The sequence below is a fragment of the Chryseobacterium daeguense DSM 19388 genome (assembly GCF_000430825.1).
Classification (GTDB): domain Bacteria; phylum Bacteroidota; class Bacteroidia; order Flavobacteriales; family Weeksellaceae; genus Chryseobacterium; species Chryseobacterium daeguense.
Genome location: NZ_AUMT01000005.1, coordinates 57,672 through 114,573, shown reverse-complemented (window position 1 = coordinate 114,573; position 56,902 = coordinate 57,672). Strand labels below are relative to the sequence as shown.

Below are 56,902 nucleotides of genomic sequence, written 5' to 3'. Positions count from 1 at the left end.
CAGACAATTCTGTGATTTCGTTTCTTAGTGGCGGATAGAAAAATTTTAAATATTCAATGGCTATTTTTTGGTTAATAGTTTTCATTTGTACATTCATCATAATTAAGATTTTTCAAAACATGGGTAGTGTCGCGAAAACTGTACCAAAATCAAAGAAAAATTTAAAATTAAATATTCATAACATCACTGCTTAGTGAACTTGTAAGCATGTCATAAACTCTTTATTAATCATTGTTTTAAATAAATTTTAACTAAAATTTTATTTCATTTTGATTTTGTAAGCTGTTGATTTGTAGTGCTTTTTTAAATTATCAAATTTAATATTTGTGTAATGAAACAGCTGTAAAATGTAATAAAAGCTTCATGTCACAATGAGAAATTCTGGCAAAAACCAGACTTTTCTTCTTCTTTTTGATGTCACTATTTTAAAATAAGTTGTCATCAAAGTAAAAGTTTTTTATCAAAGTGGAATACTGTTGATTATCTGATTTAATTAATATCTTTGCACTCCAAAATATTCAACACAATGTTTTCAAAAATCGTAGTACACAGAGTAGGAAATAAAATCAACGGAGAATCTTTAATTCTGTCTCAGGAAGAATTGGAGCTCGATGAGGGCATGGCAGAAATGCTTGAAAACTATTTTCTGGGGTCATTTAAATCTGAGGAGACTTTCCATTTTTACAGTGATTCTTACCTGGTAAATAATCCCGTGTACAGCTCTGTATCTGAAATTTTTGATGACAAGGCAAAATTCCTCTGGGAATCCGAAAATATAGCGAAACACCTTTACGAAGCTGCCGAAAACCCAAGAGTGATGGGCGGTGAGGTGTTCATAGTCTATTTTGAAGAGGAAAGAGAAAACGGTGAAAAAATTGATAAAATAGGAATTTTTAAAACAGAAAAAAGAGATTCTTTCTTAAAGATCTTCCCTAAAAACGAAACTTTTGATATTGAGAAAGATCAGGGAATAAGTTTGTCTAAAATCGATAAAGCTGCATTAATTTACAACCGAGATAAGGAAACCGGATATGTACTTTCTGTAGTTGATAACAACAAAAACGGAGACATGTATTATTGGTTCGAGGATTTTTTGAAAGTAAAACAGCGTGATGATGAATATTTCCATACCCAGGAAGCCTTAATGGTGTATAAAGATTATATTACCAAGCAGCTTCCCCAGGAATTTGAAGTTTCGAGGGCAGACCAGGCAGATTTTTTGAATAAATCGATTAATTTCTTTAAGGAAAAAGAAGAGTTTAATCTGGATGAATTTAATAAGGAAGTATTACAGGATGAGCATGTAATCGAAAGTTTTGTGAATTTTAAAACAGATTATGAGCAGGATATGCAGATCAATATCGCGGAAGAATTCCCGATCAACGAAACGGCTGTAAAGAAAACCCAGAGACATTTCAAAAGTATCATAAAACTGGACAAGAATTTCCACATTTATATTCACGGTGACCGGCAGATGATTGCTCAGGGGCAGGATGATAAGGGGAAATATTATATGCTGTATTTTGATAAGGAAGGTTAAGTTTAAATATTTTTAAAGTTAAAAAATCTTTAACTTTAAAGAAGTTAGTTTTCACATAGTTTATACCACTTTTGTGGTATCTGATTCACTCGAAAAAATACTATAGCTGTAAAAAATTCGTTATCTTTGATAGATCAAAGTATTATATGAATTTTGTAGAGTGTCATGAAGAGCCCATACATATTCCTGGGTATATACAAAGTTTTGGTTATCTGATTGGCATTGATGCAGAATCCCATTCCATTACTTTTTTCAGCAGGAATATAGAGGACATTTTTACTATCGAAAATAAGGAACTCCTTTTCGATAAAAAGCTTACGGATTTTCCGGAAAGCTTTAAAAGTATTATAGAATCGGATATTTATACCTCACTGAACCGGTTTACCAGAAGAGAAAACGAAACATATTTCGATAAAGTATTTATCAACGGTAAGGAATACCATTTTTCGGTTTTTAAAAATAACAATTATATTTTCCTTGAATTTGAAAAAGTTTTAGCGAATCCCAATAAAAGAATTTCCAATAAATATGATAACTTTTACATCATAGATAATGAACAGGAAATCTGGGACCAGCTTTTAAGCACATTGGCCAGAATCGTGAATTACGACAGGATGATGATCTATAAATTCATGATGGACGGTTCGGGAAAAGTAATTGCAGAAAAGAGAAACAGAAATATGGAAAGCTTTCTGGGCCTCCATTACCCGGAGTCTGATATTCCGAGACAGGCGAGAGAACTTTACCTCAAGAAACGGAAGAGGATTTTCAGCAATGTTTATGAGGAAACCGTTCCTCTTCTAAGCAAAAAGCAGGAAAATATTGATCTTACCTATGTAGCATCACGCGGAATGTCGCCTATTCATGGGCAATACATCAAAAATTCCGGGGCATCATCAAGTTTCAGTATTTCCATTATTATAGATAATCATCTTTGGGGACTGGTAACCTGTCAGAATTCCGAACCGAAACATATTGATCTTGAAGACAGAGTTCAGGCAGGGATTTTTACGGCACTGGCCTCAAACGCATATTCATCGTTCAGGTCTAAAAATGAACTCAACTATCGCCTGCAGCTTAATGAAAAAGCATCACAGTTAAAAACAGAATTCTTAAAGCATAACAGTTTATTTGATTCATTAATTGAAAATAAAACTGAAATAAAAAATCTCCCGGAAGCTGACGGTCTTGCCGTGATCTCGGAAGAGGAAATCGTGACGGAAGGCTCAACTCCTGACCAGGCGACTATTGAAAGAATTGTTCAATGGGCCCATGAAAATACGGATGATAATATTTTCCTGAGCCGTAGCTTTTGTAAAGATTACGGAAAAGATCTTAATCTGGACGAAAAAGCGGCCGGTGTCATCATCTATTTTATTGAAAGAAGTAAAAATAATTTATTGATCTGGTTCCGAAAAGAATTTGACGAGCACATTAACTGGGCAGGAAATCCTGAAAAGAAAATAGAGGTCTTTTCGCAAAACGGAGAAGAAAAGCAAATCATTTCCCCAAGAACTTCATTCCGGATTTTTACAGAAAACATAAAAGGAAACTCCAAGCGTTGGAATTCCAGAAATATCGCCGCGTTACAGACCGTACGCGACCTTATCCTGGAAACTTCACACAAAAATTATAATACCATTAAAAGGCTTAACGACGAGCTCAAAAAAGTAAATGAAGAGCTGGACAGCTTCTCTTACACCATTTCTCATGATTTGGGAACACCGCTTACGGTGATGAAGCTTAACGCTCAAATGCTTTTAAACAGCCTTACAGACGGCTCGGAAAAAAGTCGCAGTAAGATCAATTCCATCATTGAAGAGATAGACAATATGGCGGAGATGATGCATGATGTTTTACAGCTGAGCCGTGCAAAATACAGCGAAATAGAGCTTGAACGCCTTCAGACCAACCTTATTATCCGGAAAATATCAGAAAATGCCAAAATTACTTTTGACAGCCCGAAAACCGAGGTCATTATAAAAGACTGCCCGGATGTTTTGGCGGATAAAACCATGCTTCACCAGGCTTTTTTAAATATCATCAATAATGCAGTGAAATATTCCTCTTATCAGGATCAGCCGGTGGTGGAGATCCACGGCTATGAAAAAGAAGATGAAGTGGTTTACATCGTCAAAGATAACGGAATCGGGATTCCGGATGGCGAAAAGCATAAGATGTTTAAAATTTTCAACAGAATGGAAAATGCGAAAAAATTTAAAGGAAACGGGGTAGGATTATCCATAGTTTATCGCATAATGAAAAGAATTGGTGGAAATGTTGATTACGAAAGCAATAAAGAAGGAACTTCCTTTATTTTAACCTTTAAAAAAACCGTAAATTTGGGAAATTACAAATCCTAATTTATGGTATCTGAATTTCTTAAACAAAACACTGCAGAATATCACGACGCAGCTGAAAAACTCTTCAATTCCGAAAAAATTTTCAATAAAACTTTTACCCTGGAAGATTATAAAAAAATCATCAGTACCAATTACCTGATGCTTCTTCATGCTGAGGATAAAATTTTTAATAGCCTTTCTGACAATTTTACGGATAAGCTTCAGTTGGATAGCAGAAAAAAGCTGTCTTTAATTGAAAAAGATCTGAAAAGTCTGAATTTAGAACGCCAAAATCCTTCTCATGAACTGCAATTTGCCAATGAAAATGAAGCTTTGGGAGCAATGTACGTTATTGAAGGCTCTACACTAGGTGGAAATGTGATTGCCAGGCAGCTGTCTAAAACAGAAGGTTTTGATGATGTAACCTTCAATTTCTTCGGATGCTATCAGGAAAATACAGGCCCGATGTGGAAAAGCTTCAAAGAAGTTCTGGATACTGAAGTAAAAGAAGAAAACTATGAGCAGGTTTTATCAGGAGCTAAGAAACTATACACGTTCTTATTAAACGTAAACTAATTTATATCATACACAATTAAATTCCTGAAAGATTGCTCAATTTTTCAGGAATTCTTAAATTTGGAAGTTTTCAAATTGTAAACTCAACTAAATAATAAATAATTCAAATAAATTTTAAAAGATATATTATGAAAGTAACCGTAGTAGGTGCAGGCGCTGTAGGAGCAAGCTGTGCAGAATACATCGCTATGAAAAACTTCTGTTCAGAAGTGGTTTTAGTAGACATTAAAGAAGGATTTGCTGAAGGTAAGGCAATGGATTTGATGCAGACAGCATCTCTTAACGGATTCGATACGAAAATTACCGGGACAACAGGAGATTACAGCAAAACTGCAGGTTCTCATGTAGCAGTAATCACTTCAGGGATTCCAAGAAAACCTGGAATGACGAGAGAAGAGCTTATCGGTATCAACGCCGGTATCGTAAAAGAAGTTACTGAAAACTTAGTAAAACATTCTCCGGAAGTAATCATCATCGTGGTTTCTAACCCAATGGATACCATGGCTTACCTTGTTCACAAAACATCTGGTCTTCCTAAGCACAAGATCATCGGAATGGGTGGAGCATTGGATTCTGCAAGATTCAAATACAGATTGGCTGAAGCGTTAGAAGCTCCGATTTCTGACGTAGACGGGATGGTAATCGCAGCACACAGCGACACGGGAATGCTTCCATTATTGAGCAAAGCTACAAGAAACGGTGTTCCTGTAACTGAGTTCCTTGATGATGAAAAACAAAAATATGTAATCGAAGAAACTAAAGTAGGAGGAGCTACGCTTACAAAATTATTAGGAACTTCCGCTTGGTATGCGCCGGGTGCAGCTGTTTCTGTAATGGTTCAGGCAATTGCGTGCGACCAGAAAAAAATGATCCCATGTTCATTAATGCTTGAAGGTGAATACGGGCAAAACGATATCTGCCTGGGTGTTCCTGCCATCATCGGGAAAAACGGTGTAGAGAAAATCGTAAACATCACCCTGACTGCTGATGAGCAATTGAAATTCGCTGAGGCTGCTAACGCAGTAAGAGAAGTGAATGGGGATTTGAAGTTTTAAGTTTTTAAAAAACTCATTAAATATAGAAGCCTGAAATTATTTTTCAGGCTTTTTGTATTTTTCGGTAAGAAATTAAATTTTAAGCTAATGATTAATTGTTTTTTGGAATTTGAAATAAAAGGATAATTGTCCATGCCTGTAAAACGGTCTGTACAATATTAATAATGGCTAATACAGGATCAGCTTTTATATTAAAAATGACTTCCGGTAAGGAAAAAAGCCCTAAAACAAAAAGCCCTGCTAAAAGATATTTTAGCCAATTATTTCCTTTTGAAATTAAATAGCCCATTCCAAAAATAAAAGCCACAGTTCCCACTGCAACAAATATAAAAAGTAAGCTGTTTAATAATTCGTATTTCCAAATAATACCACCCACGCCTACAGCACCGGAAATATACATTAAGTCAGCGGCTTTTATATGATTAGGATGAATTACCTTTTCCGCTTCCTTTGTTGAATGAATTAAGCTCTGAATCCTGCCTTTTTCTTCTTCACTAAATTCTTTACCCCTTGATTGAAGTATTTCATAAGCATATTGCATGGCTTCTTGTGTATATCTGCTTTCAGGCTGAATATACTTCTCAAGTTCCTGGCTAGACATTTTCTGGAGGATGTTTTTATCTGTGCTCATTAAATTAGTTTAGCTTTTAAAATAAGGGAAAATTACAAATGAACTATTTATTAAAATCTTTTTTCCATTCCGCAATAGGCTTATAAAAATTAAACGACTGATATTTTGAAGCGATACCAATGTCGTAGCCGGAAACAACAAGTACATTTAAAATATCATTATCTGATTCGTAAGCAGAACTTTTGATAAAGGATTTTACTGCCTCCTGAAGCTGGGGATTATTAATAGTCTGATCTTGTGGAATATAATCTATAGAAATTCTGACCGTATAAAAGTACCGCTGATTGCTTCCTGGTGGATAAGTCATATTTACACTGGCATTGTTTACATGATCTTGTTCACTAATTTCTTTATAGACAGAAAGAAGTTTCATTAGCTCAGAATTACTGTTATAGCTGTAAAGGGATCCACATAAAACCAGTAAAAAAATGCCGCCGGTAATGTAATATGGTAATTTTGTAATCTTGGGTATTACACTTAATTCACGATCTCTGTAATCTTGTACTACATAAGTCTTTACTGCTATATCATGAACAGATTGTCTCGTAGATTTATTAAAAATATAAAAAACAATAATTCCTAAACCTATCGTAAAAATTATTATTGCCTGAATAATGGTGACCGGGGAAAATGTAGAGATTCCTTTAATCTTTAATCCATTCAGAAAGAATGGTGTAGTAAAAATCAAAGCTCTTATAAATGATGTTTTTAAGCTGATAAATTTCCCTTGAATATCAACAACCTGAATTCTCATAAGTTTTTTACCAAACGTCTGTCCATGATTTATTTTTGAATTCAAAACTGAAAAATAAAGTAATGAAACAAGCCAGCCAATTAACTTTGCTTTTTCGCCAATCGAAATAAAATAAGTATTAAAAATGATTCCTAAAATAAATCCGAAAATTCCAAGTATAATAAAGTCGATAAGCATAGCCCAAATTCTTATCCAAAATTTCGACAGTACCCAATTTTTTTCCATATTTAGTCTATTAAAATGAGGTGTCAAATGTAATCAATTTTTTGATCTCATTACTATAAAATAGCTCTAAACAAGAGCGTGATATTAATTAAACGACTGCCGAAACTCCAAAGGCGAAACCTTAGTCTTACTTTTAAATAATTTACTGAAAGACTGCGGATGTTCAAAACCCAGTTCATAAGCGATCTCACTCACGGATAATTGAGTGGTGGAAAGCTTTTCTTTTGCCTTTTCTATAAGTTTTTCATGGATGTGCTGTTGGGTGCTCTGCCCGGTGAGAACTTTTAATAAGCCGGTTAAATAGCTGGGAGAAACATTCAGCTGTTCGGCAACAAAGTGTACGCTTGGTAGCCCTTTGGTGATGAGGTTTTCGTTGTTAAAATAATCATTCAAAAGCTCTTCAAGAGAGTTAAGAATTTTGTGATTCGAAATTTTTCGGGTGATAAACTGCCTTTGGTAAAAACATTCGGCATAATTCAATAAGGTTTCTATTTGTGATATAATGATGTTCTGGCTGAATTGATCAATATTTGAATGATATTCCTGTTGAATATTTTCTATAATCTGGTGGATGGTTTTTTCTTCTTTTTCTGAAACAAACAATGCCTCATTCACAGAATAGTCGAAAAAATCATAGTTTTTAATGTTTTTAGCTAAAGATGTATTCCAAAGAAAATCAGGATGAATCAGCAAAATCCAACCCGTATGCTTTTCCCTTTTATTTTTATCAGGATCTATGGTCACGCTGAAAACCTGTCCGGGAGCCATAAAAAACATCATTCCTTCGTCAAAATCGTATTCCTGCTGTCCGTATTTAATCTTGGAATTGGAAGTTCTTTTGATGGAAATTGAATAAAAATCCAGAATCCAGCTCAATTCATTCACTTCAACCTGATGGCTGATCATACCGTAATCTATCACGCTGATCAATGGATGTTCAGGTTTCGGAAGACCCCGGAACTGATGGAATTCGCTGATTGTTTTTATTCTGACAGGCTGTTTCATGATACTAAATTAATTGTTTTCAATGACTTATTTTAAAATTTTTCAAGTTTAAAAAGATCCTTCGACTTCGCTCAGGATGACACTCATAAAAACTTTAATTATAAAAATTAGTATTAGTAATGTCATCCTGAGCGAAGTCGAAGGATCTCTATAATCCAAGGCTAAAGAAATTAACTGTTTTGATAAATTTCAGCAAAATCTTTCGCAAAATCTTTTACTTTAGTTTTACCTAAAACCGGTCTGTTTCTATAATAATCTTCGTATAAGGTGTTTCCTCGCCTCGCCATATTCATTTCTACAAAACCTTTTGCAGTCTCAGGATTCATTCCGGCTTTAACTAAATTATTTAGTAAATCGTCATCAGAAATAATAATCCATTGTAAGTCAGGCTTGCCTATGGCTTCTCCTAAAGTCTGGGCGATTTCATTCGGAGAAATTTCTTCACTGGCGATGTAGCGGATTTCCCTTCCATTAAAAGGTTTTTCCATCTCTTCCACAATTGCGGATGCAATATCGAAAGGTGAAACCCAAGGCTCTTTATCATCTCCGCCATAGTTTTGAATGATGGCATTCTGAGATTTGATGTTGGGAATAAAGGCCAGCATATTGTAGTAAAACCCGACAGGACGCATAAATTTGATAGAAACATTTTCCGGAAGTTCATTTAAGATTTTCTCAGCTTCATGATGAAATGCCAGAATTCCGTTCCCTTTATCCATGTGTGCACCGATACTGCTGAGATGAATAATATTTTTCACTCCTGATTTTTCAATAGCTTCTTTATAATTTTTAGCAATCTGAATATTAGCCTGAATAAAATCAATATCATGATCAAAGAAAACTTTATGATTAATGGCTTCCATTGCATAAATAGCATCTGCTCCTTTGAAAGTTTCTGCGAGGAAATCTACATCTTCCATTTTTCCTATTGCGGCTTTTGCGCCTAAAGATTCAATTTCAGATTGTCTTTCCGGACTGCTGCTGATCACTGTTACATCATGACCTTTGGCAAGTAATTCTTCGGTTAAAGGTTTGCTGATATTTCCTAACGAACCTGTTACAATAATTTTCATTTTATTTAAATTTTTTATTGAAACAAAGTTCAGGATTGTTCAAAATTCCTGCGTAGCCAAATCTACTTTTTCCGTAGCCGAAAAATAACCTTTGGATGTAATAATATTTAAACCTTCAATTTCGCTGCCTCCGACGGCGAAACCCCAAACTCCTTTTTAAAAACAAAAGAAAAGTGGGAGAGATCCTCAAAACCCAGATCAATATAAATATCAGACGGTCTTTTATTCTCTTTAGCTAACAGAAAATACGCTTCCTGAAGACGTTTGCTCATCAGCCATTTTCCGGGAGTGGTATTGAAAATTGCTTTAAATTCTCTTTTAAAAGTCGATAAGCTTCGTCCTGTCATAAAAGCAAAGCGTTCCAGACTGATATTGAATTTATAATTATGATTCATAAACAGTTCCAGATCAATTTTATGCGGAACATTAAAATTGAAGAAAATATCTTTGAGATCTAGATTGTTCTTTAATAAAATCATCAGTAATTCTTCACGTTTGATATCAACAAAAGTATCATCCAGCTGCTCCGTTCCGTTGTAATAAGGTTCCAGCGATTGTACGAAATTCTTAATTAATTTATCTTCATTAATGAACAAAAAAGAATCATCATTGTCCGTTGGTTCGGCATGGTAAGGATGTCGTTCCAGAAATTTTTTCAAAAAAGATTCATCAAAAGCAATAATCACTTTCTCAAACTGTCCTTCATCTTTATATTTTGTGTACCGGACCAGATGATTTTTCCTTGCAATACAGTAATCGCCGGGTTTCATCTCATAATGTTTGTGACCATCGTAGGAAGTCATGGAACCTTTCAGTAAAAACAGAAAGAAATGCTCCGGAATAAACTGTTCCGGAGAAATTTCGGGGCCGAGATGGCAGGATTGCAGATTGTTGAATTTCATTTCATTAATTTTCTTTTGTCTTGATACAAAAGAAACAAAAAGTCAAAACTTGGAACTTTCGCTAAAAAATAATTTTGTTCTCTAAAAATCCCAAAACTCGTACGAATTTAACATTTTTCTTCGGTTTAAAATTTGTCTCGCGCTCAAACAGTGGGGTTTTCTTAACGTTCACAAAACTATTTTTTAACGCTACAGTTTCCTATGTCATTATTAATCAATTTGAATGCATATCAAATTTACGGATTTATCATCAAACTATCCGTGCTTGCTAACAAGGCTTCTTCACGGCTTCTTGGAGTCCAGTTGAGGACAGTTTTTGCTTTTTCGTTTGACATTTCTTTGTAGAATTCTTTCCCGATAGGCTCTAATTTCTGAATTTTATCCGTGTATTGAGGCCTTTCTTTTTTGAATAGTTCGGCAACATCATAAAAGCTCATCACGCCGTCTGAAGTTACAATGAATCGTTCTCCTGCAGCTTCCGGGCTCAGCATTGCTTTGATATGAATGTCTGCAACATCCCTCACATCCACAACTCCCATCGTGAAAGTAGGAGTGTATTCCAAATTTCCATTTAAAATGCCTGAAACAGCAATATCCAGCGATGCAGAAGTAATTCCGCCAACGGCAGGACCGAAAATCCCCACCGGATTAATGACGGACAGTTCCAAGCCGTTACCTTCGCTTTCAATGAATTCCCAAGCTGATTTTTCTGCTACTGTTTTTGATTTGATGTAAGCCGGAAGTTCAGCATTCACATCCGTCCAGTCTTCCTCGGTGAAAATATGACCTTCAATATTTTTGCTGTAGCCCACTGCTGCAAATGAAGAGGTCAGAACCACTCTTTTCACCCCGGCATCACGGGCAGCTTTTAAAACTCGTAAAGCACCGTCTCTCGCGGGAATGATGAGCTCGTTTTCATCTTTTGGGTCCTGAGCGGGGAAGGGCGATGCAACGTGAAGAACATAGTCGCAGCCTTTTACGGCTTCGTCCCAATTGTTGTCGCTTGTAAGATCTGCTTCAATGAATGAAAGATGCGAGAAATCTGTAATTCCGCCTTCTTCCAGTGCTTTGATGATGCTTTCTTTTTTTGCCAGGGAACGAAGTGTTGTTTTTACTTCATATCCCTGCTGTAATAATTGCAGAATGGTATGAACTCCCAGAAATCCTGTTCCTCCCGTTACCAAAACTGTTTTCTTTGTCTTTTCCATTTTATTTAAATTTTACATGACAAAGTTGGGGATTATTTGAGGGATGGATTTTGTTGTGGGGTTCTTTTTTTGTTTGTTGTGGGGGTCAGAATTAAGATTAGAGAAAAGTTTTTAATTCAACTATTGTATTATCAATTAATTTAGGTACTTCTCCATTAATTATTTGGGAATAATTAATATCAGCGCAATTAAATGCATCAATGGCAACACAATAATCTGGATTAATCTTATAATCTGAAGAATGGTATGTTCTTAAATATCTATACATTACATCACAGAACATTCCTAACTCTTCTTTTTTTAAACCACCAATTTTACAAATAAACCAAACTGCACCAATTTCATGAAAGTCTTTATTCTCATATGAAAATATAATACACGGTCTAATATCAATTCGTATATTATGAATATCATATAATGCTTGGAAATCTGGTTTTTTGTGAAAGGTTAAAGTTGTATTTGGTTTTATGTGGTTAAAATCAAATTCACGAAAATTATTAAGGATATCTATATTTTTCTGAAATCTTTTCTTAGTTTTATTATCTAATGTCTTTTCAATTTTATCTTTTAAGTATAGATTTTTTTCTTGTATTAAATTTATATCATTTGTTCTGAAAATGTTATTTAGTGCACTTGTACAACTTATCCAATAATCACCACCACCTTCATCTGAATTTTGGTCGTTTTCTTTTTTTAAATTATTAACGAAAGTCAATTTTGTTTTTTCAGATTTTCTTCTGCGAAAATCAATCAATTTGATAATTGAAATTTATTCATGTTTTATATTCTTTGGTTATTGATAATAAATTTATTAAAATTTTTATCTAAAAGTAAAGTTATTGGTTGCTTTTTAATATATATTACTGAAAACCAGAAAAAAGACTAAGAAAAAAATCCCCCACGAAAAACCCGCGAGAGATAAAATATATGGAATCAGTTCCCAATCAGGAACGACGGTATTTTAGTTATTGAAAGTTGCAAAAGCGCCTCTGTAGCTGTAAAAAAATTGTCATAAATTAAACCTGTATTTCCTACACGAACTTCATAAATATCTTCCTGAAGTGCTTTTACCAGGTCTTTAGCAACATCTGAAGCCGGAATTCCGTTTTCTCTGCCTCCGATTTCTACGGAAAAATCCGTGTTTACCAAAGGTGGCATCAATTCGAAAACTTTTACGTTGGTGTCTTTTGCGAGTTCATATCTCAACAGTCGTGTGTGGGAGTGAAGTGCTGCTTTAGAATCCGAATAGGTAGGAACATGAGATCCGGGAACCAATCCTACAATTGAGGAAACATTTACGATGGCGGCTTCGCTCTGCTGCTTCAATAGAGGAAGAAATTTTTCCGAAAGCCTGATGGGCGCGAAATAATTGGTTGTAAATTCTGCAACGGCTTTACTGTAAGCGTCTCCGTCGTTTGCGAGGTTGTATACATAAGCATTTCCGGCGTTGTTGATGAGAATATTCAATCCTCCGAAATTCACTTTTACTTCTTCTACCAGTCTGTTGATATCCGCTTCATTCGTAATATCCGCCTGGATGGTGAAAACATTGTCTAAATCTTTCGCTGCAGCTTCTAATTTTTCTTTGTTTCTTCCTACAATGATAATTTTATTTGCAGGGCTTAATGCTTTTGCAATTTCTAATCCGATTCCTGAACCTCCGCCAGTGATTAAAATAGTGTTGTTTGTTGTGTTCATAATAATTTGTTGTTTAAGTTATTTTTATAAATTGTACTATTTAGTACAAAATTGATTAAATTTTTTTATTTAAAATTTGGGAGCTTGATCCTCGAGGGTCAATACTTCCGGCTTCCATCCTCCAGCTTCCATCCTTTATTCCAATACTCTTAAATTCATTTCGATCATGGATTTGAGAATTTTTGGGGAATTTTCCATTCTTCTTGTTACATGAATTCCGTTCCATAAGTTGGTTAAATGCCAGGCCAGAATTTCAGGATCTTCCTGCGTTTTTAATTGTCCTTTTTGTTGGGATTTTCTGATGGCTTTTGCAAAAATTTTCTGTAAGCCTCTTAATAATTCTGCAGTTATTTTTTTTATATCCTCATCTTTTTCAGAAAGTTGGACCAATGCGTTTCCCAAATAACATCCCCTCTCAACATCACAGTCTTCAGCTTCAGCAAGGGCTAAGAAAAATTTTCTGATAAATTCAATCTGATCATCAGCGTTTTCAAGTGCCTGACCGATTTTTTGATTAAAGCCTTCTGCAAACTGTCTGATCGAGCGGACGTATAATTCCTGTTTTCCTCCTTTGAAAGCAAGGTAAAAACTGCCTTTCCCGATTCCCATAGCATTCAGCAATTCGTCTGCGGAAGCTGTATCGTAGCCTTTATTTCTAAAGACTTCGGTAGCTTTTTGGATCGCTTCCTGCTCATTGAATATTTTTGGTCTTCCTGCCATTTTTTTACTTTGATGAGACAAAGGTATAATATTGTACTAATTAGTACAAAATAAAATTGTAAATATGTTTTATTGATTTCGTCGATAAAGTTAGGTATTAGAATTAGTTTTCAATAAATTGATATGGAAGGATTTGAACAGTATTAGAAGCTATTCGGAAAGATTCGCGCCTGAATCTTTTTCTGTATGGCAGACTTTATGAGGGGGTAAGTTGAGAATAATGCCCCTTAAATTAATACATCAAAACTCATGAATAGAGCCGTTTCCGTGGAATCATTATAAAGTTTAGTATTAATTCCTGTAATCTTAAAACCTGCTTTCAGATAAAATTGAATTGCGGGATAATTGGTATTTTGGGTTTCCAGTTCTACGATTCTGCATTGCAGTTTTCGTGCTTTTCGGTTAACATTTTTTATAAGTAATTTTCCTATATTTTGTCCCCTAAAATTTTCATTAACTAAAATATTCTCAATAAATAAGCTGTTGTTCCATTCCCGGAATCGCAGATGGCCCAAGCCACAAGTTCGTCATTTTCATAAGCTCCGAAAGAATGGCCCTGTCGGATAGTGGTATTTAATTCATCAATATCATCAGGATTGGTTTCCCAGATTTTCGTGTAAGGCTGCTTTTTTTCTCTCAGGCTGAATTCAAATGAACCTTTGATTTCTATAGCGGATACAACGAAAATTTTATCTGTTATATAGCCGTTCAGTCCCCAATTGATGGCTGGATCTCCCGAAAGTTCTTCCAGTTTTCTGATTTCCATAGATTAAAAATCAGTTGCTTTAGAGTCCGAAAAATTGGTTTTTGTGGAGTACAGTATTACCTGAATGATAATTAGGATCGATATGATAATGACCCTTACCAAAGCATTTTCGGAAAATCTTTCCCTGATTACTTCAAGATAGTTGATTTTTTCAATGGTATATTCTTTAAGCTCACTCAGATTCACAAAACTATTTACTTTTGCAATCTCAGAGTTTATTTCAGCTTCATTGAGGGTAGTGGCCACATTTATCAGGTTAATATTGCTCATAAGAAGCCATCCGAATAATATAATGGATACAAATAAAAGAAAAGGTCTGATCAATTTCATTGATAAACAGGTATTATAGATTGAGTGGTTTGAGTTTTCTCAAATTTAATAAAATTCTCACAACCTTCATACAATAATAAAATTACAGTTTTGCTACAAATTCATTCAGGATTTCCTGGTTCTTTTTATCGTAATTTTCATCAAACATATCAAGCTCTTTTGTTTTTTTCAAAATTTGCCTGAGATCTTCTCTGTTTGACAGGTCGGCTATTCGATTCATAAAGAAATCACCTTCAAAAAACATTTCTTTATAACTTTCCTTAAACCGGAGAACCAAAAAATCAAGCAGCTCCTTATCATCAGGATTTGCTACGATATCAATTAATCCCAGATCAGTATAATCTATTTTTTTCTGATTAAATAAGGCTGTTCTTAATTTTCTTTTTTGGGCATCATTGAGTTGAAATTTTCTTACAAAAGTTTCTTTGTCCTCATCATAAAAAGACATAAAATCGCTTTCGGGAGAAAGTTCGTAAGTTCCTTCCCACCTTGTTGCATTTTCTAATGTGCATTCTACGAGCCAGTCAACAGTTTTTGTATGTTTTTCTTCTTCATTCTTCATTTTTAAAATATTTTGCATCTCCAGAATTCTTTTCTTGTAGACGGAGTAATCTTTTTCATTCATTTCCTTGGAACCATATGAAAGCGCATGTGTATAATACCTTTCGTCCATTTTTTCTTTATGTAAAAATACCAGTGTGAAGGTGCCTTTTTCAAAATGAGCCGGTGCAGGACAGGAAATTTCGGTGCTGAAATAGACTTCTACAGTCCCCGTATTTCGTATGCTGCCCTGAAGTACATCATATACTTTCAGCACTGCAATATCAGACTTAAACCAGTCATTTTGTTTTCTGTTTTTATTCGCTTTAATATCTACTACTTCGGCGTAAACAATATTTTCGGATTCCATGATGAGCTTTCGCAAAGGAACCGGTGAAATAGGATATGCAAATAAAGTATAACTGATTGTGATTAAGACAGCTGTCAGAAATGTTTTGAGTTTCATAGATTGTAAAAGTTTTTTTTAGAAATATAACGCTAAAATTTAAACAAAATTTCATACACCTGCATTTTTAAAACCCGTAAATTTGTTTCCAATAAAATTTTACTGAATGCTTAGGAAAATTTCGATTGCTGCGGCTACTTTCTTGTCCGTAATTACAATCAATGCGCAGAAGAACAAAAACACTCAATTGGAAAGGCCAAAACTGGTAGTCGGGCTTGTAGTGGATCAGATGAGGTGGGATTACCTTTACCGTTTTTACAACAAATACGGGAATGATGGTTTCAAAAGACTTTTGAATACAGGATATTCTTTAAATAATGTTCATATTCCATACGTTCCTACGGTTACGGCTTTGGGGCACGCCTGTATTTATACGGGTTCCGTTCCTGCCATTCATGGCATTGCAGGAAATGACTGGAATGATAAGGAAACCGGAAAAAATGTTTACTGTACCACGGATGAAGATGTAAAGCCGGTGGGAACATCAAATGTAAAAGTAGGAAGCCATTCTCCGAAAAATCTGTGGTCTACAACGGTGACTGACGAGCTGAGACTGGCAACAAATTTCCAGGGAAAAGTAATCGGGGTTTCTCTGAAAGACAGAGCTTCTATTCTTCCTGCTGGCCATACACCGAACGGTGCGTACTGGTTTGACGATTCTTCGGGAGATTTTATTACGAGTACATGGTATATGAATGATTTACCACAATGGCTGAAAACTTTTAATGCCCAGGATCTGCCATCAAAATTAGTAGCGAACGGCTGGAATACCCTTTTACCAATTAATCAGTATACAGAAAGCTCGCCGGATAATTCATCATGGGAAGGGCTGTTGGGAAGCGCAAAGACGCCTACTTTCCCATACAGTAATTTAGCCGCAGATTATCAGGTAAGAAAAGATAATATCAGATACACGCCATTCGGGAATACTCTGACTTTAAAACTGGCGGAAGCTTCCGTAGAGGGTGAAAAACTGGGGAGTGATGATGTAGTAGATTTTCTGGCGGTTAATTTAGCATCTACAGATTATGCAGGCCATAAATTTGGCCCGAATTCTATTGAAGTGGAGGATGTATATTTAAGGCTGGATCAGGATTTAGCACAGTTTTTTAATTATCTGGATTCTAAAGTAGGAAAGGGGGAGTACACTGTTTTCCTTTCTGCAGACCACGGTGGAGCACATTCCGTAGGATTTTTAGAGGAACATAAAATCACCACTGGATTTTTCGGAGAAGGAATGGAGAAAAATATTAACCAGAAATTAAAAGATAAATTCGGGGTGGATAAACTAATTAATGCAGTGGATAATTATCAGGTTTATTTTGACAGGAAACTGTTGGCAGATAATAAGATAGAGCTGGATGACGTAAGAGATTTCACGATTAAAGAGCTTGAAAAAGATCCTACGGTTTTATATGCGGTTTCTGTAGTTGAAGTTCAGGAAGCTACTATTCCGGAACCGATTAAGCAAAGAATTATAAATGGAATAAACAGGCAGAGAAGCGGTGATATTCAGCTGATTTCACATGATTCTATGTTGCCGCCGTATTCTAAAACAGGAACCACACACAGCGTTTGGAATTCTTATGACTCACACATTCCGCTGATCTTTATGGGATGGGGAATCAAGCGCGGAAAAAGTGATAAGCCGTATCATATGACGGATATTGCACCTACAATTTCTGCCTTACTGAAGATACAGTTTCCAAGCGGAAATGTCGGAAATCCTATTGACGAAGCTATGAACTAATTATTATAAATAATTTTAAAATAAAAATCCTCAGCAATTACGTTGAGGATTTTTTTATGCTCTTTTTCTATATATAAATTTTACTGTTATCAATTTTCACAACTCCCAGCTTTTCCATTTTTTTAATGGTTCTGATAACGGTTTCTATACGCAGCCCCGTAAGAGAAGCAAGCTGCTGTCTTGTATAAGGAATAGCGAAGGAATATTTTTCTTCAACTTTATAAAAGTTTTTAAGATGATTTATCAAAACTTCCAATTTAATTAAAGGATCCTGAAAGGCGAACGGACCGGCAATTACATACCGATAATGCATTCTGTCTGCGGTATAGGCATAGACATTCAGCAGGATTTCAGGGTTTTTCAGCATGAGTTCTATGAACTTATTTTTTTCAAACCTGATGATTTCGCAGTCTGTAACGGTAATGGCGTTCACAGCATATTTCTTATCGTTGAAAAGGTAAGTTTCCACAAAACAATGACCATCAAAGGGGATACCGTGAATAAATTCTTTGCCGTCTTCAAGAAAGCTGCTCAGCTTTACCGTGCCGGTTTTTATCTGAAAATAGTATTTGGGTGTGCTTCCTTCTTCAATAATATATTCACCGGAATTATAGTTTTGCAGTTCAGCGCCATGAGAAAACAACAGGTTTTCACTGATGATCATATTTATTATTATTAATTTGATATAAAATTAACAAATAAACAGATCGGTATGAAATTTAAAGATACCACATAGATGCCCCAACAATCCCTTATTTATAGGAGTTTTAAATGGAATAACTCTACCACTAAGATCGAATAAGCTGTTGAATTTCTTTCTGATATTTCTTGTTTTCTTTCCTGATTTTAAAAATAAGTGAAAGGATAACAGCAATGCATAAAAGAGCAATACCAATTATTGCAGCGATAGAATAGGTATGCACTTTTCTAAGTTCCCCGCTCTTTACAGAAGTTTCTCTATTATGATGATCAATAGCCTGATTGATGGAGGTGAGCTCATTCTGAACCCTTCTGAAATGCATTTCAAAATACTTTTTATTGTAAATCTGATATTGATTCTGGTTACCCATCGCAAGGTAATTGTCCGCCATTTCCTTATAAATTCCGGCGTCAAGGATAAGGTCTCCTGTATTTTTACTTAAATTTTCAGCATGCGTAAGAAGGTCAAGCGCTTCCTGATGTTTTCGTTTTTGTTTGTAAAGCTCGGCAATTCCCTTTAAAGCAAATGCTTCCAGACTTTTGGCTTCGCTTTTCCGGGCATAGTCGGCAGCTTGGGAAAATGCTTCTTGTGCCTTATCAGTTTCATTGAGATTAAGGTAGCAATAGCCGATGTTATAATAAACAATGCTCATGTTGGCTAAAGTGGCTTTCTGGGCATCGACTTTTTTGAAATTTTCAATAGCCTGCAGTAATTTTTCAAGGGCTATTTCAGGATTCGACTGGCTTTTGTAAATCATCCCCCGGATAGCAAAGCCTCTGCCTTTTTCTATAAACTTTTCTCGGCTGTTATCCGGAAGCTGAGATAGATAAATGTCTGCTTCATCCAGCGTTTCAAGGCTTTTGCTGAACAATTCCATTTGCTGATACTGGATGGCCACGGAAACCAGAACGGAGGTTTTGGTCTGCAGGTCATTGGTTTTCTGAGCTAATTCTTTTGCTTTTAAAATATATTTTAAAGATTCATCAAAGTCTCTTTTTGCAATATTTGCGGTGGAAAGAAGCATGTAAAGGGTAATGCTTTTTTTAATGTCTGTTGTTTTCTTTAGCAGGTTTTTAGTAATGCTGATGGCCATATCAGGATTATCATATATTTCCAGACGCGCCTTCTTCAGCAATGAATCATCAGGTATTTTTTGCCCGGAAACGGAAATTTGGACAAGCAAAAACAGGACTGCAATAATTTTCAAAAGGTTTTTCATAATGCTCTGCTTTTACTAATTTCCTGAATATATGTATTTGGAGACATGCCGGTAACAGATTTAAAAACCGTTGTGAAAGCGCTGTGAGAAGAAAAACCGCAATATTCTGCCAGATAGCTCACCTTGTAATTAAGAAAAGCCGGATTTGTTTTTAAAAGATGTGCAATGTGATTGATTCTCAATTCATTAATGTATCCGTTAAAATTTTCCCTTTGTTATTATTAATAGCTTCCGAAAGATATTTCGTGTTAACTCCCATTTGCGCGGAAAGCATGGAAAGGGACATGCTTTTGCTTAAATACTGATCCGTTTCTTCCCATTCTTCAAGTTTTTGAAGGATTTCATCTTCTTTTTCCTTGGATATTTTGTTTGAATCTTTTTCCGGACATCTGTCAATAGGCATAATTTCTTCCTTATTTGGAAGATTTTCATGTATTGAAGCACTTATTTTCCTTCTTTTCTGTCTTTCAAAGAAATCGAACTGCTTTTTCAGGTCTTTCTTTTTATTTTTTAAGATTAAATAATAAATTAATAAGCTGATGATGATTAAAGAAAATATGGAGATCAGCATCCAGATCTGTTTCAGCTGATGCTGCTTCTGAAATACAATACTTTTGTTTTGTGAATTCTCCACCAATTTTACAATATACCGGATGCCTTCTTTTGTGCTGGAATCTATTTTTGTATGGGATTCCCTGTAAAGATTATTGTATTCATGGTACTTTTCATCATTGTGTAGCGCAAAATAATTTTTAGATAATGATTCGTAGATTCTATTTTTTAAAGTATTATATGGAAGATCTCTTAAAGTCAGAAGACCTTTGTCAAGTTCCTGAATAGCAGATTGATAATCTCCTTGTAGAAAATAATATCTTGAAAAATTTTCATGGGCCAGCGCGGTAAGAAAAGGCAGGTTTTCCTGTTTTAAATTCAAAATAACACCCTCAATGATCTTTCTTGCTTCTTCCGGCTGATTTTGCCTCAAAAAAAATGAAGAACGGAAAATTCTGTTTTCAAAGCCTATAATTTTATTTTCTTCATTATGATTGCTGATGTATTGATCACTTTTGTTAAGATTTTCCAGGGCAGCGGTCTGATGGCGGTTGATTCCCATATTAAGCGCCTGAAGCTGGTAAAGCTTTGCAATGGTAATTCTTATCTTTTTATCTTCACTGTTTAAGAGCTTTTGATTTGATAAAATACTGGAAATAATCCTCTGAGACTGATTATAAAGATCAAGGTTTTGATACTGGTCTGCAAGATTATAATCATCAAACATTTTCATGAAATAAGAGAGCTTTACACCCTCATCGGCCTCTTCTTTCTGGCTGGACATGTTCACCGACTGTACATAATCCCCTTTCATAGCGTAAGCCTGGGAAATGATATTCCGTAGGACGATTTTATGTTCCGGGTTTTTATCACTGATCAGAATGCTCAGAGAATAATTGATGCAGTCGTCAGGATTTTGATATAATTTCTGAAAAGCTTTATCTGCTAAAATATTGAAGTCGGGGCTGGACTGCCCCAATAAAAGAACAGGAGAAAGAAGAATGATCACCAGCTGAACCATTTTCTTCAGCATTTTCTTCCTCAAAAAAAAGAATAAGGGTTGATTTTTTTCAATTTTATTAAAATCTGTATTCAAAGTATAGTTTTTGTATAATATTGATTTTTAATTGTTTAAATTTTTCATTCTTTTAAATTTCGTGAATTCTGTAAGGCAAAAGCTTTTGAATGGGTAAATATAATATTAATATTGCTATCACCAATTCAAAATATTAAACCACAGAAATATGAAAAAGATTTACAAAAGTTCTTTGAAAATAATCGCTGCTTATTTCTTGTTTAATTGCTCTTGCCTGAATGCCCAGCTCACAGTAATGTCAGTCGGGAATTACACGGTAGGAAGCATTTCAGATAACGGTGTTGTGAGCATGCACACCAGCGGAGGCGGCATCTTCAAATGGGATGCAGTAAACGGATTGGTATCTGTCGGAAGTTTAACCAATGGTTATTCGCAGTCCGGAAGAACACTGATCTCAAGTGACGGAACAAAGATTGGCTCTACCATGACAAATGGAGCTACGAGTTATAATGAAGTGGCCACCTATGACGTACCCACTTCTACATGGTCTACCAAAGGAGGTTTGGTTCCTACAGGCTGGGACGGAAGCGTAAGCTCGGCATGGGGTATGAATCCTGCAGGAAATACCATTGTAGGTCTGGGCTGGCTGAACGCCGGAACGGCTCACGCTATAAAATGGACGGCCCAGGGCGGGATGACAGATCTTGGAAGCATGGTGGCAGGAAGAAGCTCCAGAGCGAATGCCGTAAATAGTGACGGATCTGTAATTGTAGGCTGGCAGGATGAAGCAGACGGAGCCAGAAGCGGTGCAAAATGGGTAAATGGAACAGAAAGTTACATTACGGATAATAATGGTGATCACGTAGGCGAAGCAGGAGATGTTTCGGCGGACGGAAATACAATAATAGGATCGGCAATGCCCAATCCGTATGTCTGGAACAGTACTTCCGGACTTACATACATAACACATCCTAATTCCTCTGCCTTCTTCAGAGGTGGTGCAACGGGGATTTCCGCAGATGGCGGAACGGTTATTGGCTTTTTTAGACCTTTTCCCGGACCTCCCATGGCTGGAGAAGGCTTTATTTGGACTGCTGCGGGCGGACGTGTTAATTTAAATGCTTATGCAGCAGGGCTGGGAGTAGCCACGAATGGCGTTTCCATGACTCTTCCGCTGGCTATTTCGCAGGATGGTAAAAAAATAGCGGGTACAGGAACAGATGCATCCGGTCAGATAGTGGCGTTTTATCTTGATCTTACACAATATCTTTCAGCAAATGAAGTTGTGAAGAATGAAAATAAAGCATCAGTTTATCCTAATCCTGTAAACAAAATTCTTTATATAAAAGGAAAAGAAAAAATTGAGAAAGTAGAAATTTATAATATGGTCGGCCAGAAAATAAGAACGTTCTCATCTGTTGAGAGTCAGATTGATGTATCGTCTTTATCTGAGGGAAATTATGTGTTAAAGTTATTTTTCGTGAAAGGGGAAGTGTCACAAAGTTTCAAAATCATTAAACAGTAAAATAAAATTAGGCAATACACTTAACTCCAGACCAAAAACCCGCAGAATTTCTGCGGGTTTTGTTGTTAAAAAGAATGATGAATAATGTAAAAACTTATTTTGTTGGCGTTGCCATAATTTGTACCTGATCAGAAGACCCGCTTCCGAAAGTAAGCCTGAAACCTTCATCGCTTGCACCTCCTCCTTTTAATGCTGCGGTATAAGTCCCGGCCGGTAAAGTGAGGATGCTGTGTGAGGTAAGGTAATAATAACCGCTAATCACATTTCCGTTCGTGGTGGCGGAATTGGTGTAGGATTGTGAAGAGTTCCCAAACTGTGTATCAGTAAGAATCCCTGCCGGAGCGCTTGTGAAGACGAAATAACTTCTTGCCATCTTTACAGAATTATCCGTAAGAGGTGTTCCGGTACTTTCCGCAAAAGTTGCGGATAAGTTAGCATTAAAAACTACAATAGATTCCCTGTCCAACGTGAAAGTGGGTAAAGTAAGCAAAGTGGTGTCCACATAATTGCTCTGGTCCGGCACCGCAATACTTTTTGCAGCTATCTGATCTGTAATGGTTCCCCCTGCAATGAGTCTTGTTTCTCTTGAAGTAACGGCTCTCATCCACTTTGTGCCGTCATTGAAATACTCACCAGGATAAACTGCATTGGTGGCCGAAGATGTATTGGTTGCCGTATTATAAACTGTCATTCCCGCAATGTGGGAAGAAAGAGGAGACGGGTTGTTGGTCGCAGTAAGAGTTACTCTCGGAAGTAGCAATCCTTTATTGCTGCTGTTCAATTCCAGTATAGCATTATTGTTGGGTGATGCTGTTCCTATTCCTACCTGTGCTTTATAGTTATGTTGGAATAAAGCGAATCCCAATAAAAGAAAATTAATTTTTTTCATACACTTATCATTTGTCAGTGATAAATGTATAAAATATTTCTCTTTTTGTTGATTTTATTTTATATTATTTAATTGATTTTATGAATTAAAGTTATTTATAGCTGTATTTTATTGTTAAATTGACAATTTAAAAACGAAAATTATTTAATGTAAACTAATAATTATAATAAATTTTTCTATTTCAAATATAATTCTCTTTTTATTTAATTTCTTTTATCTAGTAATGGTTAAAAAATATATGACATAAAAAAACTGCTTAAAAAAGCAGTTCATTGTGTCTATTTATATTTAATTTTTTTCAGAGTTCTCTTCATCCTCATCTTCGTATTGCTCAAGATAATAGCTGAAAGTGAAGTCTTCCATTTCATCTTCAGCATCTTCCAGGGTGGTAAGAAGATCTTCAAAGGTTTCCAGCTGATCTACCGTCATGTTGACAAATTCAATCTCAAGCGGCATTTCCAAATCTCCGGTAATAATGTCATACAATGCATCGAGATTATCACCAAAATGTTCAGGCAAAGGAAGCTTTTCCTTTAGCTGGGTATAAAAGTCTTCGTAATCTCCCAAGTCTGCGAAATCTATGTATATTGTCTTCATATTCTTTATTATTTTGTCATTGCGAGGAGTGAAGCGACGAAGCAATCTCAAAAAGGATTCATAATATCTTTAATATCATCCGCTAAATCTTTCCATTCCGGATTCATTGAAATTATTAAATTTAATTTATTTTGTCTTGATCCAGCTTTTATTTGTTTTTCACGGAAAATTGCATCTCCAATTTCCTGAAAGGATTCCCAATATACTAATTTATTTACATTGTATCTTGTGGTAAAGCTTTGCTGATAATGACTTTCTTTATGTTGCTGAATACGTTTAGGCAGATCTGAAGTAACTCCGGTGTAAAGAGTTGTATTATTCTTATTTGTCATAATGTATACAAAACCTGCTTTCATATTCTGAGATTGCTTCGTCACTCCGTTCCTCGCAATGACTTAGTTACTGCTTCTCAAAGCTTTTATAATGATTCTTCGTTAAATAAACATCACCGTTTTTTGTGAAAATAATACGATCGGCGTTTCTTCGTCCGCAATTGTAATTAACATCAGCTTCAAAATACTTGTCATTTTTAGGCAATGTACCTTCTCTGTTAGTAAATTTGTCACCGCCAATAGCTTTTCCGGGCAAAACCTCGCATAAATTTCCTTTGGAAGCCGTCCAGCCATGCTTTCTGGCTTCATTTTTTGTGATATAATAATCAGGAAGCTTATGGTTTTGCTTTACATAATTGATCACCGTTTTTTCTTCGGTTAACTGATATATACTTTGCCTGCCTGAATATTCAGGTTTTGGAGTTCCATCCGAAGATTCATCCGGAGCATGATATTGCGAACGGTTATTAACAGCAGAATTAGCACTTTTATCAATAAAATTCTTATAAACGTACATCCCGGACATCCCGAAAAGAAGCCCCAGGCAAATGAAAAACAGTGATCTTATTTTACCGTTCATATTATTAAATTAAAAATGTAATAATATAGCAATTTACCAGTTTACCAATCAATTGTTAAATTATTAAATTGCTAAATTGTTACATTAATTTACGCCCTCCACTCTTCCGGAATATCGCAGATCGGGATGGGGGTCATTTTATGTTTGGCGGCTTTATGCATTCTGTCGAATATCATGAAAACTTCTTTGTCGCGGCCTTCGTAATCTTCCACTGCTTTGGTTCCGTATTCTTTCTGAATTTTTTCAAGTTCAGGATAAGTTGCGCCGATTTGGTCTTCATCCGTTCTGTCAGCATCCCAAAGTCCATCTGTAGGAATGGCATTCTGGATACTTTCAATAAGGTTTAATGCTCTTGCCAGCTCATAAATTTCCGTTTTATAAAGATCAGCAATCGGCGACACATCTACACCGCCGTCTCCGTATTTTGTATAAAATCCGATACCGAAATCTTCAACTTTATTTCCTGTTCCGCAAACTAAAAGCCCGTGAAGCTGCCCGAAATAATACAATGTAAGCATTCTGAAACGTGATCTTGTGTTCGCTAAAGCCAGATTATTGCTCCATCTTCCTTCTACATGGTCATGAACGATATCTTCAAAGCTTTCAAAAACAGGGGTAAGATTGATGGTTTTTCCCTGAACATTCGGGAATTTTTTCTTTAAATCTTCTATGTGATCCTGCGCTCTGTTTACCTGATCCTCTTTCTGGCGGATTGGCATTTCCAAAAGTAAAACTTCAAGCCCGGTCATGGCGCAGAGTGTAGAAACCACACCGGAATCCACTCCTCCTGAAACACCTATTACATATCCTTTTACATTCGCTTTTACGGCATAATCTTTCAACCAGCTTACAATATGATCTATTACTTTTTTTGTCTGCATTGTTTATTTTTTAGTCTGTTTTAAATTCTATAATTCAAAATTAAAAGTTTCAGGGAAATTTTAAAGATAATTTTCGCGTTTTAATTCGTACCAGAAACAAATTCCGTCCGGTTCTGTAAATTCACTTGTTTTTTTAAAGCCTAATTTTCTCAGAATATGGTTCGAGCCCTTGTTTTCAGAATGAGCATGGGCATAAATAGTGTCGGTTTTTAACTCATTAAAACCATAATCTAAGGAAGCCTTTGCAGATTCCAAAGCATATCCTTTTCCCCAGAATTCAGGAAGAAACCGGTAGCCGAGATCATAAACATTATTATATCCGTTGACTTCCTGGGTGAGTAGTTTTAAGCCGCTCCAGCCGATCAGCAGTCCGCTTACTTTTTCAATGACAGCCAGCCTTCCAACGCCGTTGTCGATGTATTGCTGACGGATCATTTTAATTATATTTTTAGATTCATTTGGATCTGAAAGCGGTGCGACTCCTATGTATTTCATCACTTCAGGGTTAGAGTCCATCAGAAACATACGTTCGGCATCTGTTTCTTCAAATTTTCGTAAAATGAGGTTTTTAGTTTTTATTTCCATTGCCAGGGTTTTGTGGAATAGATGAAGGATTAGACGGAGCGGAAACTCTTTTTTTTCCTCTTTTAATATTTTCTTCCTGCAGCGGATTATTATTAAAGCTTAAGTTTTGTAAATCAGGATTTTGGGAAACATCCAGGCTTTTGATCTGGTTGTTATCTATATTTAAAGTCGCTAACTTTTTAAGCGGGCTTACATCAATAGAAGTTAATCCGTTTGATGAAACCAGCAGTTCATTGATTTCCGGGGTATTTTTTAATGTGACCTGAGTAAGCTTATTGCCGTTAAGATACAATGAAGTTAAATTTTTAAGGTTTTCTGCTTTAAAAGTTAATAAATTACAGGCTTCACATGAAAATAAAGTGAGTGAACTAAGATTTTTTAAATCTACCCCGATAAGGATAGAGCCATCCAGTACAACGGTCTGTACATTCTTAAAAAGGTTGATATCTTCTGCTGATCTTACTTGTATTTTGTTGGATACGAACAAGTTAATAACTTTGTCTGCCTCAGATTGATCAATGGCTCCGTCTTTATTTAAATCAAAATTGGATACGACGGCTTTTTCAAAATTTTTATCACTGAAAGTGAGCTTCTGTGCACTCAAATGCGAAACTGCAATCAATAATAAGAGGGTTGTAAATATTTTCTTTTTCATCTTTGAATTATGTTTAAATCATTATTTTTGTAAACTTTAATTTCATGTAAAAATATGAAGATTTTCAGAACTATTGCGCTTTCTTTACTATTAGTTTTGGGTTTGAGCTCTTGTAAAAAAGAATCTCAGAACCAGTGGGACGTTGAGGTCAAAAATCCTGCCGAAAAAGTAGAAATCACAGATATTTCCAAAGAATTTTATGATCAGAATATTCCTTTGGAGCAGTTTAAGACAAGATTTCCGTGGTTTCAGGGTACGGTAAGTGATGAAGACTTCGGCAAAAGAAGGTTGGACGAAAAAGAAATTGGGATTTATAAGGAAGCTATCGCAAAAATAGACCAGAAAAAGCTTCAGGCTGATCTTCAGGATTTATTTTCTCACATTAAATATCATTTTCCCCAATTCAAAAGCCCGAAAGTATTTTTATTTTCATCCGCTTTACAGATGATTCAGGATCCTATTTTTTATGATGCTAAAGGAAATCTTTTATTTATTGACATAACAGGTTTTATGGGAGACGGAAATCCTAATTATAAAGGGTTGGAGCTGTATTTCCAAAAATCTATGAACCCGAATAATATTGTTCCGAAAGTGGCACAGATCTTTGCGGAAGGTTTTGTAAAAGAATCTCCGGACCATCAGAAGTTCATCGATATGATGATCCTTAACGGGAAAATAATGATTCTGAAAGATGCGTTTTTGCCTACTTATCCGGAATATCTGAAAATGAATTATACCCAAAAGCAATACGAATGGGCAGTTACCAATGAGGCAAATATCTGGAATTATTTTGTGGAAAATAACCTGATTTTCGGAGATGATCACAGATTGGCTGACCGTTTCATAGCTCCGGGGCCATTTTCCAAGTTTTATACAGAAATTGACAATGAGTCTTCTCCGCAGATAGGAATTTTTACAGGATGGCAGATCTGCAAAGAATATTTTAAGCAAAAACCGGAAACTAAATTACAGGATTTCCTGAAAATGGATGCAACGGTAATTTTTAATCAATCCGGGTATAAGCCGAAAGTGAAATAGACAAAGGTCATTAACAAGATAAATTATACAATAAAATAGAAAGTTATGAGAAAAACTCAGATTACGATAGATGTAGAGCTGGATGAAAACCACATCCCGGAAACCATTACATGGAATGCACAAGACGGCGGAATTGAAAAGGAAGAAACAAAAGCAACCATGATTTCCGTTTGGGACGAAAAAGCAATGGAGGCCTTAAGAATTGATCTTTGGACCAAGGAAATGCCGGTTGACCAGATGAAAATGTTCATCCACCAGATTTTAGTTTCTCTTGGAAATACTTATCAGAGAGCAACAGGAGAGGAAGATGTAGCGATGTGGATGGAGCAGATGGCTGAGGAATTTGCAATCAAATCTGCAATAAAAATGTAAAAAATAAATGTAACAATCTATCAGTTTAACAATGTAACAATTCTAATCATTGGTAAACTGATAGATTGATACATTGTTAAATTATACAAATATGAATTTTAACACTAAAGTTATTCACGGAGGACAACATCACGAATCTGCAACGGGTTCGGTGAATGTACCGGTATTTTTAACCTCCACATTTGCACAGAAAAGCCCGGGAGTACATTCCGGTTATGAATATTCAAGAGCAGCGAACCCTACAAGACAGGCGCTGGAAGACTCTTTGGCGAGCATTGAAAACGGAGCCAGAGGATTGGCTTTCGGATCTGGTCTTGCAGCGATAGACTGTGTTCTAAAGCTTTTAAATCCTGGCGATGAGGTAATTGCAGTTGATGATTTATATGGCGGAACATACAGAATGTTTACCAGACTTTTTGAAAAATATCAGCTGAAATTTACGTTCGTTAATTTTGATGATGCCTCCAAAATTGCCGATGTTATTACAGATAAAACAAAACTGATCTGGATCGAAACACCTACCAATCCGTTAATGAAACTGGTTGATATTAAAGCAGTTGTAGAAATCGCAAAAGGTAAAGATATTTTAGTAGCCGTGGACAATACTTTCGCGACGCCTTATCTTCAGAGACCGATAGATCTTGGAGCTGATATCGTAATGCACTCTGCAACGAAATATTTGGGAGGGCATTCAGACGTGATTGCGGGAGCTTTGGTAGCAAAAGATGCTGAGCTGGGAGAAAAGCTTCACTTTATTCAGTTCGCAAGCGGCGGGATTTTAGGCCCTCACGATTCTTATCTTGTTTTAAGAGGGATCAAAACCCTGGCATTAAGGGTTCAGAGACATTCAGAAAACGGAATGGCAGTGGCAAAATACCTTGAATCTCATCCTGCTGTAGCTCAGGTGGTTTATCCGGGATTGGAGTCTCATCCACAATATGAACTGGCAAAATCTCAGATGAAAGATTTCGGAGGAATGGTTTCCTTCACTTTCAAATCCGGGAAAAAAGAAGATGCCATTAAATTTTTAGAAAAATTAAAAGTATTCACTTTAGCAGAATCTTTGGGTGGAGTAGAATCTCTTGCCAATCATCCGGCATTGATGACTCACGCTTCTATCCCTGCAGAAAAACGTGCTGAACTTGGGATTACAGATGATTTAGTACGTTTAAGCGTAGGAATCGAAGATGCGGAAGACCTGATCGCAGATCTGGAAAGAGCATTTTCTTAATTTATTTTAAATTTTTTTGTCATTCTGAATAAAGCGTAGTGCAATGAAGAATCTACCATAATATAGGATTCATTCCTAACGTCAGAATGACAATACACTGAACAATTTAAATATAACATAATGAGAAAGATTCATCTTTTATTAGTATTGATTTTAAGTCAAATCGCTTATTCTCAGGTTAAAGAAACCGATGAGCTTTTTAAAACGGCTAAGAAATTAGACAGTTTGATCTTTGATGAAGGATTTAATAAATGTAATCTTTCTCATTATAAATCTATTGTAAGCAAAGACCTGGAATTTTACCACGACAAAGGCGGAATTACTTCTGGTGAAGAAGCTTTCACGGCATCCATTAAAAATAATATTTGTGGCGGGCCCAATAAAGTAAAGCGTGAGCTTGTTCCAAATACCATGAAAATTTATCCTTTGTATAATAAGGACGTTTTGTATGCCTTCATCCAGGAAGGAGAGCACGAATTTTCAGAATTGTATCAGGGAAAATGGAACAAAGGCAGCCGTGCAAAATTTACCATCCTCTGGATTCTGGAAAGTAAAAACTGGAAAATGAAGCGCGTACTCAGTTACGACCATCATTTATAATCTACTTTGTCAAAGATTATAACTTTGACAAAGTTTTTTAATTTAAATATAATGACAAGAAAAGCTACCATTCAGGATATACGTCAATTGGCTGAATTGTTTGATCAATACAGGATTTTTTACCATAAAGATTCTGATATCCCTGCTGCAGAAAATTTTCTAAAAGATAGAATTGAAAATAAAGATTCTGAAATTTTTGTTGCTGAAAATGACGAAAAGCTGGTCGGTTTTGTTCAGTTATATCCTTTATTTTCTTCAACCAGAATGAAAAGATACTGGCTTCTTAATGATCTTTATGTCAATGAGGATTACCGCGGAAAAGGCTTTTCGAAAGCTTTGATTGAAGAATCGAAAACAATGGCAAAATCTACCAATGCCTGCGGAATCCTACTGGAAACAGGGAAAAGCAATGACATGGGAAATAAACTGTATCCAAGCTGCGGCTTCGAAATTTATGATGAAGTAAATTTCTACGAATGGACAAACGAAGGATCGAATGGTAAATAGTCCATAGTGAATTTTCAAAAATTCATAATTCATAACTAAAAAACATGTCTGATTTTCAAAAATACATTCAAAGATATCTGGACCTTATTCCGGCTGGAGACTGGTTAGCAGAATTAACTCATTCTGGTGAAAAAACGGCTGGAATTTATTCAAATCTCACCGAAGAGCAATCCATGTTTGCCTACGCGGAAGGAAAATGGACGTTGAAAGAATTGCTACTGCATCTATCAGATACGGAAAGGGTTTTTCAGTACCGGATTTTGGCTTTTTCAAGAGGTGACCAGAACGAATTACCCGGCTTTGATGAAGAATTGTATGCGGCCAACTCTTTTGCGAACGAAAGAAGCTTATCATCATTGCTTGAAGAATATAAGTGGGTAAGAAAATCTTCCCAGATCTTACTGCAAACCATGCATCCTTCTGCCTTAAAAAATATCGGAACGGCCAACGGAAACAAAATTGCTGTAGAAACAATCGGAAAATTAATTGTGGGACATAATATTCATCATTTGAATGTTATTGAAGAAAGATATTTGTCGAGATTATGATTTTTGTTTTTATTGTCATTGCGAGAAGCGGAGCGCCGAAGCAATCTCATAATAAAATATAACGGATGAAACCGGGATTTGCATCATGCTTGTAAACTTGTTTATTGGGAATCATTTCAGGAAATTTGAGATGCGATTTTTAGAGAAAAGCAGGTTCAAGACAGAAAAAAATAAATTTAATAAATTCAATTAACACGGAATGGAAGGATTTAGAAGGATATATTAAGGATATTATGATCCTTTTTGAGATTGCTTCGTCACTCTGTTCCTCGCAATGACAAATACAATGGAAAACATCATCAAGATACTAAAATCCGGAGGAACCATCCTTTATCCCACAGACACAATCTGGGGAATAGGCTGCGATGCTACCAACATTGAAGCGGTAAACAAAATTTTTGATATCAAAAAAAGGGAAAAAAACAAATCCATGATCATTTTGGTGGAATCTGAAAAAAGATTGCAGGATCTGGTGGATGTTCCGGAAATGGCTTGGGAAATCATTGATTTAAGCGAAAAGCCTGTTACAATCGTTTATGAAAATCCGAGAGGTTTGCCGAAAGAATTATTGGCAGAAGACGGAAGTATAGGAATTCGACTGGTGAAAAATGATTTTTGTAAAAAATTAATTACAAAATTAAATAAGCCGCTGGTTTCAACGTCAGCCAATTTCAGTGGAGATAAAAGTCCTTTGAAATTTTCGGATATTTCTCCTGAAATTATTGATCTGGTAGATTACGCTGTGGAAGAAGACCGCGAAAAAGTTTCAAAATATTCCGGATCTTCAGTGATAAAAATTTGGAGCGACAACAGGATAAAAGTTCTTCGCGAATAATAAAAAAAGATTTAATTATCTTTGCAAAATCATTTAACCATTAAGAAGTCGGAGGCTAGTTTGTGAAACCTAAAATCTGATTTCTTAGTGGTTTTACATTAGATATTGGTTAACATTTAAAACACATAGCTATAAACCTAATATCTAACATCTAAATATCTAACATCTAAAGAAATGTTCATTAATTTAAATCAAAATAAAAATCTAAAGCTTTTTAAGATAATTTCTGATGTTGCCGCTGGCAACAGCCAGTCTGTGTATATTGTCGGAGGCTATGTCCGGGATTTGCTGATGAAGAGAAAAGCATCCACGGATATTGATTTTGTGACTGAACAAAATGGTATCGAGCTGGCTCAAAATGTAGCAAAGGAAATCGACCCGAAAATGAAAGTTTCCGTTTTTAAAACCTATGGAACGGCAATGATTAAATATAAAGATCTGGAACTGGAATTTGTAGGAGCAAGGAAGGAAAGCTACAATGAAAACAGCAGAAAGCCCGATGTAGAAGGCGGTACCATTGAAGATGATCAGAAAAGAAGGGATTTTACCATTAATGCAATGGCAATTTCTCTGAATAAAGATAATTTTGGTGAACTAATAGACCCGTTCAACGGTATTGAAGACCTTGAAAAAGGGATTCTAAGAACACCTTTAGAGCCTGCACAGACCTATTCTGACGATCCTTTGAGAATGATGAGGGCTATTCGTTTTGCTTCAACATTGCAGTTTGAAATTGAAGAAAATTCTTTGGAAGCCATCAAAAAAGAAGCGGAGAGAATCAAAATTGTTTCAATGGAAAGAATTATGGTTGAATTTAATAAAATCATGCTTTCCCAAAAGCCTTCACTGGGCTTAAAAATAATGGAGCAAACCGGTTTAATGAAATTAATTATTCCTGAATTAATTGATCTGAAAGGAGTAGAAGAGGTAGAAGGCCAAACCCATAAAGATAATTTCTACCATACTCTGGAAGTGGTTGATAATATCTCTGAAAACACTGATAATCTGTGGCTTCGCTGGTCTGCGCTGCTGCATGATATCGGGAAGGCACCAACAAAAAAATTCGTTAAAGGAACAGGCTGGACTTTCCACGGACATGAATTTCTGGGCTCAAAAATGGTGAAAACATTGTTTCAGAGGTTAAAGCTTCCTTTGGGAAGTGACATGAAATATGTTCAGAAAATGGTAAAGCTGTCCTCACGTCCGATTGCTCTGATAACGGATGATGCTTCAGATTCTGCCTTGAGAAGGCTTCTGTTCGATGCCGGTGAGGATCTTGAAGATCTTTTTACTCTCTGCAAGGCCGATATTACCACAAAAAACTCAAGAAAACAGGAAAAATTCAAGAAAAATTTTGAATATGTTGCTGTAAAAATTAAGGAAGTTGAGGAAAAAGATCAGGTAAGAAATTTTCAGCCGCCTATTTCCGGTGAGGAAATTATGGTGATGTTTAATCTTAAGCCAAGCCGAGAGATCGGTATTTTAAAGGAAAAAGTAAAAGAAGCCATCCTGGAAGGTGAAATTGGAAATGACAGTGAAGAGGCCAGGAATTTTGTGATCGCCGAGGCTGAAAAATTGGGATTAACTTTAGCTTAAAACAATTAATCCATTTGTTTTTAGAATTTAATATTAGCGATGTCATCCTGAGCGTGAAGCTGTCGAAGAATTTATAAAAACTCTAAATTTTCAATTAATATAAAAGCAATAGACAATCTATTGCTTTTTTTTAAAAAAATCCGGTCGGTTTCGAAGAAACCGACCGGAAAAAAACACAAATGATGAAAAAAAATAAAAAATTATATTAGATGCCGAAGCATTAATATTAGTTCCATACTACGCCGTTCGAACCTTTTCCGGCTGTAAATGTTTTAATTAAAGATCCTGCTGTAGAATATACGCTGATTTTGCTGTCTTCCGTAAATCCGTTCGCATCAGATACAAAAATCCTGTCATTTACAACACTAAACCCGTAAAGATTAGAATAAGGATCAATACTGTTCGCTACGGTAAATAATGGTGCCGCAGGCGGTGCAGTAGCCGTCATATCCATTGAATATACATTAAGTCCTGATGAGAAGTAAAACTTGCCTTTTTCTATTTCAAGGTTGGTTGCGTTTGCAATTCCTGTTAATGTATAAGTTTTTGTGATGCTTCCGGTATTTGAAATCTGGTAAATGTAAGAATCTGCCGTTCCTGCTGCAATGGCGTAAACTACCTGATTGCTCGCGATCATTTTATTGATGTTTCCGTTAGGAAGTGTGATTGTGGATTGAATTTCGTTGTTGGAAGTGGTGATGTACGTGATTTTATTTCCAAAACCAAAAGATGCATTTTGTACGAAAATATTATTCCCAGCTTCTACAATTCTTTCTACATTATCCGTAAAATTGATTTTTTTAACGAAAGATAAATCAGATGCTTTATAAATGCTTACATATTTGTCAGCTCCGTATTTATCGTTGGTTACGTAAATATTATTGTTTGCAAAAGCCATATATCGCGGAGATACAAGCTGAGCGGTAATTTCACCCGTTCTCTTAAAATTATATCGGTTAACAACCTGAATTTTATTGGAATTATTTAATAAAAGATAAGCATTTTCACCATTAAATGTAATACTCTGCAAAACATCCCCAAGATTTGAATTTCCATTGTTTGATGAAAAAACATTATCCTGTTTCATGCTTAAGTCGGAGCTTACAAAAGTAACATCGGCATTAGGTTTTCCGAAGTTTCCTTCATTGGAGATCAGAAAGCCGTTTCCATAATACATTTCCTGATTTACATCATCATCGTTACTACAAGAAGTTGTAAAAAGTAATGCAGAAGCAAAAGCAATTGTTAAAAGTTTAGTTAGTTTCATATATTTAGTTTAAAAATTCAGGGTTGCGTAAATGCTGTAATTTCTTTTGGGCATTGGATAATAAGAAACCGTTTGATAGACGGTGTCGGTAAGATTATTAATTTTAAATCCTAATGTATATTTTTTTAAAAGTGTTGCGGAAATTCCTGTATTCAGAACAAAATAAGGATCTATGGCATCACTTCTTTTTTCATCTGTGGTTGTATAAGTAAGTCCGTTAAAAAGCCCCTGTACGAAGACTTTCAGGAATTTATACTGATAATCAGCAGTTCCGAAAGCTTTATGAATCGGAACATATACCATTTGGTTTCCTGTTTCTTGGTTGATGGATTTTGAATAAGTATAGCCGGCATTCAGCCTTACATCATGATTCCCGAAGTTTTTACTGAACGTGACCTGTGATTCCAGCCCGTAAATTTCCACTCTGTAGGTGTTGAAGGCAGACCAGTATCCGGCGGCAGTCGGCAGCCAGTTGATATAGTTTTTAACATCCATATAATACGGGCTCAGTGTAATTTTTAGCCCGCCAAAGCTAAACTCATGATCCATATCCACATTGGTAGAGGTCTCAGGAACTAAATTAAGATTTCCTCCTTTTTCCCAATACAGGTCATTAAAAGATGGTATTTTAAAGTTTCTTGAAAAATTAGCCCCTACATCATACCATTTCAGCGGATGCCATTTTCCGGAAAAAGAATACAGAAAAGGCGAAGAAATATCTTCTACAAAGTCTTTTTTTACCCCGGCTTCAAAACGCAGGTTCTCCGTTATAAAATATTTTACCAGTCCTGCAGCGGATCCCATATTTCTGCTTACATTTCCGATTCCGGATTGATATCCTGTTCCTTCATTCACCTGGAATTCACCAATTACATTAAAATTGATTTTTGGAGTAATGAAGTAGTTAAAATCATTTTTAAAAATATAATTCTTTCCTTCCGCGCCGCTTTCTTTCGGCTTGTCAATATCACCGAAATATTGGAAGTTATCTTCTGTATAAGCCGCTTTCAGGCTGTTGGCAAATTTATTTTTATTGATATCCCAGGAAATTAAACTTCTTACAGTCTGAGCATTATATTTCGTTTTATTACCATTTTCCGCGAAAATAGGGTAGTGTTGGGAACCGTCAAAAATCTGATTCTGCCATGAAATAATCTGATGCGGGGCAATTTTATACGAAGCTCCGATGTTGATCGAAGTATTATAAAACCTTCCGTTGCGGTTGATATAACCTTCATTCCCGGTTTTGAACTCAGGAACTTCATAGTCATTTTCGCTGATAAAATAATTTCCCGAAATCTTAAAGCTGAATTTCTCATTGCTGAAAGAACCTTTCACAAAATTATTAAACGTACCGAATGAAGCCGCTTCAGAAAATACAGAAGCCTTAAAACCTTTGTTAAAATCAAGATTATTGTTCAGATGGATACTTCCCCCAATCGCCGAGCTTCCATACTGTACACTTCCACCGCCTGCTTTAATTTCCAGCTCATCATACCCGAAAAGCGGGATATTATTGAGGTCGCCCTGCCCTAAAAAATTAGAATTAATATTAATACCATTCCAGACAAAAGCGGTGTGACCGGCACTTGTTCCGCGAAAAGACGGCGATGAAACCGCACCGCGGCCGTTTTCTTTTATATAAATGGAAGTCTGGAAACGCAGCGCTTCAGATAAATTGGTGGAATTTTTTTCGATGTCTTTTGGGGTAAGGGTATTGACTTTATGAAAAAGCTTTACCTTACTCATTTGATTGTCAAAAATATATACGGTATCGATAGTTTTCTCTTGTCCGAAAAGAAAACAGCCGTAAGACGAAAAAAGCAGTACTAAAGATCTCTTTATATCCATTCTATTTTTACTTTTCCTCCGAAAGCAATTTGTATTTGATTAGATTCTGGCAGGTCTCCTGACTTTCGCTTTCTACACCTTCCCGTTTTCACAGTGGTTTTTTCGTAGAAATCTTTGTTGCGATTTACAGTTGCGGGGACAGTTCAGGATTTTCACCTGATTCCCTTTTCATTCCAAATGATTGGAAACCAAAATTTTTGCAAAGATAAGCTTATTCACTAAAAATGCAAATTACTAGGAAATTATTAAATTAAATATGATGGATCAATTATTCCATAAACATCTTCCAGCATTTATCTTCCTTCTTTTATCTCCGATAGTTGTCCACCAAGAACTATTTTGGATATAGGGAATAATCGCTACGGAATTCCGCTCCTTTGGAGGGGTGGCGAAAATTCGAAAGAATTTTTGACGGAGTGGTTAAGTAAAGATCAACATCTATTGTCCCTACAAAAAAGTAGAATCAAAATAAAAAGGCAGCAAATCCTTTATAGCATGCACTTTTACCACTTCCTCATTCATACTGGAAAAATAAAGGTCAATATTTTCATTCTGCTTGGTTTCATATTCCATTAAGCTCTGCCTGCAGGCTCCGCAAGGTGGAATAGGCGGATTTTTTTCGTGAGATTCTTTGGGACCCCCCACTACAAAAATCTTTTTGATTTTCATATTCGGGAAATTGGCTGCCACCCAGAAAAGCGTTGTTCTTTCTGCGCAGAGTCCTGAAGGATACGCAGCATTTTCCTGGTTATTTCCTGAATAGATTTCTCCATTTTCCAGCAGCACTGCACAGCCTACCAAAAACTGTGAATAAGGGGCATAAGCATTTTCGCGCGCGAGTTTTGCTCTTTCGAATAATTTTCTTTCTATATCGTTCAGTTCACTGCTATTCTTAAAATATTCGTAACTGATTTGAGTTTCTTTTTTCATATATTGTGAATTAAAAAAAGGGGGATAAATTTACTTCTTTTTAGCAAGGTGAACAATTTTATTTTATTCTTTAAAATTTTAACTTTAAAATATTCAAATCAAAAATGTTATATACTCCAATCAGATTTAGAAATGTAGAGCTGAAAAACCGTTGGGTAATGTCTCCAATGTGTATGTATTCCTGCGAAAACGGTCTTGCCAATGATTTTCATTTTGTACACTACGGCAGCAGATCGCAGGGTGGAACGGGTTTAATCATGGTAGAAGCAACAGGGGTGGAGCCTCGGGGAAGGATCACCAATCACTGCATGGGAATCTGGAATGACGAACAGGCAGGAAAACTTCAGAAAATTGTAGAATTTGTACACAAGAGTTCCGAATCTAAAATAGGAATTCAGCTGGCTCATGCAGGAAGAAAGGGCTCAACGTGGAACAATATCCAGATTCCTGTTGAGGATGGCTGGGAAACTATTGCTCCAAGCCCGATTCCTTATCATCCTACGGAAAGGATTCCGCATGCTTTAACGGTTGAAGAGATTAAAGAACAGGTTCAAAACTTCAAAAATGCAGCAAGAAGAGCGGTAAAAGCAGGTTTTAATGTTATTGAAATTCATGGTGCACATGGTTATCTTGTTCATCAGTTTTTATCGCCGCTTTCCAACATCAGGACAGATGAATACGGCGGTAGCTTTGAAAACAGAATCAGATTTTTAATTGAAATAGTTGATGCTGTAAATGAAAAACTGGATGAAAATGTAGCTCTTTTTGTAAGAATCTCCGGAACAGAATACGCCGAAAATGGCTGGGACATCCAGCAAAGTGTAGAATTGGCAAAAATACTTAAAAATCATTCCGTAGATCTGGTAGACGTTTCGAGCGGAGGGAATATTCACGGGGCAAAAATCCCTGTTTATGATGGTTATCAGGTTCCTTTTTCTTCACAGGTAAGAAATGAAGCTCAGGTAAAGACAGGAGCGGTTGGTTTAATTACAAAAATCAGCCAGGCGGAAGAAATTCTGCAAAAAGGAGATGCAGACCTTATTTTTATTGCAAGAGAGATTTTAAGGAATCCGTATATTGCTGTTCAGGGTTCGTTTGAGATGAAAGAAGAATGTTTTTTTCCACATCAATATTTAAGAGCGAAAATTTCTTCTTAATTTAGGACATCAAAAATTAAAATATGAAAATTGAGGATTTCATGCTTACCTGCCCAAGCAAGAAGTTTCTGGGGATAGACTGCTTCGGATGCGGAACCCAGCGGGCTATTGTTATGGTGTTTGAAGGCAGATTTTCTGAAGCTTTCCAGATGTTTCCTGCGGTGTATACATTGCTGCTCTTTTTTGGAATGGTAGTCTTGAATTTTGCCGACAGAAAAAGGAATTACAGCAATATATTAGTTTTCCTCGCTATTATTAATGCACTTATAATGGTAATTTCATATTTTTACAAACATTTATATCTAAATTCACATTAAATATCAATATTAAAATTATAACTATGGATCAACAAAAATTACCCAACGCAACCGCGGTATTAGTATTAGGAATTGTCTCTATCGTAGGCTGCTGCTGCTACGGTCTGCCTGGACTTATTGCCGGAATCATCGCATTGGTACTTGCTAAAAAAGACAATGCATTGTACAAGCAAAACCCTACCATGTATTCAAATTACGGCCAGCTTAATGCAGGTAGAATTATGGCTATCATCGGTATTGTTTTGAGTGTACTTTATGTAATTTATGTAATTGTGCTGATCTCTACAGTAGGATGGGAAGCAATGAAAGATCCTCAGCTGATGCAGGAAAGGATCAAAGACATGATGGGACAATAATCATGTAGCAATAAAAATAAGAAGGCCGCATCAGCGGTCTTTTTTAGTTTTAATTCAAATATAAAAAGCCTTCTCTCATATTGAAAGAAGGCTTTTATTAATAGTAAACTGAAATTATTTCACAATAAACTTCAAAGTGGAGTTATCCAGTTTCAAAAGATAAATTCCCTGTTCTAAGTTTTTAATTTTAATTGAATTTCTGCTGTTTTTAAAAGGCTGTTCGATGGCCTGAATCATTTTTCCGTGAAGATTGTAGATCTCGGCTTTTTTGATGTTTTGAGTTTCACCTTTAATAAAAATTTCGTTATTTGAAATTGGGTTTGGAGATATTTGCAGGTCTTTTTGATCTGTCATCAAATCAGTTGAAATATTCTGGCTTTGTCTTGCTGTACCGGAGTAGCATGTCCAGCTCAGATTATCGATCGCCACTCTGTTGCTTGTAGAGGTATTTTCAAGCGTGATCACTACATTTCCGGTCATATTGATATTACTGATGGTTGTTGTAGTAGTGTTGGTATTATAAGGAATTGTTCCTACCGTAGTTCCATTCACTTTTACGTTGAAAGTTCCGCTTGTTCCTGTAAATTTCAATTGAGTGGTTACCGTTAATGAACCGATTCCGTTGGCAGAGCTGCTTGAAGTTAATGAACCGTCTCTCACTGTAATTGCTTTTGTTGAGATGGTCTGGTCTGTTCTGGCATCTGTGGCGGTCCAGGTAATTCCACTGTTTGTCCAGGTTCTTGTTAAATATGATGAAGCGCTTGCTGTTGGGATGGTTTCGAAGGTTTCACTGGCGCAGTTTGTTCCTGTCGGTGGATTGGTTGTTCCGCCACCGCCTGTGCCAGAGCCCCAGATTTGGCTTACATAGTTCGGATTATCGATAAAAGGGTTTCTGTTTCCCTGAAAAGTATAAGAAGCATTATTCCTGTTGATTTCTGCTTGTGAAACAGGATCCTGATTATGCCAGGCCAGCAGAACATTCAGCTCCCAGGTCTGTAATCCCGGAAATGTGGAGCTTCCCAGCATATTTCCTGTTGTGAAAGTAGAAAGCTTGCTTTGATAACGGGTTACAAAATAAAAAATCATTCTCGCAACATCTCCTTTAAACTCATCTATCGGCTCAAAAACGGTTCCTCCATATCCTGAAGATACAGAATTCCCAAGTTTTGAACCATTTTTAGAGGTAAAAGTTGCTGTTCCTACTTTTCCGAAAGGATAGTTTGATCTCATTCCGTTCACTTTTCCGTCTGTTGCTCTGATAAAATGAATATCGGAAACCATCGACGAAGATTCGTTAAACAAGCTTTGAGGAACAATATGCTCCCTGTTGTAGCAGTTTCCTTCCACGGAATAGGTGCCGCACTGGTTGGTTACCGGGGCATAATTATAGGGGTCACTTGAAGTTGGCCTTTCAGAATAAATATCTAAAATAGAACCGTCGTTTTCATAATTCTTATCAATATCAGTGGTTTTATAAACTGTCCAGAGTCCGCTGTAGCCTTTGTCCTGATGGCCGTTGGTAATAATTGTGCTTAATGCAGTTTTCAGAGAAGCACCTGTAAGTCCGTTGGCAGCGCTGTAATATCCGGCCGGAGCCTGAGCATTTACTAATACTGAAGCAAATCCTAAAAGTAGTAATGGTTTTTTCATATTAAAATTTAAGTTTGGTAAGATTACTATAAATTTATGAATAAAAAATTACGGGATTATTAAATTTCAATGAATGTTGAATTATTAAACAATGCGCTGCTTATTATAATTTTAAATAGAGATGCTTAGCCTGTCGAAGTATCTCATAAATAGTATAGAATCTAAATTCAAATCACAATATTAATTTTCATTGAATTGATAAAAATCATTAAGTTTTAAATTAAAACTAATCTTAAAAAGAATTATTTTCGCAATTATTATTTTTATTTAGAATGATTAAAAATTTATCTCTTACAATTGGTCTTCCTCTTTTGGGGATGTTAGGTGGAATTTCTGTGAATGCTCAGTGTAATGCAGTCAGCAGCTTTTCCGAGAATTTTGATGCGTACTCTTGTTGCAGTATGGGAGTGGTACCCACTTGTTGGGACAGTGTTCTGTTGAACGGAGCAAGCCAGATTATTTCCAGCACACAGCCGGCTTCGGGAACAAGCCAGATTTATCAAAACGGGTATGGACCCGGTAAAATTTCTATTGTAGTAATGCCTCCGGTATCGAATATCAATGCCGGTACACACAGGCTTAGAGTAAAAATGAAAGCAAACGGAGCGGGATATCTTGAATTCGGATATATTAAAGACGCATTGCCGGAAACTTTTGTTGTACTGCAATCGATTACAATTACCAATACTTCGTACGATGCAACTGCGGAAAGAATCTTCACGGTTCCTACAACGGTTCCGGACGGCAATACGTAATCCGGGAACCTCATTTGCCGGACATTATTGGGATGATGCAGTCTGGGAGCCGATTCCTAGTTTGGGAACCAGCGAAACTGATCTTCACGCAGGCATAAAAGTATATCCGAATCCTTTTAAAGATGTATTAAACATTTCGGAAACTAAAGATGTAAAAAAAGCTGTAATCAATGACGCCGTGGGAAGAATCATTAGAACAATTGAAAATCCTTCAGAAACTTTAGAGGTGAGTGATTTGCAGAAAGGAGTGTATTTTATCACCCTGCATTTCAAGAATGGAACGGAGAAATCTTTCAAGGCAATTAAAAACTAATTTTTTTAATTTTAAACTGAAAGGGCTGTCGGTAATTCGGCAGCCTTTTCTATTTTTTACACTGAGTTGTTGAGATCCTTCGACTGCTTCGGGCTCAGGATGAGCTTTACAAACGAAAAAGCCAACACAAAAAACTTGCATTGACTTTAATATATTTGATTGATTTAAATCTTATTTTCTCTGAGGAGGATAATTTTTCATAATTTCCGCCATGATTTCAGGAATCTGTCTTTGTTTGGCTTTTGGAGAGTCTACAGAAATTCCACTTCCAATTCCCTGCCATACAAGCTTATTTGATTTTGCATCTATAAGGTCTACAATTATAGCTCCTTCATTATAATTGCTGGTCCATGTTCTGCTCATCCCGATTCCCCATCCGAAAGGACCGCCCCATCCGTACATTCCGTAAGGTGAGTTGTTGGTGATATCAGTTACCTTTTTATGATTTGCTTTTACATTCACAATCAGATCAGGACTTTCTCCGGACTGAAGACCTTTGCTTTGAAGCTGTCTTGAAAGTTCATTCAGAACCCTGTCTTTATCAATATCATTCAGTTTCAGATCATCAATTCTGATTTTATAGGTTCTGTAGTTGGTAAAATTTGCTGTTTCAGCATAATCAGAACGTACCTGGAACGGGCTGCAAGAGGTCAAACCCAACGTAGCCGCAGCTAACAAAATAAAAATATATTGCTTCATTTTATTTATTTTTTTTATCGTTTTTAATGAATGTATCGGTCTTTTTATCATATCCGTATGGACAATGCCTACAGCCACTTTTACAGCAATATCCTCTTTTCAGATGAAATTTTTCCGTAAAAACCTTGTACCCCTGCTCGTTGTAGTAAAAGTCTTCACCTTCTTTGATGTCAAAATGAGCCATAAGTTAAATCTCTAAGTCAAAAAACTTTATATTTGTTATCATGATAATTGTATGCCAAAAGCCTTTAAAAAGATTAAAAATCAACGGCATTGCTCTTTTCCCTTTTATCTTCATTAGGAAACCCGAAGATAAGAAAAATAACGTACTCATCAATCACGAAAAAATCCATTTGAGACAGCAATTGGAAATGCTTGTTATTTTCTTTTATATCTTCTATGTCATAGAATATTATTACTGGTTTTTTAAACTAAAAAATGCCCATCTGGCTTACAAAAGAATCTCCTTTGAAAGGGAAGCTTACGCCAATGAATCCGATTTACTTTACCTCAGAAAAAGGAAATTCTGGAATTTCAGGAAATATTTGTAGGAATTAGGAATTAGGAATTAGGAATTAGGAATTAGGAATTAGGAATTAGGAATTAGGAATTAGTCTTTGATAAGACACAGCGAAATTCCCCTCCTCTGGAGGGGTGGCGAAAATTCGAAGAATTTTTGACGGAGTGGTTAAATAATACGGTTCCAGAAACAATCATAATAATATTCCTAAATCTGCATAAAAATGAAAGCTCTTTTTGTCATTCTGACGAAGGAAGAATCTCCGGCTTACTAATTATCTCTTCGTCAGAATGTCAAACTTTAATTCAGGAAAAATAAAAATCAGTATTTTTGTTAAATATCATTTAAGCTAAAAAATGCTGCAGCTTCCAACACAAAAAATCCCGATACAGGAAATCCCAATCAACAAAAAAGTAAAGCTTTTCATTAAAAGAGAAGACTTAATTCATCCTCAAATTTCAGGAAATAAATATTGGAAGCTTTTTTTTAACATTAACAATTATCTGGCTAAAAATCATGAAAGGCCTTATATTATCACCTTTGGAGGTGCCTTTTCGAATCATATATCAGCTGTTTCAGCCGTTGGAAATCTTGCGAAAATTCAAACATTGGGAATTATCAGAGGCGAAGAATTAAGAGATAAGTGGCGTGATAATCCCACCTTACTTTTTGCTAAAAGAAACGGAATGAACCTCCAGTTTGTTACCCGTGAAGAATACCGCCACAAAGAGAAATTAACCGAATTTTTGAAGAATGAATTCCCGAATGCACTTGTCATTCCGGAAGGTGGAACCAATGAAGATGCCGTAGGAGGCGTGAAAATGATGCTGAATAACGAAACAAAAGATTTTAACTATCTTTGCACCGCTGTCGGAACGGGTGGCACCGTGGCCGGGATTTCAAAATTTTGTGAAGATAATCAGAAAGTTATAGGCTTTAAAGTAGTTAATGATGATTCGCTTGAAAATAGAATCCGGGAATTAACCTTGAAGAATAATTGTAATCTAATAGATTCAGATTTTGGAGGTTACGGCAAAATAAAAGATGAGAATATCCGTTTTATCAATGATTTTAAAGAGAAATTCGGAGTTCCGCTGGAACCGATTTATACAGGAAAAATGATGCAGAAGGTTTTTGAACTGATAGATGAAGATTATTTTCCTGAAAACAGCAGAATTTTGTGCTTTCATACCGGCGGTTTACAAGGGATTGAGGGAGCCAATCTGCTTTTGGAAAAACAGAACAGAAATTTAATTATATAAAGTAAAAATTGGAAAACATGAAACACTTAAGTGTTCCATCTTTCATTTTAAAACAATAAAAATTATAAGATGAAAAGACTTTTCTTATTCGTAAGCCTTTTAGTTTTATCAAAATTCTCAGCTCAATCCTGGGCAACTGAAGATCAATACATCCAAAAATTTGCAAAATATGCAGTAGAGGAGATGGAAAAATACAAAATTCCGGCTTCTATCACCCTTGCACAGGGACTTTTGGAAACCGGTGGAGGACAAAGCCGCCTGGCGCAGGAAGGTAAAAACCACTTCGGGATAAAGTGTAAGGAAGACTGGACGGGGAAAACCATGAAGCATACCGATGACACTCCCAATGAGTGTTTCCGTGTGTATGACGATCCCAGACAATCTTACGAAGATCACTCCATATTTTTGTCAACGAGAAAATATTACGCAAATCTTTTCAATTTAGATATGAAAGATTATAAAGCATGGGCGCACGGATTGAAAAAAGCCGGTTATGCTACAAATCCCCGCTATGCTTCCATTCTCATCGGTAAAATTGAAAAATACAGGCTGTACGAATTTGATGATACCAATTCAAAAGAAGTGCTCTATGCAGTGCTGAAAATGTATCCGAATTTAAAAGATGACCGGACTTTCATGGCACAGCTGGAGCCTGAAAAATACACCAAAAAAATCAAAGATCCTGTAACGGTGACTGTCCCTTACAAGCAGACTTCTTACGCTCAACAGCAAAAAAGAGTGGAAAGAATTAAAACAAAAGCTGAAATTCTTAATTCAATTTTAATTAAAAGTCATCCAAACGAAGGATTAAAATATATTGTAATTCCTGAAGATACAAACCTGCAGTTCATCGCCAATAAATTCAAAATAAGCGAAAGCAGACTGATGAAATGGAACGAGCTGGAAAGCGACGTTCTTAAGAAAAACGACATCATCTTCCTCGAATCTAAAAATTCTGACGGAAATACCGCAACTTACAAAGCTGAAGCTGGCGAAGATATGCATGATATCGCTCAGAAATTCGGAATAAAATTAAATAAATTATACGCAAAAAACAGAATGGATGAAGGCCAGAAACCTTCCGCCGGACAATTGATTTATTTAATCGACAAAAAACCAAGAAACTAATTTTGTTGACAGTTTCATAGTTACTGGTTGCTTGTTCAGACTGGTAACTTGCGACTGCCAACCAACAACTACATATGAAATACCAAAGAAGTTCAGCTTTATTCGATGAAGCTTACAAATACATTCCGGGAGGGGTAAACTCACCGGTTCGTGCATTCAAATCAGTAGGAGGGGTGCCGGTTTTTATGAAATCTGCAAAAGGTGCATACCTTACGGATGCCGATGACAACACGTATATCGACTATATTAATTCCTGGGGGCCGGCTATTTTAGGCCATACTCATCCTGAAGTTTTAGAAGAATTAAAAATTCAGGCAGAGAAGGGATTTTCTTTCGGAGCTCCGACTGAGCTGGAAACAGAAATTGCAAAATTTATCACAGAAAATGTTCCGAATATAGATCAGGTGAGGATGGTTTCATCAGGAACAGAAGCCTGCATGAGCGCTATCCGACTGGCCAGAGGTTTTACGGGAAGAGATAAGTTTATAAAATTTGAGGGCTGCTATCATGGCCATTCAGATTCATTTTTAATTAAAGCAGGAAGTGGTGCTGCTACTTTCGGAAACCCGAATTCTCCGGGTGTAACGGCAGGAACGGCAAAAGATACATTATTGGCAAGATATAACGATTTTGAGCAGGTAGAAGATTTGTTCAGACATAATCAGGGCGAAATTGCTGCGGTAATCATAGAGCCTGTTGCCGGAAATATGGGCTGTGTCCTTCCGGAGAATGAATTCCTTCAAAAATTAAGAAAAATCTGTGATGAAAACGGAGCTTTATTGATTTTTGATGAGGTAATGACGGGTTTCAGACTGGCTTTTGGAGGAGCTCAGGAGCTTTTTAATGTAAAGGCGGATTTGGTGACTTATGGAAAAGTGATTGGCGGCGGGCTTCCGGTTGGTGCTTTTGCGGGCAGAAACGAAATCATGGATCACCTCGCTCCGAAAGGCGGTGTATATCAGGCAGGAACTTTGAGCGGAAATCCTCTGGCGATGAGAGCGGGATTAAAAACTTTACAAATCATTAAAAATGATCCCGGATTTTTCAGCAGATTAGAGAAAACAACAGAAACTTTGGATTTTGAAATCGGAAAAATTTTAAATGAAAAAGGAATTGAACATAAAATCAATAGGAAAGGTTCTATGATGTCTGTGTTTTTCCATATTAACAGGGTTTCTAATTTTGATGAAGCTCAGGAAGCCAATCATGCATTATTCAATAATTTTTTCCATCAATTGCTTCAGAATGGTGTTTATCTTCCGCCAAGCGGATACGAAACGTATTTCATCAGTGATGCAATTAAGGATAAAGAAATTGATATGACGCTTGAAGCGGTGAGAAAATTTGAATATTCTTAATGAATTTTAAACACGAATTACACTAATTTTTTACACAAATAGAACAAAATTGAAGCTCTGATGCATTCAGTTTCATCACAGGGAATAAGTACTTTATTTTAGTGAAATTTGTGCAAAATTAGTGTAATTCATTTTTAAATATTACTGTAATCCGGACCATCCAGTGGCCCAAACCGGAGTTTGAATGCCGTTTCCGGCGCCCGTAGCATCAGTTTTTATGGTAAAAGTGGTGTCTATGATAGCAACATTTGTACCTGCTGTAGATTTTAAAATTACTTTATCAGTTACATTCGCATCAAAGAAAGCATCTTTAATTTTTTTCTTTCCGTTAAAATGAGTGACAGATGAATCACTTTCAATAGCAATACCGGTTGCCCAGTCTGAAACAACTAAATTTTCAAGTGTAGCCTTCGTTCCCGACTGCAATCTGATTCCGTATGAATCTCCGGAAGTTCCTCCCAAAACAGTAACGTTTTTAATGCTGGGGTTGGATCTTGGAGAAGCATCAAAACTGGTTGTATTATTGGCTCCTTTTATTCCGATATTTCCTGTGCCATCGGTTTTTCTTTTTGTAAAAATATTAGTAGCGGTTCCCACCCAGCCGTCGGTGTAGCTGAAAGCATCGTCCGCATTCCCGATAGAAACGATATTGGAAAGTATCACTGTACCCCCGACAATCTCAATCCCGTCATCTGAACCGTTTAATAATGCAATATTTTCGACTTTAGTTCCGTTTCCGATTCCATAAAGTGAAAGCCCGTTAAACTTTTTTCCGGCAGCAAAATCTGCTCCTGCATGTTGTATTTTTACGAAAGTCAATGACCCTGAATTATCGGTTATATCTGTGCCTCCATAAGTGGAATTTCCTATTTCAGATATACCTGTGGAACCGGTATTAATAGGAGCTTTTCCACAGATTACAATTCCGCCCCAGCTTCCTGGAGTTGCTGCTGATGAGGTGAAGAGAACCGGAGAGGCAGAAGTTCCGTTAGCGTATAACTGCCCGCCCTGTTCCACCAAAATGTATGAAGCCGGTCCGGCTGTCGCTACAATTCTTGTTCCGGCCGGAATTACTAATTTTCCTCCGTTTTTTATAATTACGGTACCTGTAAGTACGTAAATTCTTGTGGGATTAAGGGTTACGACCTGCCCGTTTGTAATATCACCTTTAAAATTATTGGGATCCTGCGCTATACCTACAACGGCTATTGTTGCCACAGGATCATCATCTTTACTGCACGAATAAATGGCAAATGAAGAGCCTGTCATTAAAGCTGCAATGATTAATTTCAAGTGATTTTTTTTCATAAAACATTATTAATTGAGAAGACCAAATTAGTATTTTTCTGTTACATTTCCTTATTAAACAAACAAAATAAATGATCTTGAAATCTATTTATGCAAAAATCCCCGGAACATTATGACCGGGGAAAGTTTATGTATGTTAAAAAATTATCTGTAAATTTTTACTCTTTGAGTCGAATTATTTACTCTAAAGAAATAATTTCCTGGAGCAAGCTGTTTTTTTACTTCGGGATATTCTTTATCATTGGCTAAAGCAGAAACTGTTTTAACATGTTTTCCGTTTTCATCTAATACTTCTACAGTTATCAAACCTTCAATTTCTCCCGATGAAGAAGTTTTAAGATTTGTTCCTGCAGGATAAGCTGTTGTAACAATACCTTGGTAATTATCAGATTTTGTAGTTTCGTTTATAGAGTTTAGACGATCGATATGAAATGCTGCGCCATAAGTGATTGCACCACTGCTGAAATTGTATACATTGGTAAAGAATTCCACACTTTTTAAGGTTTCAGTTGTGCTAAAGCTTACCTTCTTGTTGATTGGAGTTCCTGGTGAGGTATTCGGGTAAATTCCCCAGTATGCATCATATTGCATTAGATCTACATTAACATCATTTAATGCTACAGCACCTTCTTTTCTTACAAATACTTTAAAATTATAATTCTTTGTGGACTGTACAAATTTTGCATTTTGATACTGGCTGGCATTATAAGAATCAAAAATTATCTTGTTATTGTTTGCAGGTTCTGTAATGATGAATCCATCTACTTTAAGATTAGGTGTAATTGGTTTTGGAGGACTGTAAGTAAGGGTTTTTGTTAAAAATATAGGTGTTCCTGAAACCTCGTAAGCCTTAATTATCATGATATACTGATCGGCAGTTTCATATGCCCAGTCATTTTGATTGTTTGTGAAGCTTGTAAAAATATATCCAGGAGGGTAGACGATAGGCTGGTAATCACTATCATCTTCTTTAATTCCGTATGCGATTAGGTTTGACGATGATACTGAATTCCTGTAAAGCTTTGTCTCTACTTTAAAAAATGTACCTTCAAAATTGAACGAATAGTTTATTTGTTTTGCAGGTTTATTTAAGGTGACTTTGAGATTTGATGCATTCAAATTGGGCATTGCATAGGATAATGTAATTGTATGATAGTTTGGGTTACCTGTAACCTCCCATGCTTTAATTACCAAATAGTAGTTACTTGCTGGTGTATATGCGGAGCTTGTAGTATTAGGTGACCATGTAGAGAAAAGATATCCCGGAGGATATACAATCGGCTGATAGTCACTATCATCTTCCCTTGTATTGTGAGCAATAATATTTTCAGGTAAGACTGAATCTTTGTATACAGTGGTTTCCACTTTAAAATAGGTTCCTTCAAAATTAAAGGAATACTGAATTTGACTGTTTTCTTTGTCCAAAGCCACTTTAAAATTAGAGGCATTAAGCTGTGCTTTGAAATTTGAAAAGATTACTGCTAGAAACAGCAGTAGAAAAGTTGGTCTCATATTTTGAATATTAATAAATTGTTTTCGGTGGTTGTTATTTATAACACAAAAAAAGTAATTCTTTATATTGTGATATTTATAACTGTAAAGAAATATAAAATCTAAAGTTTTCGTGTTAATAAAAAAATAAGTAATTATTAAATTTGAATAGGCTTTGAATTATTTTTATACAATAAAACGGCATCGGAAAATACTTTCCGATGCCGTCCTTAATTTGATATGAAGAAACTAATTATTTATTGTAAACCAGCTAAAAGATTAACTCCGTCTACTGTAGCCCATGCTCCAGGAGTTAATGATACTTTTGTAACACTTGCTGTATTAGTGAAAGTCTTAACAGCTGCCGGTGTGTATGCATACCCCCAAACACCAGGATTATCAGAATTTACGTAATTAATAGGATCAACTTTTATTTTGTTTGTAGCTACCTGATTCGTTTCAGTAGTTTGTTCCTGAATAAGTACGGAATAAGCTTTTTGAGTTCCGATGTTTTTATATCCGCTGATATAAACATTTGAGAAAATTCCTGTCCCCTGCTTTTTAAACTGAATTGCAGAAATCTCCGGAGAGTTAGCAGTTTCAGGATTTGTATTAGTATCTCTTATTAGTGTGATGTTTGAGATTTTTGGTGCTACATTATCAATATTACTTGATGCTTCAATCTCCATTCCGAAGTTACCAACACTTGTTTGGAAAGCATACCAGTTTGTATTATTTTGTCCGCTCCAGGCATCCTGCCAGTCAAATGAATCATCATAGTTTCCGTAAGAAACAATATTTTTAGCGCTTACTGTACCACCGAAGAATTCATAACCATCATCAGTACCTTTGTAGGATACTAAATTTTCCAGAGTAGTTCCAGCTCCTACAGCGTAGAAAGTCATAGAGTTAGTTTCTGAGGTACCGTCACCGATTTTCTTACCAGCGTATTCTACTCTTACGAATTTCATTGTTCCGGAATTAGAATTTGCATCACTTCCTCCGTAGTAAACGTTATTTCCATCTTCAGAAAGAGCCTGAGCGTTTCCGTTAAGAGCCTTTATTGGAGCGCTTCCATAAAGAGTGATACCACCCCAGTCTCCAGGAGTTTTTGTAGTAGTAGTAAATACAATTGGCTCTGAAGCTGTACCCACAGCATTGATTTTACCGTCCTGAAGTACCACTAAGCTGCTGTTTGTAGAAGTATCAACAGTAAAAGTAGCACCTGCCTCAATAGTAAGAGTAGCATTTCCTGTGATTTTTACAATACCTTTAAGTGTATAGTTACCTTTTTTTATCAAAAGGTCTTTTGTAATAGTTCCTGATAATGTTCCGCTTCCGTTTAATACGCTTTCTGTAGTTCCCGGAGTTGTTACTGTACCTTCACCTAAACCATCATTTACTTCAATAGAGCATGAGTTTAGAGCTAATGTTAACGCAAATGTTAACGATACTAATGGTAAAAATCTTCTTTTCATTTTATTGGGATATTTATTTTTTACTATATTTTAATTTTTAAAAAGTATAACCTACAGTAAGGTTAAAATTGATGCCTCGGAAATAGTCGGTATATGTATTATTTCCGTTTGTCTGAACGTCATAATAGCTTTCATCTCCAAGTAGGATTTTATATCTGTTGTTTAAAATATTCTGAACACCAGCTTTCACATTCCAGTTTTTGGTAATTTGCTCTTGATAAACAAAATCTAGCTGGTGAAAAGGCTTTTCATAGAAGTTATCAGAACCTGAAGTTCCTACAGCATATATCTTTGAACCTGAAACATTATAAACTAATGATAAAGTTCTGCTTAAGTTATTTTTTGTTTTTGTTTCGTATTTTAAATCTGCGTTAATGGTATAAGGAGAAGCTCCCTGAAGACCTCTTTTTTTAAGACCACCTTTATAATAATTAGGATTTGGCTGCTCAAGTTTAAGCTGATCATCGCTTCTTTCAACATCTGTATACATGAAAGTGGCATTAGCTCCTAACGTAAATTTATTTAACGATTCAGAAATTCTGCCCAGGCTTAAGATTCCTTCAAGCTCAATTCCTGCAAGGTCTGCTTTCTTTGCATTATAGAAAGTAACAGTAACCCCGTTTGCATCACCGGAAGAAACGAATGATCTTTCAATAGCATTATTAATTCTCTTTGCAAATAAGTTTACGGAGAACATTTCCTTACTGGTAGGGAAATATTCCCATTTCAGATCGAAATTGTAGTTATCACTTAGCTGAATATCAGGATTACCTTTAATAGTCTCATTATCAGGATTGATATATGAAATCTCCATAGTTTCGATCAATACAGGACGTGTAACAGTCTTGCTGAAAGAGAATCTTAAATTATTTTTAGAATTAAGAGCTTTTTTAACGGCAAGTGACGGTAAAAATAAGTTTCTCTCTTTCTCTAAATTTGTTTTTTGTGCTGCACCCTGCTTAGAAAAACGGATCAGCGTCATATCATTTTCATATCTTCCTCCAATTAATACATCCCATGTTTCTGTAGGCTTATAATTAAAGTTAATATATCCGGCGTTTACAAACTGATACATGCTTGTATAGAAAAGTGACGGGTCTGTTTCTTCCTGGAAGAAGAATAAATTGTTTGCCAGGTCTGAATTAAATTTTTCCTGCGGCGAGTTTTTATCGATCAGGAAGCTTTGTCCTGCAGTCCCGTTTGGTTTACCGAAAAGAAAACGGTAAGACGTTTTTCTCATGTCGGCAAATCCGTTGTACCCTACTGACAATTGCATCGGATAATCTTTTTTATCACCTTTTTCTCCTAAGAAAACCGAATATTCTCCATAAGCAGAACCATAGAATCTTGAGTTCACATCAAGATACTGACGGATAATATTATTTCCTCCATAGGCCAATAATAGTTGGTTGTCAGGTAATACATTTCCGTTTAGATCCTGTCGGCTTCCTTCAAGGATTTTTCTGTCAGGTTGCTCATAATTATTAATTACATAGCTTCCGCCGGCTTTTAGTAAATGTCTTTCACCTAATTTTTGAGATCCTGTTAGTTGAATATCAAGGAATCTAGATAAATCCTGCTGATTGGTTCTGAAAAAACCAATATCTTTATTTTGTACCTGATTATTCTTATATCCGTAGTAATCTTCAATAATGTTGTTCACGTTTTGAAGGAACATCGCATTCAGATTAAGCACAGTTCCTTTATTTTTATATCCAAAACCTAATAAAGCAGAAGATTCCAGCTCGTAATTATATTGTTTTCTCTGAAGGTCATTATTTAAATTAATAACACCTCCAAAATCTTTAAACTGATTTTTTGAACCCTCTCTGAAGGAATATTCAGAACTTTGGTTTAATGAGAATAAGATTCCTAAACTTCCAGTTTCACCTGCTTTTACTTTTTGTACAGTGGTGAAGCCTATGCTTGTATTAGGCAAAGATTTAATTTCGTCCACATTCCAGTTGTCTTTAAACTGGGATAGAGATTCATTTGCTGAAAATCTGTAGTTATTTGGTCTTGAGTTTTCAATTGCTGAAGGTAATTGCTTATCCTCAGAATTCAAACCTAAATATCCGTTGAATCCGCTTGCTCCTTCAGAAACTTTGAACCCTTTTCTGAAAGTACTCAAAGTGTTTACTCCAATCCCGAATTCAATTTTTGTAAAAGGCTTATCGATCGTTAATGTTTCAATGTCAAAAGTAGCTCCCGCGAAATCCCCGTAAAGATTAGAATTGAATGTTTTGTAAATATTCAGCTTACCGACAACATCAGTTGGAAATTGTTTTAAAGCAATTATTTTTTGGAATGGGTTATTAGAAGGAGATCCAAGACCATTAATTAATAAATAATTATATCTTTCCTCAAGACCCCTCACAAATAGACCTCTGCCTTCTACTGTTGTGATACCTGTTACTTTAGTAAGACCTTGTTCTACGTTTGAAATACCTTTTCTGGAAATTTCTTCTGCACTTACAGCCTGTTTTTGGATGATGGCTTTTTTCTGTTCTCCCAGTACGGCAGTTTCCGTTTTCTTGTTTGTGCTTCCCTGGAGTACAACGCCTTCAATTTTTTTCTCCTTATTTGCGGTGTCTTTTTTCACTTCTTGAGCATAAAACACAGACCCGGATAAAAATAAGACTGCAACGCTAAGTTTATAAATTTTCATTATTTTACTTACTTTATTACTATATTCTTTCGGTGCAAAGGAAGGAAAGATTGATGGTGTAAATGGTTTAGCGAAATTTAAATTTTCCTTAACTAAATATTAATAAAAGAATATATTTGTTAACTTTATGTGAACGATGCCCGTTTTGTTAAACTGTGATTAAAATATTATTAACTTTGACACGTAAAACTTGAAAATGAACCAAAAGAAAATCCTCTTAATAGACGACGAACTGGATATTTTAGAGATTCTGTCTTACAATCTGGAAAAGGAAGGTTACGACATCTACACAGCCACAAACGGTAATGAAGGTATCGACAAAGCCAAGGAAATTATCCCTGATCTTATCTTATTAGATGTAATGATGCCCGAAAAAGACGGTATCGAAACTTGTCAGGAACTGCGCAAGGTAAAAGAACTTCAGAAAACATTAATCGTTTTCCTTTCTGCAAGAAGCGAAGAGTTCTCACAATTGGCAGGTTTCCAGGCTGGTGCAAACGACTACATCGTGAAGCTCATCAAACCGAAAATCCTTATTTCTAAAGTAAATGCCTTATTACAGCTTACTTCTCAGGTTTCGGATAATGCAAAGCTTATAGAAATCGGTGATCTGGTAATTGATAAAGACAACTTCAGAGTTTCCAAAAGCGGACAGCAGTTTTTACTTCCGAAAAAAGAATTCGATCTTCTTTATTTATTAGCATCAAATACCGAAAAAGTATTCAAAAGAGAAGAAATTCTTGAAAAAGTATGGGGTAATGATGTAATCGTAGGAGAAAGAACCATCGACGTCCATATCAGAAGATTAAGAGAAAAACTGGGAATCAATACGATTCAGACTTTAAAAGGAATTGGGTATAAACTTATTGTTTAATACTCAATTTCAATTTCTTACCTTTACATAAACCAATAAAACGTTGTAAAATTGAAATTTTACAGACTTACCCTCGTCGCCTCTTGTCTTCTGACATTGGTGATGTTTCTATTAGTAATCATTTTTGATTCACTAAAGGATCTATATTACAATACTCCTTTCTTTAAACTGGGCCTTTTCATCTGCCTTGTGCTTATTTTTATCATTAATTATATCGTACTGGAGCTGCTTTTCAACTATTATGGCAAAAAGCAGGTTCGCGGGCTTTCCCAGCTTTTACCGCAGGAAATTGTTCATAATGACAATGAAAATATCACTATTAAAGAATTAGGAGAAAGATTTTCCGACCTCAATCAGCAGAAAGTTACAGAACTTGACATGATGAAGGAAATGGAAAGCTATCGTAAAGAGTACATCGGAAATGTTTCCCATGAGCTAAAAACGCCTTTATTTTCCATTCAGGGTTATGTGGAGACGCTGCGTGACGGTGGTGTGGACAATCTTACCATCCGGGACAAATATCTGGAAAGAATTGATAAATCGGTCGAAAGACTGATCGCCATTGTTACAGACCTGGATATGATCAACAGGCTGGAAGCAGGCGAAATTAATCTTACCGTATCAAGGTTTGATGTTAATTTATTAATTAAAGAAATATTCGACCTTCTTGATCTGGAAGCCGAAAAGCACAACGCTACGCTGCAGATTCAGACCCTGCAGCCGCAGATTTTTGTGGAAGCGGATAAGCAGAAGATTTCGCAGGTTTTTATTAATTTAATTTCGAACGCTATTCATTACGCCAACCGCCAGGAAGCGAAAGTAGTGGTAAAAACAAGTATTCTTAAAAATAAAGTTTTAATAGAAGTTATAGACAACGGGATGGGAATAAAATCAGAAAGTCTGCCGAGGATTTTCGAAAGATTCTACCGTGTGGAAACCAGTCGCAGCAGGAGGGAAGGAGGCTCCGGGCTGGGTCTGGCCATTGTAAAGCACATTCTGGAGGCACACAACGAAAATATTACCGTTGAAAGTGTGTATCTTGAAGGTACAAAATTTAGTTTTATGCTTGAAAAAAGTAAATAATTTCTGCAAAATGTATGAAAAAAAAATATTTTAAAAAATCCTGAAATATTTTTTTGTCACATCTCATTTATTTTATATTTGCAACAGAGATTTATCATAATAAAAAAGGCAAAAAGTAATTTAAAAACTGATGGTTTACAAAATCCGCGTAATATTAGATGCGAAAGAAGATATTTTTCGAGATATCGAAGTTAAAGGAAAACAGACGCTATGGAACTTACATTTAGGCATTAAAAGTGCATTCAGCTTGCAGGGAGATGAGCTATCCACTTTTAATCTGCTGGAAGAAGATGGAACGATAGTAAAAAGTGTTCCATTGGAAGATATGAGCGACGACGGAGATGGCGAAATTATGTCGGATGTGTACATTGATGAGGCTTTCGAGAACATCGGAGACAAAGCTCAGTTCCAGTACGGGCTTCTTGACCTTTGGGAATTTTTCTGTGAATTGGTAGAAATTATCGATGAAACAAAAGGTGTAAATTACCCTATCACAGTATACAGATTTGGAAACGTTCCTTTAAAAGCACCTAGCAAAAACGGAACAGGAGGATCCAAAAAGAAATCTGCAATGCCGT

General features: G+C 36.0%; 61 protein-coding genes and 1 riboswitch (2 of these 62 only partly in view). Of the genes, 26 read left to right on the top strand and 35 right to left on the bottom strand.

What is annotated here, in order from left to right; genetic code table 11:
- Window positions 1-100: the beginning of a DUF7674 family protein gene (locus H560_RS0109110; RefSeq protein WP_027379761.1), read on the bottom strand. Its footprint begins 299 nt before the window's first position; only the first 100 of its 399 coding nucleotides appear in the window; the start codon lies at window positions 98-100; the stop codon falls past the left edge of the window.
- A 426-nt stretch (window positions 101-526) separates the two neighbouring features.
- Here H560_RS0109110 and H560_RS0109105 point away from each other — a divergent pair, with 426 nt between their 5' ends.
- The 4 genes from H560_RS0109105 (at window position 527) to H560_RS0109090 (ending at window position 5,513) form a co-directional block, all read left to right on the top strand.
- Window positions 527-1,540 carry a nucleoid-associated protein gene (locus H560_RS0109105; RefSeq protein WP_027379760.1) on the top strand — a complete coding sequence of 338 codons (1,014 nt, stop codon included), beginning with the start codon at window positions 527-529 and terminating at the stop codon, window positions 1,538-1,540.
- 146 nt (window positions 1,541-1,686) lie between these two features.
- Window positions 1,687-3,903, top strand: coding sequence for an ATP-binding protein (locus H560_RS0109100; RefSeq protein WP_027379759.1), 2,217 nt, complete (start codon window positions 1,687-1,689; stop codon window positions 3,901-3,903).
- Between the two features lie 3 nt (window positions 3,904-3,906).
- Window positions 3,907-4,458: a biliverdin-producing heme oxygenase gene (locus H560_RS0109095; protein ID WP_027379758.1), complete on the top strand. Its 552-nt coding sequence runs from the start codon at window positions 3,907-3,909 to the stop codon at window positions 4,456-4,458.
- A 128-nt stretch (window positions 4,459-4,586) separates the two neighbouring features.
- Complete coding sequence (locus tag H560_RS0109090) at window positions 4,587-5,513, top strand: malate dehydrogenase (RefSeq protein ID WP_027379757.1); 927 nt, start codon at window positions 4,587-4,589, stop codon at window positions 5,511-5,513.
- A 91-nt stretch (window positions 5,514-5,604) separates the two neighbouring features.
- On the opposite strand, the gene H560_RS0109080 is transcribed toward H560_RS0109090, so the two are convergent.
- The 13 genes from H560_RS0109080 to H560_RS0109025 all read right to left on the bottom strand — a co-directional run bounded on the left by H560_RS0109080 (window position 5,605) and on the right by H560_RS0109025 (window position 15,831).
- A complete protein-coding gene (locus H560_RS0109080; RefSeq protein WP_027379756.1) occupies window positions 5,605-6,144 on the bottom strand; it encodes a hypothetical protein in 540 nt (179 codons plus the stop codon).
- A 43-nt stretch (window positions 6,145-6,187) separates the two neighbouring features.
- Entirely contained in the window at window positions 6,188-7,123 is a 936-nt protein-coding gene (locus tag H560_RS0109075; RefSeq protein ID WP_027379755.1) for an RDD family protein, read from the bottom strand.
- A gap of 84 nt (window positions 7,124-7,207) precedes the next feature.
- Window positions 7,208-8,128, bottom strand: a complete 921-nt coding sequence (locus tag H560_RS0109070; protein ID WP_034752498.1) for a helix-turn-helix domain-containing protein — start codon at window positions 8,126-8,128, stop codon at window positions 7,208-7,210.
- A 170-nt stretch (window positions 8,129-8,298) separates the two neighbouring features.
- On the bottom strand, window positions 8,299-9,201 hold the full coding sequence (locus tag H560_RS0109065; RefSeq protein ID WP_027379753.1) for an NmrA family NAD(P)-binding protein: 903 nt from the start codon (window positions 9,199-9,201) through the stop codon (window positions 8,299-8,301).
- Window positions 9,202-9,308: 107 nt separating this feature from the next.
- Window positions 9,309-10,103, bottom strand: coding sequence for a helix-turn-helix domain-containing protein (locus tag H560_RS0109060; protein ID WP_034752496.1), 795 nt, complete (start codon window positions 10,101-10,103; stop codon window positions 9,309-9,311).
- A 236-nt stretch (window positions 10,104-10,339) separates the two neighbouring features.
- Window positions 10,340-11,311: an SDR family oxidoreductase gene (locus H560_RS0109055; RefSeq protein WP_027379751.1), complete on the bottom strand. Its 972-nt coding sequence runs from the start codon at window positions 11,309-11,311 to the stop codon at window positions 10,340-10,342.
- A gap of 97 nt (window positions 11,312-11,408) precedes the next feature.
- The gene (locus tag H560_RS0109050) at window positions 11,409-12,065 is read right to left on the bottom strand and encodes a hypothetical protein (protein ID WP_155844985.1); all 657 of its coding nucleotides are present in this window, start codon (window positions 12,063-12,065) and stop codon (window positions 11,409-11,411) included.
- Window positions 12,066-12,244: 179 nt separating this feature from the next.
- The gene (locus H560_RS21355) at window positions 12,245-13,009 is read right to left on the bottom strand and encodes an SDR family oxidoreductase (protein WP_051289249.1); all 765 of its coding nucleotides are present in this window, start codon (window positions 13,007-13,009) and stop codon (window positions 12,245-12,247) included.
- Window positions 13,010-13,144: 135 nt separating this feature from the next.
- On the bottom strand, window positions 13,145-13,729 hold the full coding sequence (locus H560_RS0109040) for a TetR/AcrR family transcriptional regulator (protein WP_027379749.1): 585 nt from the start codon (window positions 13,727-13,729) through the stop codon (window positions 13,145-13,147).
- A 227-nt stretch (window positions 13,730-13,956) separates the two neighbouring features.
- Window positions 13,957-14,244: a GNAT family N-acetyltransferase gene (locus tag H560_RS23335; protein ID WP_228372450.1), complete on the bottom strand. Its 288-nt coding sequence runs from the start codon at window positions 14,242-14,244 to the stop codon at window positions 13,957-13,959.
- Window positions 14,187-14,495, bottom strand: coding sequence for a hypothetical protein (locus H560_RS23330; RefSeq protein ID WP_027379748.1), 309 nt, complete (start codon window positions 14,493-14,495; stop codon window positions 14,187-14,189). The genes H560_RS23335 and H560_RS23330 overlap by 58 nt, the downstream gene beginning before the upstream one ends.
- Before the next feature lie 3 nt (window positions 14,496-14,498).
- Window positions 14,499-14,825, bottom strand: coding sequence for a hypothetical protein (locus H560_RS0109030; protein ID WP_027379747.1), 327 nt, complete (start codon window positions 14,823-14,825; stop codon window positions 14,499-14,501).
- An 82-nt stretch (window positions 14,826-14,907) separates the two neighbouring features.
- Window positions 14,908-15,831, bottom strand: a complete 924-nt coding sequence (locus tag H560_RS0109025) for a hypothetical protein (RefSeq protein ID WP_027379746.1) — start codon at window positions 15,829-15,831, stop codon at window positions 14,908-14,910.
- A gap of 106 nt (window positions 15,832-15,937) precedes the next feature.
- Between H560_RS0109025 and pafA the strand changes: the two genes are divergently transcribed.
- Window positions 15,938-17,581, top strand: coding sequence for an alkaline phosphatase PafA (gene pafA / locus H560_RS0109020; RefSeq protein WP_027379745.1), 1,644 nt, complete (start codon window positions 15,938-15,940; stop codon window positions 17,579-17,581).
- 67 nt (window positions 17,582-17,648) lie between these two features.
- Here pafA and H560_RS0109015 read toward each other — a convergent pair whose 3' ends face one another.
- From H560_RS0109015 to H560_RS0109000, 4 genes are all read right to left on the bottom strand, one after another.
- Window positions 17,649-18,245, bottom strand: a complete 597-nt coding sequence (locus H560_RS0109015; RefSeq protein WP_034752494.1) for a Crp/Fnr family transcriptional regulator — start codon at window positions 18,243-18,245, stop codon at window positions 17,649-17,651.
- 124 nt (window positions 18,246-18,369) lie between these two features.
- Window positions 18,370-19,500, bottom strand: coding sequence for a tetratricopeptide repeat protein (locus H560_RS0109010; RefSeq protein ID WP_027379743.1), 1,131 nt, complete (start codon window positions 19,498-19,500; stop codon window positions 18,370-18,372).
- Entirely contained in the window at window positions 19,497-19,682 is a 186-nt protein-coding gene (locus tag H560_RS23325; RefSeq protein WP_027379742.1) for a helix-turn-helix domain-containing protein, read from the bottom strand. Before H560_RS23325 ends, H560_RS0109010 begins: the two co-directional genes overlap by 4 nt.
- Window positions 19,679-21,085: an AraC family transcriptional regulator gene (locus tag H560_RS0109000; RefSeq protein WP_228372449.1), complete on the bottom strand. Its 1,407-nt coding sequence runs from the start codon at window positions 21,083-21,085 to the stop codon at window positions 19,679-19,681. The genes H560_RS23325 and H560_RS0109000 overlap by 4 nt, the downstream gene beginning before the upstream one ends.
- 211 nt (window positions 21,086-21,296) lie before the next feature.
- Here H560_RS0109000 and H560_RS0108995 point away from each other — a divergent pair, with 211 nt between their 5' ends.
- Window positions 21,297-22,613, top strand: a complete 1,317-nt coding sequence (locus H560_RS0108995) for a T9SS type A sorting domain-containing protein (RefSeq protein WP_027379740.1) — start codon at window positions 21,297-21,299, stop codon at window positions 22,611-22,613.
- A gap of 94 nt (window positions 22,614-22,707) precedes the next feature.
- Here the strand turns inward: H560_RS0108995 and H560_RS22330 are convergent, their stop codons facing one another.
- The 7 genes from H560_RS22330 to H560_RS21345 all read right to left on the bottom strand — a co-directional run bounded on the left by H560_RS22330 (window position 22,708) and on the right by H560_RS21345 (window position 27,132).
- Window positions 22,708-23,502: a hypothetical protein gene (locus tag H560_RS22330; RefSeq protein WP_051289246.1), complete on the bottom strand. Its 795-nt coding sequence runs from the start codon at window positions 23,500-23,502 to the stop codon at window positions 22,708-22,710.
- 288 nt (window positions 23,503-23,790) lie between these two features.
- Window positions 23,791-24,099, bottom strand: coding sequence for a barstar family protein (locus tag H560_RS0108985; RefSeq protein WP_027379739.1), 309 nt, complete (start codon window positions 24,097-24,099; stop codon window positions 23,791-23,793).
- A 47-nt stretch (window positions 24,100-24,146) separates the two neighbouring features.
- Complete coding sequence (locus H560_RS0108980; RefSeq protein WP_034752491.1) at window positions 24,147-24,455, bottom strand: GIY-YIG nuclease family protein; 309 nt, start codon at window positions 24,453-24,455, stop codon at window positions 24,147-24,149.
- Between the two features lie 43 nt (window positions 24,456-24,498).
- Window positions 24,499-25,011, bottom strand: coding sequence for a ribonuclease domain-containing protein (locus H560_RS0108975; RefSeq protein ID WP_027379737.1), 513 nt, complete (start codon window positions 25,009-25,011; stop codon window positions 24,499-24,501).
- Between the two features lie 89 nt (window positions 25,012-25,100).
- The gene (nadE, locus tag H560_RS0108970) at window positions 25,101-25,892 is read right to left on the bottom strand and encodes an NAD(+) synthase (RefSeq protein WP_027379736.1); all 792 of its coding nucleotides are present in this window, start codon (window positions 25,890-25,892) and stop codon (window positions 25,101-25,103) included.
- Between the two features lie 60 nt (window positions 25,893-25,952).
- Window positions 25,953-26,477: a GNAT family N-acetyltransferase gene (locus H560_RS0108965; RefSeq protein ID WP_034752489.1), complete on the bottom strand. Its 525-nt coding sequence runs from the start codon at window positions 26,475-26,477 to the stop codon at window positions 25,953-25,955.
- Complete coding sequence (locus tag H560_RS21345) at window positions 26,461-27,132, bottom strand: leucine-rich repeat domain-containing protein (RefSeq protein ID WP_051289244.1); 672 nt, start codon at window positions 27,130-27,132, stop codon at window positions 26,461-26,463. The genes H560_RS0108965 and H560_RS21345 overlap by 17 nt, the downstream gene beginning before the upstream one ends.
- Before the next feature lie 54 nt (window positions 27,133-27,186).
- Between H560_RS21345 and gldB the strand changes: the two genes are divergently transcribed.
- From gldB to H560_RS0108920, 8 genes are all read left to right on the top strand, one after another.
- Window positions 27,187-28,170 (top strand): gliding motility lipoprotein GldB, encoded by a 984-nt coding sequence (gene gldB, locus H560_RS0108955; protein WP_081413952.1) that lies wholly within the window; start codon window positions 27,187-27,189, stop codon window positions 28,168-28,170.
- Window positions 28,171-28,215: 45 nt separating this feature from the next.
- Window positions 28,216-28,542 (top strand): gliding motility protein GldC, encoded by a 327-nt coding sequence (gene gldC, locus H560_RS0108950; protein ID WP_027379733.1) that lies wholly within the window; start codon window positions 28,216-28,218, stop codon window positions 28,540-28,542.
- A gap of 91 nt (window positions 28,543-28,633) precedes the next feature.
- On the top strand, window positions 28,634-29,773 hold the full coding sequence (locus tag H560_RS0108945) for a cystathionine gamma-synthase (RefSeq protein ID WP_027379732.1): 1,140 nt from the start codon (window positions 28,634-28,636) through the stop codon (window positions 29,771-29,773).
- A gap of 120 nt (window positions 29,774-29,893) precedes the next feature.
- The gene (locus H560_RS0108940; RefSeq protein WP_027379731.1) at window positions 29,894-30,373 is read left to right on the top strand and encodes a DUF4440 domain-containing protein; all 480 of its coding nucleotides are present in this window, start codon (window positions 29,894-29,896) and stop codon (window positions 30,371-30,373) included.
- Between the two features lie 51 nt (window positions 30,374-30,424).
- Window positions 30,425-30,880 carry a GNAT family N-acetyltransferase gene (locus tag H560_RS0108935; RefSeq protein ID WP_027379730.1) on the top strand — a complete coding sequence of 152 codons (456 nt, stop codon included), beginning with the start codon at window positions 30,425-30,427 and terminating at the stop codon, window positions 30,878-30,880.
- A gap of 44 nt (window positions 30,881-30,924) precedes the next feature.
- The gene (locus H560_RS0108930) at window positions 30,925-31,428 is read left to right on the top strand and encodes a DinB family protein (RefSeq protein ID WP_027379729.1); all 504 of its coding nucleotides are present in this window, start codon (window positions 30,925-30,927) and stop codon (window positions 31,426-31,428) included.
- A 286-nt stretch (window positions 31,429-31,714) separates the two neighbouring features.
- Window positions 31,715-32,263 (top strand): L-threonylcarbamoyladenylate synthase, encoded by a 549-nt coding sequence (locus H560_RS0108925; protein ID WP_027379728.1) that lies wholly within the window; start codon window positions 31,715-31,717, stop codon window positions 32,261-32,263.
- A gap of 174 nt (window positions 32,264-32,437) precedes the next feature.
- A complete protein-coding gene (locus H560_RS0108920) occupies window positions 32,438-33,859 on the top strand; it encodes a CCA tRNA nucleotidyltransferase (RefSeq protein ID WP_027379727.1) in 1,422 nt (473 codons plus the stop codon).
- A 226-nt stretch (window positions 33,860-34,085) separates the two neighbouring features.
- Here the strand turns inward: H560_RS0108920 and H560_RS0108915 are convergent, their stop codons facing one another.
- The 3 genes from H560_RS0108915 to H560_RS0108905 form a co-directional block, all read right to left on the bottom strand.
- Window positions 34,086-35,126 carry a hypothetical protein gene (locus H560_RS0108915; protein WP_027379726.1) on the bottom strand — a complete coding sequence of 347 codons (1,041 nt, stop codon included), beginning with the start codon at window positions 35,124-35,126 and terminating at the stop codon, window positions 34,086-34,088.
- Between the two features lie 9 nt (window positions 35,127-35,135).
- Window positions 35,136-36,977 carry a TonB-dependent receptor plug domain-containing protein gene (locus tag H560_RS0108910; protein WP_027379725.1) on the bottom strand — a complete coding sequence of 614 codons (1,842 nt, stop codon included), beginning with the start codon at window positions 36,975-36,977 and terminating at the stop codon, window positions 35,136-35,138.
- 31 nt (window positions 36,978-37,008) lie between these two features.
- Window positions 37,009-37,185: riboswitch (cobalamin riboswitch) on the bottom strand.
- 239 nt (window positions 37,186-37,424) lie between these two features.
- Window positions 37,425-37,907, bottom strand: a complete 483-nt coding sequence (locus tag H560_RS0108905) for a cytidine deaminase (protein WP_027379724.1) — start codon at window positions 37,905-37,907, stop codon at window positions 37,425-37,427.
- A 104-nt stretch (window positions 37,908-38,011) separates the two neighbouring features.
- On the opposite strand from H560_RS0108905, the gene namA reads away from it, so the two are divergent.
- From namA to H560_RS0108890, 3 genes are read left to right on the top strand one after another with little or no spacing between them, the layout of a single operon-like run.
- Window positions 38,012-39,064, top strand: a complete 1,053-nt coding sequence (namA, locus tag H560_RS0108900) for an NADPH dehydrogenase NamA (RefSeq protein WP_027379723.1) — start codon at window positions 38,012-38,014, stop codon at window positions 39,062-39,064.
- 23 nt (window positions 39,065-39,087) lie between these two features.
- Window positions 39,088-39,381 (top strand): DUF2752 domain-containing protein, encoded by a 294-nt coding sequence (locus tag H560_RS0108895; protein ID WP_027379722.1) that lies wholly within the window; start codon window positions 39,088-39,090, stop codon window positions 39,379-39,381.
- 23 nt (window positions 39,382-39,404) lie between these two features.
- Complete coding sequence (locus tag H560_RS0108890; RefSeq protein ID WP_027379721.1) at window positions 39,405-39,737, top strand: CCC motif membrane protein; 333 nt, start codon at window positions 39,405-39,407, stop codon at window positions 39,735-39,737.
- 114 nt (window positions 39,738-39,851) lie between these two features.
- Here the strand turns inward: H560_RS0108890 and H560_RS21340 are convergent, their stop codons facing one another.
- Window positions 39,852-41,387: an endonuclease gene (locus H560_RS21340; protein WP_034752486.1), complete on the bottom strand. Its 1,536-nt coding sequence runs from the start codon at window positions 41,385-41,387 to the stop codon at window positions 39,852-39,854.
- Between the two features lie 272 nt (window positions 41,388-41,659).
- Between H560_RS21340 and H560_RS0108880 the strand changes: the two genes are divergently transcribed.
- Both H560_RS0108880 and H560_RS0108875 read left to right on the top strand, forming a co-directional pair.
- Window positions 41,660-42,142 (top strand): hypothetical protein, encoded by a 483-nt coding sequence (locus H560_RS0108880; protein WP_027379720.1) that lies wholly within the window; start codon window positions 41,660-41,662, stop codon window positions 42,140-42,142.
- Window positions 42,084-42,455 (top strand): T9SS type A sorting domain-containing protein, encoded by a 372-nt coding sequence (locus H560_RS0108875; protein WP_081413951.1) that lies wholly within the window; start codon window positions 42,084-42,086, stop codon window positions 42,453-42,455. Before H560_RS0108880 ends, H560_RS0108875 begins: the two co-directional genes overlap by 59 nt.
- Before the next feature lie 171 nt (window positions 42,456-42,626).
- On the opposite strand, the gene H560_RS0108870 is transcribed toward H560_RS0108875, so the two are convergent.
- Both H560_RS0108870 and H560_RS0108865 read right to left on the bottom strand, forming a co-directional pair.
- Window positions 42,627-43,154 (bottom strand): DUF4136 domain-containing protein, encoded by a 528-nt coding sequence (locus H560_RS0108870; RefSeq protein WP_027379718.1) that lies wholly within the window; start codon window positions 43,152-43,154, stop codon window positions 42,627-42,629.
- A gap of 1 nt (window position 43,155) precedes the next feature.
- Entirely contained in the window at window positions 43,156-43,338 is a 183-nt protein-coding gene (locus H560_RS0108865; protein ID WP_027379717.1) for a DUF5522 domain-containing protein, read from the bottom strand.
- 40 nt (window positions 43,339-43,378) lie between these two features.
- Between H560_RS0108865 and H560_RS0108860 the strand changes: the two genes are divergently transcribed.
- The 4 genes from H560_RS0108860 (at window position 43,379) to hemL (ending at window position 47,422) form a co-directional block, all read left to right on the top strand.
- On the top strand, window positions 43,379-43,705 hold the full coding sequence (locus tag H560_RS0108860) for a hypothetical protein (RefSeq protein ID WP_027379716.1): 327 nt from the start codon (window positions 43,379-43,381) through the stop codon (window positions 43,703-43,705).
- 325 nt (window positions 43,706-44,030) lie between these two features.
- Complete coding sequence (locus H560_RS0108855; protein ID WP_027379715.1) at window positions 44,031-44,936, top strand: 1-aminocyclopropane-1-carboxylate deaminase/D-cysteine desulfhydrase; 906 nt, start codon at window positions 44,031-44,033, stop codon at window positions 44,934-44,936.
- Between the two features lie 69 nt (window positions 44,937-45,005).
- Window positions 45,006-46,064 (top strand): glucosaminidase domain-containing protein, encoded by a 1,059-nt coding sequence (locus H560_RS0108850; protein ID WP_027379714.1) that lies wholly within the window; start codon window positions 45,006-45,008, stop codon window positions 46,062-46,064.
- Between the two features lie 74 nt (window positions 46,065-46,138).
- Entirely contained in the window at window positions 46,139-47,422 is a 1,284-nt protein-coding gene (gene hemL, locus H560_RS0108845) for a glutamate-1-semialdehyde 2,1-aminomutase (protein ID WP_027379713.1), read from the top strand.
- Window positions 47,423-47,563: 141 nt separating this feature from the next.
- Here the strand turns inward: hemL and H560_RS0108840 are convergent, their stop codons facing one another.
- The 4 genes from H560_RS0108840 to H560_RS0108825 all read right to left on the bottom strand — a co-directional run bounded on the left by H560_RS0108840 (window position 47,564) and on the right by H560_RS0108825 (window position 54,367).
- Complete coding sequence (locus tag H560_RS0108840) at window positions 47,564-48,730, bottom strand: hypothetical protein (RefSeq protein WP_027379712.1); 1,167 nt, start codon at window positions 48,728-48,730, stop codon at window positions 47,564-47,566.
- Between the two features lie 144 nt (window positions 48,731-48,874).
- Complete coding sequence (locus H560_RS0108835; RefSeq protein ID WP_027379711.1) at window positions 48,875-50,242, bottom strand: hypothetical protein; 1,368 nt, start codon at window positions 50,240-50,242, stop codon at window positions 48,875-48,877.
- 236 nt (window positions 50,243-50,478) lie between these two features.
- Window positions 50,479-51,699: a hypothetical protein gene (locus H560_RS0108830; protein ID WP_027379710.1), complete on the bottom strand. Its 1,221-nt coding sequence runs from the start codon at window positions 51,697-51,699 to the stop codon at window positions 50,479-50,481.
- Between the two features lie 37 nt (window positions 51,700-51,736).
- Window positions 51,737-54,367: a TonB-dependent receptor plug domain-containing protein gene (locus tag H560_RS0108825; protein ID WP_027379709.1), complete on the bottom strand. Its 2,631-nt coding sequence runs from the start codon at window positions 54,365-54,367 to the stop codon at window positions 51,737-51,739.
- A gap of 196 nt (window positions 54,368-54,563) precedes the next feature.
- On the opposite strand from H560_RS0108825, the gene H560_RS0108820 reads away from it, so the two are divergent.
- From H560_RS0108820 to H560_RS0108810, 3 genes are all read left to right on the top strand, one after another.
- Window positions 54,564-55,241, top strand: a complete 678-nt coding sequence (locus H560_RS0108820; protein WP_027379708.1) for a response regulator transcription factor — start codon at window positions 54,564-54,566, stop codon at window positions 55,239-55,241.
- Between the two features lie 51 nt (window positions 55,242-55,292).
- Entirely contained in the window at window positions 55,293-56,324 is a 1,032-nt protein-coding gene (locus H560_RS0108815) for a sensor histidine kinase (RefSeq protein ID WP_027379707.1), read from the top strand.
- Window positions 56,325-56,454: 130 nt separating this feature from the next.
- A protein-coding gene (locus H560_RS0108810; protein WP_027379706.1) for an IS1096 element passenger TnpR family protein crosses the window boundary here: on the top strand, window positions 56,455-56,902 show its 5' portion. It continues 149 nt past the right edge of the window; the window shows 448 of its 597 coding nt (coding positions 1-448); it begins with the start codon at window positions 56,455-56,457; its stop codon lies off the right edge, out of view.

What these genes read in the sequence shown, in the direction of transcription:
- H560_RS0108920 (WP_027379727.1), top strand. Translation starts at nt 32,438, where the DNA reads ATGTTCATTAATTTAAATCAAAATAAAAATCTAAAGCTTTTTAAGATA.
- H560_RS0109080 (WP_027379756.1), bottom strand. Translation starts at nt 6,144, where the DNA reads ATGAGCACAGATAAAAACATCCTCCAGAAAATGTCTAGCCAGGAACTT.
- H560_RS0108875 (WP_081413951.1), top strand. Translation starts at nt 42,084, where the DNA reads ATGCAACTGCGGAAAGAATCTTCACGGTTCCTACAACGGTTCCGGACG.
- H560_RS0109095 (WP_027379758.1), top strand. Translation starts at nt 3,907, where the DNA reads ATGGTATCTGAATTTCTTAAACAAAACACTGCAGAATATCACGACGCA.
- H560_RS21355 (WP_051289249.1), bottom strand. Translation starts at nt 13,009, where the DNA reads ATGAACACAACAAACAACACTATTTTAATCACTGGCGGAGGTTCAGGA.
- H560_RS0108830 (WP_027379710.1), bottom strand. Translation starts at nt 51,699, where the DNA reads ATGAAAAGAAGATTTTTACCATTAGTATCGTTAACATTTGCGTTAACA.
- hemL (WP_027379713.1), top strand. Translation starts at nt 46,139, where the DNA reads ATGAAATACCAAAGAAGTTCAGCTTTATTCGATGAAGCTTACAAATAC.
- H560_RS0108890 (WP_027379721.1), top strand. Translation starts at nt 39,405, where the DNA reads ATGGATCAACAAAAATTACCCAACGCAACCGCGGTATTAGTATTAGGA.
- H560_RS0109025 (WP_027379746.1), bottom strand. Translation starts at nt 15,831, where the DNA reads ATGAAACTCAAAACATTTCTGACAGCTGTCTTAATCACAATCAGTTAT.
- H560_RS0108905 (WP_027379724.1), bottom strand. Translation starts at nt 37,907, where the DNA reads ATGAAAAAAGAAACTCAAATCAGTTACGAATATTTTAAGAATAGCAGT.
- H560_RS0109100 (WP_027379759.1), top strand. Translation starts at nt 1,687, where the DNA reads ATGAATTTTGTAGAGTGTCATGAAGAGCCCATACATATTCCTGGGTAT.
- H560_RS0108925 (WP_027379728.1), top strand. Translation starts at nt 31,715, where the DNA reads ATGGAAAACATCATCAAGATACTAAAATCCGGAGGAACCATCCTTTAT.
- H560_RS0109060 (WP_034752496.1), bottom strand. Translation starts at nt 10,103, where the DNA reads ATGAAATTCAACAATCTGCAATCCTGCCATCTCGGCCCCGAAATTTCT.
- H560_RS0109015 (WP_034752494.1), bottom strand. Translation starts at nt 18,245, where the DNA reads ATGATCATCAGTGAAAACCTGTTGTTTTCTCATGGCGCTGAACTGCAA.
- H560_RS23330 (WP_027379748.1), bottom strand. Translation starts at nt 14,495, where the DNA reads ATGGAAATCAGAAAACTGGAAGAACTTTCGGGAGATCCAGCCATCAAT.
- pafA (WP_027379745.1), top strand. Translation starts at nt 15,938, where the DNA reads ATGCTTAGGAAAATTTCGATTGCTGCGGCTACTTTCTTGTCCGTAATT.
- H560_RS0108980 (WP_034752491.1), bottom strand. Translation starts at nt 24,455, where the DNA reads ATGAAAGCAGGTTTTGTATACATTATGACAAATAAGAATAATACAACT.
- H560_RS0109075 (WP_027379755.1), bottom strand. Translation starts at nt 7,123, where the DNA reads ATGGAAAAAAATTGGGTACTGTCGAAATTTTGGATAAGAATTTGGGCT.
- H560_RS0108945 (WP_027379732.1), top strand. Translation starts at nt 28,634, where the DNA reads ATGAATTTTAACACTAAAGTTATTCACGGAGGACAACATCACGAATCT.
- H560_RS21345 (WP_051289244.1), bottom strand. Translation starts at nt 27,132, where the DNA reads ATGAAAAAGAAAATATTTACAACCCTCTTATTATTGATTGCAGTTTCG.
- H560_RS0108825 (WP_027379709.1), bottom strand. Translation starts at nt 54,367, where the DNA reads ATGAAAATTTATAAACTTAGCGTTGCAGTCTTATTTTTATCCGGGTCT.
- H560_RS0109055 (WP_027379751.1), bottom strand. Translation starts at nt 11,311, where the DNA reads ATGGAAAAGACAAAGAAAACAGTTTTGGTAACGGGAGGAACAGGATTT.
- H560_RS0108995 (WP_027379740.1), top strand. Translation starts at nt 21,297, where the DNA reads ATGAAAAAGATTTACAAAAGTTCTTTGAAAATAATCGCTGCTTATTTC.
- gldB (WP_081413952.1), top strand. Translation starts at nt 27,187, where the DNA reads ATGAAGATTTTCAGAACTATTGCGCTTTCTTTACTATTAGTTTTGGGT.
- H560_RS0108975 (WP_027379737.1), bottom strand. Translation starts at nt 25,011, where the DNA reads ATGAACGGTAAAATAAGATCACTGTTTTTCATTTGCCTGGGGCTTCTT.
- H560_RS0108865 (WP_027379717.1), bottom strand. Translation starts at nt 43,338, where the DNA reads ATGGCTCATTTTGACATCAAAGAAGGTGAAGACTTTTACTACAACGAG.
- H560_RS0108910 (WP_027379725.1), bottom strand. Translation starts at nt 36,977, where the DNA reads ATGGATATAAAGAGATCTTTAGTACTGCTTTTTTCGTCTTACGGCTGT.
- H560_RS22330 (WP_051289246.1), bottom strand. Translation starts at nt 23,502, where the DNA reads ATGAAAAAAATTAATTTTCTTTTATTGGGATTCGCTTTATTCCAACAT.
- H560_RS0108895 (WP_027379722.1), top strand. Translation starts at nt 39,088, where the DNA reads ATGAAAATTGAGGATTTCATGCTTACCTGCCCAAGCAAGAAGTTTCTG.
- H560_RS0108870 (WP_027379718.1), bottom strand. Translation starts at nt 43,154, where the DNA reads ATGAAGCAATATATTTTTATTTTGTTAGCTGCGGCTACGTTGGGTTTG.
- H560_RS0108965 (WP_034752489.1), bottom strand. Translation starts at nt 26,477, where the DNA reads ATGGAAATAAAAACTAAAAACCTCATTTTACGAAAATTTGAAGAAACA.
- H560_RS0109040 (WP_027379749.1), bottom strand. Translation starts at nt 13,729, where the DNA reads ATGGCAGGAAGACCAAAAATATTCAATGAGCAGGAAGCGATCCAAAAA.
- H560_RS0108930 (WP_027379729.1), top strand. Translation starts at nt 30,925, where the DNA reads ATGTCTGATTTTCAAAAATACATTCAAAGATATCTGGACCTTATTCCG.
- gldC (WP_027379733.1), top strand. Translation starts at nt 28,216, where the DNA reads ATGAGAAAAACTCAGATTACGATAGATGTAGAGCTGGATGAAAACCAC.
- H560_RS0108985 (WP_027379739.1), bottom strand. Translation starts at nt 24,099, where the DNA reads ATGAAGACAATATACATAGATTTCGCAGACTTGGGAGATTACGAAGAC.
- H560_RS0109000 (WP_228372449.1), bottom strand. Translation starts at nt 21,085, where the DNA reads ATGCTGAAGAAAATGGTTCAGCTGGTGATCATTCTTCTTTCTCCTGTT.
- H560_RS0108820 (WP_027379708.1), top strand. Translation starts at nt 54,564, where the DNA reads ATGAACCAAAAGAAAATCCTCTTAATAGACGACGAACTGGATATTTTA.
- H560_RS0109010 (WP_027379743.1), bottom strand. Translation starts at nt 19,500, where the DNA reads ATGAAAAACCTTTTGAAAATTATTGCAGTCCTGTTTTTGCTTGTCCAA.
- H560_RS0109070 (WP_034752498.1), bottom strand. Translation starts at nt 8,128, where the DNA reads ATGAAACAGCCTGTCAGAATAAAAACAATCAGCGAATTCCATCAGTTC.
- H560_RS0109105 (WP_027379760.1), top strand. Translation starts at nt 527, where the DNA reads ATGTTTTCAAAAATCGTAGTACACAGAGTAGGAAATAAAATCAACGGA.
- H560_RS0108835 (WP_027379711.1), bottom strand. Translation starts at nt 50,242, where the DNA reads ATGAGACCAACTTTTCTACTGCTGTTTCTAGCAGTAATCTTTTCAAAT.
- H560_RS0109030 (WP_027379747.1), bottom strand. Translation starts at nt 14,825, where the DNA reads ATGAAATTGATCAGACCTTTTCTTTTATTTGTATCCATTATATTATTC.
- H560_RS0108840 (WP_027379712.1), bottom strand. Translation starts at nt 48,730, where the DNA reads ATGAAAAAAAATCACTTGAAATTAATCATTGCAGCTTTAATGACAGGC.
- H560_RS0108860 (WP_027379716.1), top strand. Translation starts at nt 43,379, where the DNA reads ATGATAATTGTATGCCAAAAGCCTTTAAAAAGATTAAAAATCAACGGC.
- H560_RS0108880 (WP_027379720.1), top strand. Translation starts at nt 41,660, where the DNA reads ATGATTAAAAATTTATCTCTTACAATTGGTCTTCCTCTTTTGGGGATG.
- namA (WP_027379723.1), top strand. Translation starts at nt 38,012, where the DNA reads ATGTTATATACTCCAATCAGATTTAGAAATGTAGAGCTGAAAAACCGT.
- H560_RS0109065 (WP_027379753.1), bottom strand. Translation starts at nt 9,201, where the DNA reads ATGAAAATTATTGTAACAGGTTCGTTAGGAAATATCAGCAAACCTTTA.
- H560_RS21340 (WP_034752486.1), bottom strand. Translation starts at nt 41,387, where the DNA reads ATGAAAAAACCATTACTACTTTTAGGATTTGCTTCAGTATTAGTAAAT.
- H560_RS0108850 (WP_027379714.1), top strand. Translation starts at nt 45,006, where the DNA reads ATGAAAAGACTTTTCTTATTCGTAAGCCTTTTAGTTTTATCAAAATTC.
- H560_RS0108855 (WP_027379715.1), top strand. Translation starts at nt 44,031, where the DNA reads ATGCTGCAGCTTCCAACACAAAAAATCCCGATACAGGAAATCCCAATC.
- H560_RS0109090 (WP_027379757.1), top strand. Translation starts at nt 4,587, where the DNA reads ATGAAAGTAACCGTAGTAGGTGCAGGCGCTGTAGGAGCAAGCTGTGCA.
- H560_RS0108915 (WP_027379726.1), bottom strand. Translation starts at nt 35,126, where the DNA reads ATGAAACTAACTAAACTTTTAACAATTGCTTTTGCTTCTGCATTACTT.
- H560_RS0108940 (WP_027379731.1), top strand. Translation starts at nt 29,894, where the DNA reads ATGAGAAAGATTCATCTTTTATTAGTATTGATTTTAAGTCAAATCGCT.
- H560_RS0108935 (WP_027379730.1), top strand. Translation starts at nt 30,425, where the DNA reads ATGACAAGAAAAGCTACCATTCAGGATATACGTCAATTGGCTGAATTG.
- nadE (WP_027379736.1), bottom strand. Translation starts at nt 25,892, where the DNA reads ATGCAGACAAAAAAAGTAATAGATCATATTGTAAGCTGGTTGAAAGAT.